The sequence below is a fragment of the Mycobacterium sp. TH-M103 genome, from assembly GCF_057473785.1.
The window spans coordinates 1-44,268 of the sequence record NZ_JBYCLG010000070.1; the positions used below are offsets into that span (position 1 = coordinate 1).

General features: G+C 70.7%; 37 protein-coding genes and 9 pseudogenes. 22 read left to right on the forward strand and 24 right to left on the reverse strand.

Features of this window, described 5'->3' with window-relative positions; translation table 11 throughout:
• Nucleotides 1–318, forward strand: a pseudogene (locus AC2VOR_RS03955) (NADH-quinone oxidoreductase subunit M); the annotation flags it as partial.
• Nucleotides 318–1,913, forward strand: a complete 1,596-nt coding sequence (gene nuoN / locus AC2VOR_RS03960) for an NADH-quinone oxidoreductase subunit NuoN (protein WP_369741707.1) — start codon at nt 318–320, stop codon at nt 1,911–1,913. The pseudogene AC2VOR_RS03955 and the gene nuoN, both read left to right, overlap by 1 nt.
• Before the next feature lie 26 nt (nt 1,914–1,939).
• Here the strand turns inward: nuoN and AC2VOR_RS03965 are convergent, their stop codons facing one another.
• The 7 genes and pseudogenes from AC2VOR_RS03965 to AC2VOR_RS03995 form a co-directional block, all read right to left on the reverse strand.
• A complete protein-coding gene (locus AC2VOR_RS03965) occupies nt 1,940–2,209 on the reverse strand; it encodes a hypothetical protein (protein ID WP_369739860.1) in 270 nt (89 codons plus the stop codon).
• Nucleotides 2,210–2,415: 206 nt separating this feature from the next.
• Nucleotides 2,416–2,505, reverse strand: a pseudogene (locus AC2VOR_RS03970) (PPE domain-containing protein); the annotation flags it as partial.
• 291 nt (nt 2,506–2,796) lie between these two features.
• A complete protein-coding gene (locus AC2VOR_RS03975) occupies nt 2,797–3,243 on the reverse strand; it encodes a hypothetical protein (protein WP_369741708.1) in 447 nt (148 codons plus the stop codon).
• An 8-nt stretch (nt 3,244–3,251) separates the two neighbouring features.
• On the reverse strand, nt 3,252–4,502 hold the full coding sequence (locus tag AC2VOR_RS03980) for a DUF58 domain-containing protein (protein ID WP_369739862.1): 1,251 nt from the start codon (nt 4,500–4,502) through the stop codon (nt 3,252–3,254).
• Nucleotides 4,499–5,494 (reverse strand): AAA family ATPase, encoded by a 996-nt coding sequence (locus AC2VOR_RS03985; protein ID WP_369739863.1) that lies wholly within the window; start codon nt 5,492–5,494, stop codon nt 4,499–4,501. Before AC2VOR_RS03985 ends, AC2VOR_RS03980 begins: the two co-directional genes overlap by 4 nt.
• Complete coding sequence (locus tag AC2VOR_RS03990; protein WP_369739864.1) at nt 5,491–5,973, reverse strand: hypothetical protein; 483 nt, start codon at nt 5,971–5,973, stop codon at nt 5,491–5,493. Before AC2VOR_RS03990 ends, AC2VOR_RS03985 begins: the two co-directional genes overlap by 4 nt.
• A complete protein-coding gene (locus tag AC2VOR_RS03995; RefSeq protein ID WP_369739866.1) occupies nt 5,970–6,917 on the reverse strand; it encodes a DUF4129 domain-containing protein in 948 nt (315 codons plus the stop codon). Before AC2VOR_RS03995 ends, AC2VOR_RS03990 begins: the two co-directional genes overlap by 4 nt.
• Nucleotides 6,918–7,111: 194 nt before the next feature.
• Here AC2VOR_RS03995 and AC2VOR_RS04000 point away from each other — a divergent pair, with 194 nt between their 5' ends.
• Nucleotides 7,112–8,482 carry a 13E12 repeat family protein gene (locus AC2VOR_RS04000; RefSeq protein ID WP_369741709.1) on the forward strand — a complete coding sequence of 457 codons (1,371 nt, stop codon included), beginning with the start codon at nt 7,112–7,114 and terminating at the stop codon, nt 8,480–8,482.
• Nucleotides 8,483–8,979: 497 nt separating this feature from the next.
• Here the strand turns inward: AC2VOR_RS04000 and AC2VOR_RS04005 are convergent, their stop codons facing one another.
• Both AC2VOR_RS04005 and AC2VOR_RS04010 read right to left on the reverse strand, forming a co-directional pair.
• A complete protein-coding gene (locus AC2VOR_RS04005; protein WP_369739869.1) occupies nt 8,980–9,849 on the reverse strand; it encodes an SDR family NAD(P)-dependent oxidoreductase in 870 nt (289 codons plus the stop codon).
• Nucleotides 9,846–10,448 (reverse strand): TetR/AcrR family transcriptional regulator, encoded by a 603-nt coding sequence (locus tag AC2VOR_RS04010; RefSeq protein ID WP_486963240.1) that lies wholly within the window; start codon nt 10,446–10,448, stop codon nt 9,846–9,848. The genes AC2VOR_RS04005 and AC2VOR_RS04010 overlap by 4 nt, the downstream gene beginning before the upstream one ends.
• A gap of 58 nt (nt 10,449–10,506) precedes the next feature.
• Between AC2VOR_RS04010 and AC2VOR_RS04015 the strand changes: the two genes are divergently transcribed.
• Genes AC2VOR_RS04015 through AC2VOR_RS04025 form a run of 3 tightly spaced genes read left to right on the forward strand, consistent with a single transcriptional unit; the run spans nt 10,507 to nt 14,195 of the window.
• Nucleotides 10,507–11,667: a phosphotransferase family protein gene (locus AC2VOR_RS04015; RefSeq protein ID WP_369739872.1), complete on the forward strand. Its 1,161-nt coding sequence runs from the start codon at nt 10,507–10,509 to the stop codon at nt 11,665–11,667.
• Nucleotides 11,667–12,791: an Rv3169 family protein gene (locus tag AC2VOR_RS04020; RefSeq protein WP_369739873.1), complete on the forward strand. Its 1,125-nt coding sequence runs from the start codon at nt 11,667–11,669 to the stop codon at nt 12,789–12,791. Before AC2VOR_RS04015 ends, AC2VOR_RS04020 begins: the two co-directional genes overlap by 1 nt.
• Before the next feature lie 39 nt (nt 12,792–12,830).
• Nucleotides 12,831–14,195, forward strand: coding sequence for a flavin monoamine oxidase family protein (locus tag AC2VOR_RS04025; protein ID WP_369739874.1), 1,365 nt, complete (start codon nt 12,831–12,833; stop codon nt 14,193–14,195).
• Between the two features lie 9 nt (nt 14,196–14,204).
• Here the strand turns inward: AC2VOR_RS04025 and AC2VOR_RS04030 are convergent, their stop codons facing one another.
• From AC2VOR_RS04030 to AC2VOR_RS04040, 3 genes and pseudogenes are all read right to left on the reverse strand, one after another.
• Nucleotides 14,205–15,164, reverse strand: a complete 960-nt coding sequence (locus AC2VOR_RS04030) for an alpha/beta fold hydrolase (RefSeq protein ID WP_369741710.1) — start codon at nt 15,162–15,164, stop codon at nt 14,205–14,207.
• A gap of 104 nt (nt 15,165–15,268) precedes the next feature.
• Nucleotides 15,269–15,676 carry an MmyB family transcriptional regulator gene (locus AC2VOR_RS04035; RefSeq protein ID WP_369741711.1) on the reverse strand — a complete coding sequence of 136 codons (408 nt, stop codon included), beginning with the start codon at nt 15,674–15,676 and terminating at the stop codon, nt 15,269–15,271.
• 9 nt (nt 15,677–15,685) lie between these two features.
• Nucleotides 15,686–15,974 (reverse strand): annotated as a pseudogene (locus tag AC2VOR_RS04040) (SRPBCC family protein); the annotation flags it as partial.
• A gap of 296 nt (nt 15,975–16,270) precedes the next feature.
• On the opposite strand from AC2VOR_RS04040, the gene AC2VOR_RS04045 reads away from it, so the two are divergent.
• Complete coding sequence (locus tag AC2VOR_RS04045) at nt 16,271–16,528, forward strand: DUF7218 family protein (protein ID WP_369741712.1); 258 nt, start codon at nt 16,271–16,273, stop codon at nt 16,526–16,528.
• Nucleotides 16,529–16,543: 15 nt separating this feature from the next.
• Here AC2VOR_RS04045 and AC2VOR_RS04050 read toward each other — a convergent pair.
• Nucleotides 16,544–17,014, reverse strand: a pseudogene (locus AC2VOR_RS04050) (hypothetical protein).
• A 141-nt stretch (nt 17,015–17,155) separates the two neighbouring features.
• Here AC2VOR_RS04050 and AC2VOR_RS04055 point away from each other — a divergent pair.
• From AC2VOR_RS04055 to AC2VOR_RS04075, 5 genes and pseudogenes are all read left to right on the forward strand, one after another.
• Nucleotides 17,156–17,872 (forward strand): glycosyltransferase family 2 protein, encoded by a 717-nt coding sequence (locus AC2VOR_RS04055; protein WP_369739875.1) that lies wholly within the window; start codon nt 17,156–17,158, stop codon nt 17,870–17,872.
• Nucleotides 17,869–18,810 (forward strand): acyl-CoA dehydrogenase family protein, encoded by a 942-nt coding sequence (locus AC2VOR_RS04060; protein ID WP_369739876.1) that lies wholly within the window; start codon nt 17,869–17,871, stop codon nt 18,808–18,810. Before AC2VOR_RS04055 ends, AC2VOR_RS04060 begins: the two co-directional genes overlap by 4 nt.
• A 5-nt stretch (nt 18,811–18,815) precedes the next feature.
• Nucleotides 18,816–19,589 carry a PIG-L deacetylase family protein gene (locus tag AC2VOR_RS04065; protein WP_369741713.1) on the forward strand — a complete coding sequence of 258 codons (774 nt, stop codon included), beginning with the start codon at nt 18,816–18,818 and terminating at the stop codon, nt 19,587–19,589.
• The gene (locus AC2VOR_RS04070; protein ID WP_369739878.1) at nt 19,586–20,215 is read left to right on the forward strand and encodes an SAM-dependent methyltransferase; all 630 of its coding nucleotides are present in this window, start codon (nt 19,586–19,588) and stop codon (nt 20,213–20,215) included. Before AC2VOR_RS04065 ends, AC2VOR_RS04070 begins: the two co-directional genes overlap by 4 nt.
• A pseudogene (locus tag AC2VOR_RS04075) lies at nt 20,211–20,472 on the forward strand (endonuclease/exonuclease/phosphatase family protein); the annotation flags it as partial. The gene AC2VOR_RS04070 and the pseudogene AC2VOR_RS04075, both read left to right, overlap by 5 nt.
• Here the strand turns inward: AC2VOR_RS04075 and AC2VOR_RS04080 are convergent.
• Nucleotides 20,460–20,747 (reverse strand): DUF3349 domain-containing protein, encoded by a 288-nt coding sequence (locus tag AC2VOR_RS04080; RefSeq protein WP_369741714.1) that lies wholly within the window; start codon nt 20,745–20,747, stop codon nt 20,460–20,462. The pseudogene AC2VOR_RS04075 and the gene AC2VOR_RS04080 sit on opposite strands and share 13 nt — an antisense overlap.
• An 84-nt stretch (nt 20,748–20,831) precedes the next feature.
• Here AC2VOR_RS04080 and AC2VOR_RS04085 point away from each other — a divergent pair, with 84 nt between their 5' ends.
• From AC2VOR_RS04085 to AC2VOR_RS04105, 5 genes are all read left to right on the forward strand, one after another.
• A complete protein-coding gene (locus AC2VOR_RS04085; RefSeq protein WP_369739880.1) occupies nt 20,832–20,990 on the forward strand; it encodes a hypothetical protein in 159 nt (52 codons plus the stop codon).
• A 130-nt stretch (nt 20,991–21,120) separates the two neighbouring features.
• On the forward strand, nt 21,121–22,161 hold the full coding sequence (locus tag AC2VOR_RS04090) for an SDR family oxidoreductase (protein WP_486963241.1): 1,041 nt from the start codon (nt 21,121–21,123) through the stop codon (nt 22,159–22,161).
• Nucleotides 22,162–22,277: 116 nt separating this feature from the next.
• On the forward strand, nt 22,278–24,071 hold the full coding sequence (locus AC2VOR_RS04095) for a thiamine pyrophosphate-requiring protein (protein ID WP_369739884.1): 1,794 nt from the start codon (nt 22,278–22,280) through the stop codon (nt 24,069–24,071).
• 6 nt (nt 24,072–24,077) lie between these two features.
• Nucleotides 24,078–25,202, forward strand: coding sequence for an enolase C-terminal domain-like protein (locus AC2VOR_RS04100; protein WP_369739886.1), 1,125 nt, complete (start codon nt 24,078–24,080; stop codon nt 25,200–25,202).
• A 34-nt stretch (nt 25,203–25,236) separates the two neighbouring features.
• Nucleotides 25,237–28,131: an FAD-binding and (Fe-S)-binding domain-containing protein gene (locus AC2VOR_RS04105; RefSeq protein WP_486963242.1), complete on the forward strand. Its 2,895-nt coding sequence runs from the start codon at nt 25,237–25,239 to the stop codon at nt 28,129–28,131.
• Nucleotides 28,132–28,138: 7 nt separating this feature from the next.
• Here the strand turns inward: AC2VOR_RS04105 and AC2VOR_RS04110 are convergent.
• The 3 genes and pseudogenes from AC2VOR_RS04110 to AC2VOR_RS04120 all read right to left on the reverse strand — a co-directional run.
• A pseudogene (locus AC2VOR_RS04110) lies at nt 28,139–28,402 on the reverse strand (uracil-DNA glycosylase family protein); the annotation flags it as partial.
• Nucleotides 28,374–28,986 (reverse strand): annotated as a pseudogene (locus AC2VOR_RS04115) (TIGR03557 family F420-dependent LLM class oxidoreductase); the annotation flags it as partial. The pseudogenes AC2VOR_RS04115 and AC2VOR_RS04110, both read right to left, overlap by 29 nt.
• A 45-nt stretch (nt 28,987–29,031) precedes the next feature.
• On the reverse strand, nt 29,032–29,592 hold the full coding sequence (locus AC2VOR_RS04120) for a hemerythrin domain-containing protein (protein ID WP_369739888.1): 561 nt from the start codon (nt 29,590–29,592) through the stop codon (nt 29,032–29,034).
• Nucleotides 29,593–29,827: 235 nt separating this feature from the next.
• Between AC2VOR_RS04120 and AC2VOR_RS04125 the strand changes: the two genes are divergently transcribed.
• Both AC2VOR_RS04125 and AC2VOR_RS04130 read left to right on the forward strand, forming a co-directional pair.
• The gene (locus tag AC2VOR_RS04125; protein WP_486963243.1) at nt 29,828–30,874 is read left to right on the forward strand and encodes a sensor domain-containing protein; all 1,047 of its coding nucleotides are present in this window, start codon (nt 29,828–29,830) and stop codon (nt 30,872–30,874) included.
• Between the two features lie 22 nt (nt 30,875–30,896).
• Nucleotides 30,897–31,865, forward strand: a complete 969-nt coding sequence (locus AC2VOR_RS04130) for an aldo/keto reductase (protein ID WP_369739891.1) — start codon at nt 30,897–30,899, stop codon at nt 31,863–31,865.
• A 13-nt stretch (nt 31,866–31,878) separates the two neighbouring features.
• Here AC2VOR_RS04130 and AC2VOR_RS04135 read toward each other — a convergent pair whose 3' ends face one another.
• The 6 genes and pseudogenes from AC2VOR_RS04135 to AC2VOR_RS04160 all read right to left on the reverse strand — a co-directional run bounded on the left by AC2VOR_RS04135 (nt 31,879) and on the right by AC2VOR_RS04160 (nt 39,079).
• On the reverse strand, nt 31,879–32,658 hold the full coding sequence (locus AC2VOR_RS04135; RefSeq protein WP_369741715.1) for an SDR family oxidoreductase: 780 nt from the start codon (nt 32,656–32,658) through the stop codon (nt 31,879–31,881).
• 114 nt (nt 32,659–32,772) lie between these two features.
• Nucleotides 32,773–34,488 (reverse strand): annotated as a pseudogene (locus AC2VOR_RS04140) (diguanylate cyclase domain-containing protein); the annotation flags it as partial.
• A 130-nt stretch (nt 34,489–34,618) separates the two neighbouring features.
• Nucleotides 34,619–36,769, reverse strand: coding sequence for a glycogen debranching protein GlgX (gene glgX, locus AC2VOR_RS04145; RefSeq protein WP_369739894.1), 2,151 nt, complete (start codon nt 36,767–36,769; stop codon nt 34,619–34,621).
• Between the two features lie 93 nt (nt 36,770–36,862).
• Nucleotides 36,863–38,044, reverse strand: a complete 1,182-nt coding sequence (locus AC2VOR_RS04150) for a zinc-dependent alcohol dehydrogenase (RefSeq protein WP_369739895.1) — start codon at nt 38,042–38,044, stop codon at nt 36,863–36,865.
• A gap of 94 nt (nt 38,045–38,138) precedes the next feature.
• The gene (locus AC2VOR_RS04155; RefSeq protein ID WP_369741716.1) at nt 38,139–38,420 is read right to left on the reverse strand and encodes a helix-turn-helix transcriptional regulator; all 282 of its coding nucleotides are present in this window, start codon (nt 38,418–38,420) and stop codon (nt 38,139–38,141) included.
• A 305-nt stretch (nt 38,421–38,725) separates the two neighbouring features.
• Nucleotides 38,726–39,079, reverse strand: coding sequence for a MerR family transcriptional regulator (locus tag AC2VOR_RS04160; protein WP_369739896.1), 354 nt, complete (start codon nt 39,077–39,079; stop codon nt 38,726–38,728).
• 142 nt (nt 39,080–39,221) lie between these two features.
• On the opposite strand from AC2VOR_RS04160, the gene AC2VOR_RS04165 reads away from it, so the two are divergent.
• Nucleotides 39,222–39,668 carry an Hsp20/alpha crystallin family protein gene (locus AC2VOR_RS04165; RefSeq protein ID WP_369741717.1) on the forward strand — a complete coding sequence of 149 codons (447 nt, stop codon included), beginning with the start codon at nt 39,222–39,224 and terminating at the stop codon, nt 39,666–39,668.
• Between the two features lie 82 nt (nt 39,669–39,750).
• Nucleotides 39,751–40,454: pseudogene (locus tag AC2VOR_RS04170) on the forward strand (PAS and ANTAR domain-containing protein).
• On the opposite strand, the gene AC2VOR_RS04175 reads toward AC2VOR_RS04170, so the two are convergent.
• On the reverse strand, nt 40,451–41,833 hold the full coding sequence (locus tag AC2VOR_RS04175) for a WS/DGAT/MGAT family O-acyltransferase (protein WP_369739897.1): 1,383 nt from the start codon (nt 41,831–41,833) through the stop codon (nt 40,451–40,453). The pseudogene AC2VOR_RS04170 and the gene AC2VOR_RS04175 overlap by 4 nt on opposite strands.
• Nucleotides 41,834–41,992: 159 nt before the next feature.
• On the opposite strand from AC2VOR_RS04175, the gene ppsA reads away from it, so the two are divergent.
• Nucleotides 41,993–44,268: phosphoenolpyruvate synthase (gene ppsA, locus AC2VOR_RS04180; protein ID WP_486963244.1), on the forward strand; the 2,276-nt coding region annotated here is incomplete at its 3' end.

A 44,268-nucleotide genomic window follows, 5' to 3' on the forward strand; every position in this document is an offset into this window, starting at 1 on the left:
GGCGCGTTCGGGGTCACCGCACTGGTCCTGGCGGCCATCTACATGCTGTGGCTCTACCAGCGCGTGATGACCGGACCGGTGGCCGCGGGCAACGAGAAGATCACCGACCTCAAGGCGCGCGAACTGCTCGTCATCGCGCCGTTGATCGCGCTGCTGATCGGTCTCGGGGTCTACCCCAAGCCGGTGCTGGAGCTGATCAACCCCGCCGTCGCCAACACGATGACCACCATCGGCCAGCACGATCCCGCGCCGAGCGTGCCCCCGGGCACCGCGGCACCGGACCGAGCACCCCGCACAGCCGAAGGACCACACCGATGATCCTGCTCCCCTCCCCCAGCATCGAGTACTTCCTGCTGAGCCCGATGCTCATCGTGTTCGGCGTCGCGGTGGCCGGTGTGCTGGCCGAGGCGTTCGTGCCGCGGCGGTTCCGCTACGGCACCCAGGTGGCGCTCGCGCTCGGCGGCTTGGTGGCGGCGTTCGTCGCGGTCGTCGCGGTGAGCCGCTCGGTCTGCACCTCGGGACGCACCGCGGTGCTGGGCGCGATGGCCGTCGACCGCACTGCGCTGTACCTGCAGGGCACCGTGCTGCTGGTGGCCGTGCTCGCGGTCATCTTCATGGCCGAACGCACGCAGGCCAAAGCGGAACGCAAAGCGGCCGTGGGAGTTTCAGGGGCCGCTTCGGCGGCGGCCGGCCTGGATTCCTTCACTCCGCAGGCCTCCGCGGTGCCCGGCAGCGACGCCGAGATCGAGGCCGAACGGGCCGGGGCCGCGCAGACCGAACTCTTCCCGCTGACGATGCTCTCGGTCGGCGGCATGATGGTGTTCCCCGCGTCCAACGACCTGCTGACCATGTTCGTCGCGCTGGAAGTCCTTTCGCTGCCCCTGTATCTGATGTGCGGCCTGGCCCGGCATCGTCGCCTGCTGTCGCAGGAGTCGGCGATGAAGTACTTCCTGCTGGGCGCGTTCTCGTCGGCGTTCTTTCTCTACGGCGTGGCGCTGATCTACGGCGCGACCGGTACGCTGCTGCTGCCCGGCATCCGCAAAGCCTTTGCCGCCCAAGGTGACACGTCGATGGCGTTGGTCGGCGTCGCGCTGCTGTCGGTCGGCCTGCTGTTCAAGGTCGGCGCGGTCCCGTTCCACTCCTGGATTCCCGACGTCTACCAGGGCGCCCCCACTCCGGTCACCGGCTTCATGGCGGCGGCCACCAAGGTCGCGGCGTTCGGCGCGCTGCTGCGGGTGGTGTACGTGGCGCTGCCGCCGCTGCACGACCAGTGGCGCCCGGTGTTGTGGACGATCGCCATCCTGACCATGGCGGTGGGCACGATCACCGCGGTCAACCAGACCGACGTCAAGCGGCTGCTGGCCTACTCGTCGGTCGCCCACGTCGGTTTCATCCTCACCGGCGTCATCGCCGACAACCATTCCGGTCTGTCGGGCACGTTGTTCTATCTGGTCGCCTACAGCTTCAGCACGATGGGGGCGTTCGCGATCGTGAGCCTGATCCGCAACGCCGACGGCGTCGAGGACGCCACCGTGTCCCACTGGGCGGGGCTCGGGCAGCGCTCACCGATCGTGGGCGTGATGTTCTCGATGTTCCTGCTGGCCTTCGCCGGCATCCCGCTGACGAGCGGATTCGTCAGCAAGCTCGCCGTGTTTCGGGCCGCCGCCCAGGGCGGGGCGCTGCCGCTGGTGGTCATCGGTGTGATCGCCAGCGGGGTGGCCGCGTATTTCTATGTGCGCGTGATCGTTTCGATGTTCTTCACCGAGGCCACCGAGGACACGCCCCACGTGGTCGCGCCCGGCATCCTGAGCAAGGCCGCGATCGCCGTGTGCGCCGTGGCCACCGTGGCGCTGGGGATCTTCCCGCAGCCTCTGCTCGACCTGGCCGACCAGGCCGCCCACCTGCTGCACTGAGCCGGCCGCACGCGCTGTTTGCGCCGCTAGCCCTTGGCCGCCGCTTCCGCGCCCGCGCCAAAGCCGGTGCCCTGGTCGGCGATTCCCGCGAAGTCGTCGATGGAGTTGCCCACACCTGAGGTGTAGGTGAGGCCGCCGGCATTGGTGGCCGAATTCGCGATGCCGGAGTTGTTCGCACCCGAGTTGAACATGCCGACGTTGGTGCTGCCCATGTCGGCGATGCCGGTCAGCTGGGTACCCGAGTTGTCGATCCCGACGTTGCCGTCGCCGATGTTTCCGAATCCCGAGCTCGGCACCCCGAGGGCACCGGCGCTCGTGTTCTGGTAGCCGGAGACGTCGACGCCCGAACTGTAGAACCCGGAGACGTCGGTGCCGGAGGTGCTGATGCCGGAGACCGAGCCCGGCTGGGTGATCGCGCTGCCGATGCCGGTGTTGAGGTCCCCGGAGTCGAACAGGCCGGTGTTCAGGCTGCCCGTGTTGAAGAAGCCCGTGTTTCCCCCGACGCCGCCGCGGCCTGCAGCATCGGCGCCGAACCGGCACCGGAGAACATCCGCAGCGAATTGATCTCCGGCGGCAACGTCAGAAAACTCATCGGCCTGTCCTTCCCATGAGGCGTGGCCACACACCGTCCCCCACGGGTCTCGTGTGTCAGAACCTCTCGGCGCGGCACCCGCTACGCGACCGATGAGCAAACATCGCATCGCAAATGCGCGAGATATTGCCAAAAAGTTCGGCAAACCTCCGTTCCGAGCCCACTGGGCAGCCCAACGCGGCCGACACCAAGCCGCTATGCGGCGTTACACGATGGCAACGGCACCGCACCCGGCCCTGCTGCCCGCAAGGCGCGCGCCGGAAACCGCGCTTCGGCTATCGGCCAAACCCGCTACGTGAACGGGCGCGTAGCCAGCACGAAAATCGCCAGCGCGCCCAGCGGGGCGAGCAGCGGCAGCCACGGCAGCTGAAGCGGAAACGACACCGCAATCAAACCGGCCGACGTGAAGCACAGGGCAGCAACCCATGTCGCGCGGCTCCCGATGACCATCGCGGCCGACGGCCCGGTGGCGTGGCGGGACACCAGATAGGCTGCCGCGCAAAGCCCCGACAGGCCGACGGGCACGGGCGGTGGACCGGACAGCGCGATCGCGAACACCACGAGCACAACGGCAAACGTTGCGGCCGGCCGCAACGCCGTCCCGACGGCCACCGCGGTCAGCGCCGCCGCGCACCCGACCATCGCCGCCCCGTGCGAACCGACGGCGACCGATCCCACCATTAGCAGCCCGGATGCCACCGACAGGGCGGGGATGGCCATCCGCGCCGCGCCCGCCATGCCCGCGCTCATCCCCGCACCCGTCGCCCATGCCGCGGCAGCACACCCATGGACTGCTCCAGGGCGGCGCCCTCGGACCAGGACACGATGTCGACACCGACGGTGGCCATGTCGCGATACATGGCGGAGCGCTGCAGCCCCCACAGCTCGTCCACCAGCGGGTCGCGATCGCCCCGGAACGGAGCCCGGTCGAGGACGTCCACCGCCAGGACGACGTGCCCGCGGCGGCGGAGGTCGATCAGCGCCAGCGCGAACTCGGTGTCGAGCAGCGTGGAGAACGCGACGACGATCGCCCCGGCGGGGACAGCCGCGCGTGGCGCCAGGGTGCCGGTGGTGTCCTCGAAGTGCTCGCCGACGTCGAGCACGGTGTCGAGGACACGGAAGAACTGGCGTTGTCCGATGTCGGCGCCGAGCCACCGTGGGCGCCTGCCGCCCAGGGCGACGATTCCCGCGCGATCGCCGTGCCGCAGTGCCGTCTGCACCACCTGGGCCGCCCCGCGTACGACCCTTTCCGTGGCCTCGGTCGCCGGGCCGGCCGGCTGACGATAGGCGTCGATCAGCACCACCACGTCGGCGGCGCGGTCGGTCAGCCGTTGCGTGACATGCAGTTGGCGGCGACGAGCGCTCACCGGCCAGTTCACCGCCCGCAACTGGTCGCCCGGCACGTAGGGTCGAATGTCGGCGTACTCCACGCCCGGCCCGACGTGCCGGGTCAGGTGCGCACCGAGGCGGTCGAGCAACTCGGTCTGCGGGATCGGCGTCGACTGCGGCGGCGTCAGCGGGAACACGACGACGGCGGCGGCGTCGACGGTGGCCGTGCCGGTGAGCAGCCCCCCGCGCGCCACCACGTCCACACGTGCCCGCAGGTAATACCGGCCCCAGCGATGCGCCTTCGCCGCAACCGTTTTCGCCGCACGACCATCGGCGGCGAGGACTTCGAGCCCCATGCCCGCGACGTCCGGGACCAACAGCTCGACGGTCGCGGCCCCGGCGTCTTCGACGGTGGCCCACACCCGGAGCCGTACCCGCTCGTCTTCGAAGCATCGCTGCGACGCGGGGTTGCCGTGCACGCGGACCGGGGGCATCCGAGGCTGCCAGCTGATCGAGCACAGCACACCGAGCAGCGGTGCGGCGAACGCGATCAGCTGCCACCTGCCGCCGATCACCGCGACGGCCAGCGCAGCGCCCGCACTCGTCGCGATCGCCCGCGTCAACGGGGATGCGCGCCAGCGGAACTCGACCGTGCGCGGCTCCGTCACGCCGGACCCGCCAGGCTGTCGCCGCCGCCGGTCCGGGGCACCGGCAGGCGCCGCAACAGCTCCCCGACGACATCGGCGCCCTGGATCTTTCGCACCCACATCTCCGGGCGCAGGGTGATCCGGTGGGCGATCGCCGGGATCGCCAGCGCCTTGACGTCTTCGGGAATCACATAGTCGCGCCCCAGCAACAGCGCACGGGCCCGGGCCAGTTGAACCAGGTCGAGCTCGGCGCGCGGGCTGGCGCCGACCGCGACCTGCGGATGGTGCCGGGTGGCCGCCGCCAGCGACACCACGTAGCGCAGGACGTCGTCGTGCACGGTCACCTGCTCGACGGACTCGCGCATGGCCAGCAGATCGTGCGCGTCCACCACCTGATCGACCACCGGCTCGGACGACCCGCGCTCGAGACGCCGGCGCAGCATGGCGGTCTCGTCGCGCTCGGAGAGGTAACGCAGCTCCAGCCGGATCGCGAACCGGTCCAGCTGCGCCTCCGGCAGCGGGTAGGTGCCTTCGTACTCGATCGGGTTGTCCGTCGCCAGGACTATGAACGGTGTTGGCAGCTGGTGGGTTTCGCCGTCGATGCTGACCTGGCTTTCAGCCATCGCCTCCAGCAGGGCCGCCTGGGTCTTGGGCGGGGTGCGGTTGATCTCGTCGGCGAGCAGCAGGTTGGTGAAGATGGGTCCGGCGCGGAAGGCGAACCGGCCCGACTGCATGTCGTAGATCGTCGAGCCGAGCAGGTCGGCCGGGAGCAGGTCGGGGGTGAACTGCACCCGGGTGAAGCGAAGCCCCAGAGCGGCGGCGAAGGACCGCGCGATGAGCGTCTTGCCCAGTCCCGGCAGGTCTTCGATCAGCACATGCCCGCGGGCGAGCACCGCGGTCAGGATGAGCGTGAGCGCCGAACGCTTGCCCACCACCACGCGTTCGATCTCGTCGATGACTGCACCGCAGTACTCGGTGGTCTTGTCGGCCGGCAGTGCGGTGGGCAACGTCATACCTGCTCCAACTTCCGTAGGATCGCCTCGAGCGCCGCACGGCCGGGGCCGGGCCCCCGGTCACCGCCACGGACGACGTTGTTGGGATTGACCCATTCCCAGAGTTCGGCTCCGAACAGTATCCGCCCACTGGTGTGATACGCGGCGGGGTCCTTCGAAAGCCTTTGGCCGGTTACGAGTTCGTAGCGCCGTGCGAGCATCGGCCGCAGGTGCCGGTCCCAGTCCGCCCGGGTCGAGTCCGACCACCGGATGGTTGTCTCCGTGTTGGCGACCCAACGGCGCAGCGCGTCCCCGAGGTCGTCCGCACCGGGCTCCTCGTCGGGTTGCGGTCCCCTCCCCACGACGCGACGAACGTTGAGCAGCACCAGGGCCAGCGCGACGCCGGTGGCCGCGAGCACGAGTCCGCGGTCGGGCAGGGCCAGCGTCAGCAACTCCACACTGAGGATGAGGAATACCCCAAGGGCGACAAGCCTGTTCATGCGTGGCTCACGGACCGCAGTTCGTCGAGGACCAGCCGCAGCGCCCGGACCGCGACGTCGCGGTGAGCTTCGTTCATCACGTGCGGGCTGAACCGCGCCTCGGCGAAAAGATCGACCAGTTGGACGGCGTTGTCGGCGTGCAGCGCGTGGCGTTCGACGGCGCGGGCCAGCACCTCGGTCGGGGTGTCGAAATCCTGCGGGACGGCGCCCGGAACGTTCGCGAGCTCGCGTTCCATTGCGGCGTAGCAGGCGATGATCGCCTCGCGCGGCTCCCGGCGCAGGTCTGTCATCTCGGCCAGGCCGCGCTCGGCGGCCCGCACCAGCGAGCCCGGGTTCGGTTGCGCCGCAGCGGTTTCGCCCTCTTCCGCGGCGGTTTCGCCCGCGCCCGTCGCGCGCCACCGCCGGCGCGACTCGAGGAGCGTGCCCACGACGAGGATCGGCAGCAGGGGCAGCGTGCAGGCGATCAGGACGCGGGATATGTTGCCGGAGTCGGCTTTCGGCGGTTGCCGGGGCGGCGGGGCCCCGGTGCGCGCCGGGGGCGACACGCTCGCGGATCCCGGCGCGGGGGGCGTGACGTCGTGGCCCACCGCGACCCGGGTCAGCAGCGTCAGCGCCAGCAGCAGGCCCGCGATCACCCCGAGCGCGACCAGCACCACCCGCCAACTCGGCCGGTCGGTGCCGGTGTCGAGCAGCGCGGGCAGGTCCGGCCCGCTGGGCGCGAACCCTCGGGGATCGCGCAGCCGCGCGACGACGGCGATCGCGAGCAGCGTCACCGTCCCGGCCAGGGCCGCGACGACGGCCGTCCAGGCCGCGGCACTGCCGCCCGCCTCGGTGCGGAAGGCCCGGTCGTGGGCCGGAAGATAGCCGCGCAGCGCCACGGCGACCACGAGCAGGAGCACGATCAGCGCCACGACCCGCGCCGTGGGTTTGTCACTACCGGGCATCGGCACACCACTCGACCGGTTAACTGCCGCCGTTGCGGCTTCGGTTTTTCATCCTCGCACGTCAGGCGGCGGTTTCGCCAGGAATCCCGGCGCCGGCCGGTGCTGCGTTGTCCACAGCCCGCATTGCATCCACAACCCGGCCGAACGGGGGCGGTATTCGAACGTTTGTTCGCTACCCTGGACGCATGGTCGCGATGATCCCCGAACAGGCACGAGAGCGGATCGACGCCGCCCTCGACGCGATCGACGCCGCCCATGACGTGCTGCGTGCGACCTCCTCGGATGTGGTGGGCAACGACTTCCGGGTGGACGTCGCCGAACGGCTCGAGACGCAGCACCGCACCAACCGGGGCCTGATGTACCGGTTCTTCGCCGAGATCGCCGAGCCGCCTGACGGCGGCGAGTCCATACCGGCCCAACGCGACCGGCTGTGGGCCCGGCTGCGCATCCCGCCGCGGGAAATCCGGCGCCGCTTCAAGCTGGCCGCGCGAATCCGGCCGCGGCGCTCGCTGACCGGTCCGCCTGTCGCACCGGAGCTTCCGGAGTTGGCGGCGGCACTCGAGGCCGGCGCGGTCGGCGAGGACCACATCCGCGCGGTATGCGACGCGGTCGACGTGCTGCCCTCCTGCGTTTCGGCCTCCGACGTGGCGGATGCCGAGCGAACGCTGGTGCAGCACGCACGGAAACTCGATGCCGGCGTCGTCACCAAGCTGGGCCACCGGATCGCCGACCACCTCAACCCCGACGGCTTGTTCAACGACGAGGATCGGGCCCGTCGCCGCGGGCTACACCTGGGCGCGCAGGGACCGGATGGCATGTCCCGGTTGTCGGGATTGCTGGAACCCGAGGCCCGAGCGTACTTCGAGGCCATCCGCGCGGCCGTGCGTCCGGGACGTCACCAACCCGACGGCGCCGCGCCGCAGGAGCGCGACACGCGCACACCCGCGCAACGCTGCCATGACGCGCTGAAACTCGGTCTCAAGGCTGCGGTCTCGTCCGGTCGGCTGGGATCGCACCGGGGCCACCCCGTCACGGTGGTCGCCACGACCACGCTGGACGATCTCGAGCGAGCCGCCGCAGCGGTTGCCGACGAGTCCGTCCCGATGCCCGCACCCGCGCGGACCGGCGGCGGGTCCAGGCTGCCGATGCCCGACCTCATCCGCATGGCCGCCGATGCGATTCACTACCTGGCCGTGTTCGACGGGCACACCGGCCGGCCGCTGTACCTGGGCCGCCAGAAGCGGATCGCGACAGCCGATCAGCGGCTCATCTGCTACGCCCGCGACCGGGGCTGCACGCGACCCAATTGCCTTGAACCGGGCTATAACTGCGAAGTGCACCATTCGCCGGACTGGGCCGAAGGCGGCCGCACCGACGCCGATTCGTTGCATTTCGCCTGCGGCGGCGACCATGACGGCGCGAGCCGCGGCGAATGGCACACCGAGGTCACCGAAAACGGGCGACTCGGCTGGAGCAAGGGCGACGGCCCACCGGAGATCAACCACGCCCACCATCCCGACGAGCTTTTGCGCGGTGATCTCGATCCGCCGATTCAGGAGGAGTGAGGTGGGATCGGCCGCCGAAGTTTCGGGGCGAGTTTGCCGGGTAGCCGGAGAGAGTCCGGATCCACTCGACCCAGGTCCACTTGAGAATGGGGGAAACATCATGGACAGCAAGAAAAACCACGACAGCCACGCACTCCGCCGTACGTTGGCGGCGATCGGCGCGGGCGTCGCAGGCCTGGCCGTCAGCGCAGGGATCGCGGCCGCGACCGGCGACGCGCGCACGCAGTCCGTCGCGCACGGTTCGCAGGTGAGCTCCCTGCCCGACGAGCCGGCGCCGCCGCCTCCGCCCGGTCCGGTCGGTCCCGGTGTCCCGGGACCGATGCCGGGCGCCCCGGGGCCGATACCCGGCGGGCCGGGGCCGATACCCGGCGGGCCGGGGCCGATGCCCGTTGGGCCGGGGCCTATGCCCGGCGGACCGGGGGGCCCGGCACCGGGGTACTGAGCCCGGGCGGCTCCAGCCCCGGCCGGGCGTGCGGCGCCACCGGCGGCCAAGGCCCCTATTCGGGTTCGAACGGCCGGAAGCTGCCGTCGAGGACCTGCAAATGGCCGATCGTGCGGCCGGTGACCGCGCCCGGATCGACCAACGCCAATTCGACTGCGGCGCGCGCGAATTCGTCGACATCCGCGGTGTGGCCGAATTCGCGCGCATAGTAAGCCAGGCCCGGGGTCATGATGGGCTTGGACGGCGACAAGGCGTTCACCGCGACGTTGTGGTCGGCGAGGTCGTAGGCCGCGCACTGGGTGAGATGCTCGAGCGCCGCCTTCGATCCGCCGTACCCGGGCAGCACTCCCCCGCCGCGGTCGGGGAAGGGGCCGTCGCCGGGCAGCCGGGACGCGACCGAACTGATGTTGACGACCGCGCCCCCGCCCGCGTCGATCATGTCGGGGCACACCCGCTGCATCAGCTCGTAGGCGGCGAAGACCGCGATCTCGAAGTGCCGGCGGTAGGCGGCCAGCGGAATGCTGACGAACCCGGGCCAGCCGGGCTTGGCGCCACCCGCCTTCGCCGCGGGCTTGGCGCGGGGCGCGCCGCCGGGCGCAGGCGGGCGCCCGGGCGCGGTGAAGGCGGCATTGTTCACCAGGATCGTGATGGGCCCCAGGGCATCTCGTGCCGAATCCACCAGCCGGGAGATGTCGTCGGGGTCGGTCAGGTCGGCCCGGACCGCCACGGCGCGGCCACCCGCCGACTCGATTCCGGCGACCGTCTCGCCGATCGTCCCTGGCAGCCGCTCGTCCCACACCTGCTCGGTGCGGCCCGCGACCGCGACGGCCGCACCCTCGGCGGCGAGCGCCGCGGCGATCGCCCGGCCGAGGCCGCGGCTGCCGCCGGTGACGATCGCGGCCCGGCCGGCGAGCCGCCCCGTCATCGCCGCACCCCGTGCACGACGATCGCGGCGGTCTGCTCCACCCACGCCTCGTCGAGTGCGTCTTCCGGGCGCAACAGCATCCGCAGCATCGTCGCTCCTCCGATCAACTCGATCAACCGGTCCGGGTCCACGTCGTCATGCGCCTCGCCCCGCTTGACCGCCTCGCCCAACCGCAGGCGCACCGCGGCGAACACGTCGACGAAACGCGACATGACCCGGGCGTTGAGGGCGGGGTCGGCCGTCATGTCGGCCACCAGGCCGGGCAGGGCGGCGCGCACGACCGGCGTGGTGAACACGTCGCGGGTGGCCTCGATCATCATGCGGACGTCGGCGGCGATGTCGCCGGCCGGCGCCTCCAGCGCGGTGGGTGCCGTCGGGAAGGCCGCCTCGTGCACCAGCTCGGCCTTGCTCGACCACCGCCGGTACAGCGCGGATTTCGTGGTACCGGCCCGCTCGGCGACCGCGGCCAGGCTCAGATTCGAATATCCGATCTGCACAAGCAGTTCCGCGGTTGCCGATAGGATGGCCGAATCGATACGCGGGTCCCGCGGGCGGCCGGCGCCGGGGGCCTTGTCAAGGGCGGACGGGTCTGCTTTCATAACGCTACCTACCGTATCGTAATTGTCGCGCAGAAGTCGCAAAGAATGGGGGCACCCCGTGGCCAACGAACCCGTCCTCGACAAGGTCGACCGGCTGCAGCGCTCGAGCCGCGACGTCAGCACCCTGCCGGGGGTGATGGCGCGGTGGCTGTCCACCGTCCTGCCCGGCGGGGCGACACCGGAGGTGACCGTCGAGAGCGGCGTGGACTCCACGGGCATGTCCTCGGAAACCATAATCCTGACCGCCCGCTGGCAACAGGACGGGCAGCAGATCGAGCAGAAGCTGGTGACCCGGGTGGCCCCCGCCGCCGAAGACGTGCAGGTCTTCCCCACCTACCGGCTCGACCACCAGTTCGAGGTGATACGAAAGGTCGGTCACCTCACCGACGTCCCCGTTCCGCCGGTCCGCTGGCTGGAGTCCACCGGCGACGTGCTGGGCACGCCCTACTTCGTGATGGATTACGTCGACGGCGAGGTGCCGCCCGACGTCATGCCCTACACCTTCGGCAACAACTGGTTCGCCGACGCGCCCGCCGAGCGCCAGCGCGAACTGCAGGACGCCACCGTCGGTGTGCTGGCCAAGCTGCACGCTATACCCCGCGCCGCCGAGGAATTCGGCTTTCTCACCGAGGGCTCCGAGGGCGACACCGCCCTGCGCCGGCACTTCAACTGGGTGCGGTCCTGGTATGACTTCGCGGTGCCCGACATCGGCCGCTCACCGCTGCTGGAGCGGACCTTCGAGTGGCTCGAGGCCCACTGGCCGGCCGAGGCGGCCGCCGCCGAACCAGTCCTGCTGTGGGGCGACGCCCGGGTGGGCAACGTGTTGTACCGCGACTTCCAGCCGGTGGCGGTGCTCGACTGGGAGATGGTGACACTCGGCCCGCGTGAGCTCGACGTCGCGTGGATGATCTACGCGCACATGGTCTTTCAGGAACTCACCGGCCTCGCCGGGCTACCGGGCCTGCCGCAGGTGATGCGCGAGGACGACGTCCGCGCCACTTACGAACGGCTCGCCGGCGTCGAAATAGGCGACCTGCGTTGGTTCTACGTGTACTCGGGTGTGATGTGGGCGTGCGTGTTCATGCGCACCGGCGCCCGTCGGGTGCACTTCGGGGAGATGGAGAGGACCGACGACCCCAATTTCGCAGAATCGCTGTTCTATCACGCCGGATTGATGCGCCGTTTGATCGGCGAGGGTCTCATCGGAGAGGACCAGTAATGTCGCACAGGCTAGGCCCGCTGGACGAATTCCCGGTGCACCAGATCCCGCAGCCCATCGCGTGGCCGGGCTCCAGCGACCGTAACTTCTACGACCGTGCCTACTTCAACGCCCACGACCGCACTGGGGACATCTTCGTCGTCAGCGGCATCGGCTACTACCCGAACCTGGGCGTCAAGGACGCTTTCCTGCTCGTCCGGCGCGGCGACACCCAGACCGCGGTGCACCTGTCCGACGCCATCGACCAAGACCGCCTCAACCAGAACGTCAACGGCTACCGCATCGAGGTCATCGAGCCGCTGCGCAAACTGCGCCTGATCCTCGACGAAACCGACGGCATCGCAGCCGACCTCACCTGGGAAGGCCTGTTCGACGTCGTGCAGGAACAGCCGCATGTGCTGCGGTCGGGCAATCGGGTGACGCTCAGCGCGCAGCGGTTCGCCCAATTGGGCTCCTGGAGCGGACGCCTGGCCGTCGACGGCGACGAGTTCGCCGTCGACCCCGCGACCTGGATCGGCAGCCGGGACCGGTCCTGGGGCATCCGGCCGATCGGCGAGCCCGAGCCGGCGGGCCGCCCCGCCGATCCGCCCTTCGAGGGCATGTGGTGGCTGTACGTGCCCATGGCGTTCGACGACTTCGCGATCGTGCTGATCATCCAGGAGGAGCCCGACGGCTTCCGCTCGCTCAACGACTGCACCCGGGTCTGGCGCGACGGCCGCGTCGAGCAGCTGGGCTGGCCGCGGGTCAAGATCCACTACCGTTCCGGCACGCGCATCCCGACCGGGGCGACGATCGACGCCACCGCACCGGACGGCACCCCGGTCCACTTCGACGTGGAGTCCAAGCTGCCCGTCCCCATCCACGTCGGCGGCGGCTACGGCGGCGACTCCGACTGGCTGCACGGCATGTGGAAGGGCGAGAAGTTCGTCGAACGGCTGACCTACGACATGACCGACCCGGCGATCGTCGCGCGCTCCGGGTTCGGCGTGATCGACCACGTGGGCCGCGCTTTGTGCCGCGAGGGCGACGCGGAGCCGGTGGAGGGTTGGGGGCTCTACGAGCACGGCGCGCTGGGCCGCCACGACCCGTCCGGGTTCGCCGACTGGCTGTCGGTCGCCCCCTGACGCTGGGCATTCTCGCCCGAGTGCGGTTCACTAGACGGCGTGACGAATCCGCCGCCCCCCGACGCCGGATCCTGGAGCGTGGACGTCGTGGTGGTCGGCGCCGGCTTCGCCGGGCTGGCCGCCGCGCGCGAACTGACCCGGCTGGGCCATGACGTGGTGGTCCTGGAGGGCCGCGAACGCGTCGGCGGCCGCTCGTTCACCGGCAGCGTCGCCGGGCTGCCCGCCGACATGGGCAGCACCTTCGTCGGCCCCACCCAGGACGCGGTGCTGGCGTTGGCGGCCGAACTGCAGATCCCGACCACCCCGACCCACCACCACGGCCGGAGCATCATCCAGTGGCGCGGCTGGGCGCGCCCCTACCACGGCACCATTCCGAAGCTCTCGCTGGCGGGGCTGATCGACATCGGCCGGCTGCGCTGGCAGTTCGAGCGGATCGCGCGCGGCATCCCGCTGGCGGACCCGTGGAACGCGCGCCGCGCCCGCGAACTCGATGCCCAGTCGCTCGGCGACTGGTTGCGCTCGGTGCGCGCCTCCGCCTCCTCCCGCGACCTGCTGGCGATCGTGTCCCGGGTGAGCTGGGGGTGCGAACCCGACGAGGTGTCGATGCTGCACGCCGCCCGGTACGTGCGCGCCGCCGGCGGCCTGGACCGGATGCTCGACGTCGAGAACGGGGCCCAGCAGGACCGTTTCCCGGGCGGCACGCAGCAGATCGCCGACGCGGTGGCGGCCGAGCTCGGCCCGCGCATCGTGCTCGAGGCACCGGTGCGGCGCATCGAGCGCAATGGCGCGGGCGTGGCGGTCACCTGCGACCGCGGCCGAGCCGAGGCCGGATTCGTCATCGTCGCCGTTCCGCCCGCCCACCGCGCCTCGATCGAATTCACTCCCCCGCTGCCCGAGGAGTACGACGAACTCGCCCGGCACTGGCCGCAGGGGCGCCTGAGCAAGGCCTATGCGGCCTACTCCACGCCGTTCTGGCGGGCCGACGGCTTCTCCGGCCAGGCCCTCTCCGACGAGGGTCCCGTCTTCATCACCTTCGACGTCAGCCCCCAAGCCGACGGGCCGGGCATACTGATGGGCTTCGTCGACGCCCGCGCGTTCGACTCACTGCCCGCCGACCAGCGCCGCCGCGAGGCGTTGCGTTGCTTCGCGTCGCTGTTCGGCAGCGACGCGCTCAAACCCCTCGACTACGTCGACCATCGTTGGGGCACAGAAGAATTCGCACCGGGTGGCCCGACGGCGGCGGTACCGCCGCGGTCGTGGACCCGGTCCGGGCCGTACCTGCGCCGGCCCGTCGGGCCGATCCATTGGGCCGGCACCGAAACGGCCGACGAATGGACCGGATTTCTCGACGGCGCCATCCGATCCGGCCGCCGTGCGGCCGCCGAGGTCACGGCCCTGCTGTGAGCCGCCCCTTCAGGAGCTGATGCGCCGCAGGTCGCGGCTGACCGACCCGGCGAGCTCCCGCAGATGGCGGTTCACCGCGGCGGGCTGTTCCAGCATCGAGCAGTGACCGCCGGGCAACTCGACCAGGCCGACGACGTTGGGCGCGGTGCGCGCGATCGCGCGGGATTGGCTGATGGGCGTCAGCCGGTCGCGCTCGCTGCCGATCACCAGCGTCGGCACCGTGAGGCCCTCCAGGTCGAGGTGGCGAGACCCCAGCGAGCCGACCAGCATCCGCGCGCACCCGCCACGCCCCGCGGCCGAGGTCTGCGCGAACAGCTCGTAGACGAGCGTGGCCGCGCTCGGGTCCGCGTCCTTGGCGACCGCCAGCATCGCGACCAGGTAACGACTCGGGACGCGGGCGACGCCGGGCAGCGGGAACCCGCCGAACGCACCGATCAGCCCGCGCACGAGCAGGTCGCGGGCCGGCGACAGCCGGCGCGGCACCGGCAGCAGGCTCACCTTGCTGACCAGGTCGCCGGTCGTGGTGTTGATCAGGGCCACCGCGTCGGCGCGCCGGTGCACCTTGTGCCGGTAGCGCGCCGACCAGGCCGCGATCGTGATGCCGCCCATCGAATGCCCGGCCAGCACCGCCCGTTCGTGCGGCGCCAGTGTCGCCTCGAGCACGCAATCCAGGTCCGCGGCGAGGGCCTCGAGGGTGTAGCCGTTGCCGCGCGGGACGCCGCTGCGCCCGTGGCCCCGGTGGTCGAAGGCGATCACCCGGTAGTCGGTGGCCAGGTCGGCGATCTGGTATGCCCACGCGCGGATCGCGCAGGTGATGCCGTGGGTCAGCACGATCGGATAGCCGTCCGGCGGCCCGAACACCTCGGCGTGCAGCGGGGTGCCGTCGGCCGCGCGCACGGTCAGCTCCCGGCTGGGCGGCAACACCTCGGACAGTCCGTCGTCGCCGCGGGCGGATCGTCTGGGACTCATCGCGGTTTCCCCTCCAATGCGGCCACGCTGCCACGGTTTCGGATCCCGCGAGTCTAGCCTGACGCCGACGTCAATTCCGGCAGATTCGCCTTCGCTTTCCGGTCCTATTCGGCGGTCACCGCGCAGGAGGCCAGCAGCCGCAGCGCCTCCTCGGACCGCGAGCGCGGTTCGGCGGTGTAGCCGAACAACGACAACCCGCCCGTGCCGATGTCGAGCATGTTGCACCTGAGCACTTGTTCCCCGACGTCGGCATGGGGGAAGCGCTTCACGCCGTGGCGGTGCGCCTTGACGTTGAGCGCCGCCCAGCGGCTGCGGAAGTCCTCGCTGCGGGTGGTGAGCTCCCCGACGAGCCGGGTGACGGCCGGCGAGTCCGGGGAGCGCGCGGCCTCGCCCTGCAGTAGGGAGACGGCGTCGTCGGCCGCGATGTCCCACTCCGGGAAGACCCGACCGGCGGTGGCATCGAAGAAGATGAACCGCGCCAGGTTCGGCGTTGCCACGGCGCGGGCGAACAGCGCCGCGCCTCACCGCTCCAGCGCCTCCGCGCAGGCGTCGAGAATCGCCTCGAAACTCGAGCGCAGCACCCGGTGGCTGACCGCCTCGAGCAGCCGTCCGCCCGCCCAGGCGGGGTGGGTGTAGTTGGTGAGCCAGTCGACGTGGGTGCCGGTTCCCGCCGGGGTGAAGGTCAGCGTGCCGCCCTCGTGGCGGAACGGCGGAAATGACCGGACGATCAGGTAGGTGTAGCCGTGGGGGCCGGTCGTAGGCGGTGATCTCCTCGCGGAACCAGGTGCCGACGCCGGTGACCTCGCGCAGGCAAATCCGGCGACAGACCCGCGGCAAGGCGCGACAAAGCCGCGACGCCGCCGGCCGAGGCGCCGATCGCCATGACTCCGCGCAGCATGTTCTCGCCGTTCGCGTTGATCACCACCCTCGGCTACCCCCATCGAGCGCAGGTAACCCGGAAGGTCCTAGCTAGTGCCCCGATCGGGCATTTCAGGCGGTGACACGCCAAGTTTCGGCGGCCCGGGCGTGGCGCGGCGGGTTTTCCCGGTCGCCGGGCGGGGCATCCCCGGACAAAGACGTCACAAACACCACAGACAGGAGGCCGCATCGTGCCGTCGTCCATCAAGAACGAGAAGCTCTACGAGGATCTGCGCCGGCAGGGCGACTCCAAGGAGAAGGCCGCGCGGATCTCCAACGCGGCCGCCGCGCAGGGCAAGTCGTCGATCGCGCGCAAGGGCGGCAGGGCCGGCTCCTACACCGACTGGACGGTGCCGGAGCTGAAGAGGCGCGCCAAAGAGCTTGGCATCTCGGGGTATTCGGACCTGACCAAGGACAAGCTGATCGCCAAGCTACGCAGCCACTGATCAATCACTGATCAATCACAGAGGCCGAGCCGCTTCGGCCAGCACCACGAAGGCGGAAGCGAAGTCGTTGTCGCCGGTCTGGGACCTGATCTGTTCCCAGTCGAGCCGCTCCCGCACCGCCGGCAGCTGCGTCGCGAAGTCGCAGAAGTGCTCGTCGAGGGCGCGCAGTGCCGTTCGGCGCGGTCCAGCAGGTCCGTCCGCACCGCCACACCGTTGACGCGATGCAGGCACGTCGACGACCGCGTTCCCAGCCCGGGCCTGGAACAGCCAGCCCTCCGGGGGCGTTCGATGCCGAATCCCGCGCGCTGCAGGGCGGCCGCGGCGTCGGCCACATCGGCTTCGGCGACCACCAGATCACGTCGTGATTCGGTTCAGGCGCCCCGTGAGCCCGCGGCGCATGGCCCCGGCCAGGGCGAACCGCGGCCCGCCCTCCTTGAGCGCCGACGCCGCCGCGCGCAGCGCCTCCCGCAGCCGGCCGTCGTGCACGGGCGGGCCCGGGGATCTGTGCTGCCATGGTCACTACGTCATACCCCGCGACCCTGGCTGGCAGCCCGACGGCCCGACGCCATTGCGCCCCAGCGTTTGTCGTCTGTTTAAGCAACGGCCGGATTGGCAAACCAAGTAGCTATGCCAGCCCCAGTCCTGAGAGCCTACGACGGGGCTGCCGTCGTGATTCCCGCCCACAACGAGCGGGCGAAGCTGCCGGCGTGCCTGCGCGCGGTGCTGACCGCGGCCCTGTGCGCCCCGGTTCCGGTCACCGTCGTGGTCGTGCTCGACGACACCGACGATGACAGCGCCCAACTGGCCGGCGAGTACGGGCCCGACGTGCACTTCGTATGCGTCGACGCCCGCAACGTCGGCACCGCGCGGGCCGTGGGCTTCGGCTATGCCCGGTCGCTGCACGGGCCCGGCGCCCGGTGCTGGTACGCCACCACCGATGCCGACAGCCGCGTCGACCCCGGCTGGCTGGTCCGCCAGCTCGAGACGGGGGCCGACATGGTGCTGGGCGTGGTGCGCGTGACCGACTGGCACCAGCACTCCCCCGACGTCGCCGACCGGTTCCTGCGGGCCTACGAGGGCGGCGCGGGGGACCCGCACGACCACATCCACGGCGCGAACATGGGCTTTTCCGCCCGAGCCTACTGGCGGGTCGGCGGGTTCCGCCCGCTGGCCTCCGGCGAGGACGTCGACCTGGTCGAGCGTTTCGAGTCCGCCGGCTGTTCCATCCACCGGGACACCGGGATATCGGTCATCACGTCGGCGCGGACCCGGGCCCGCGCCCCGCACGGCTTCGCCCATCACCTCCGCCGACTGGGCACGCCGGCGACGGGGGACTGCGCGTGACGGCGGGATTGGTCAAGCACTGGCTGGAGACCGGACGGCTGGAGTTGCCGCTGCCGGCCTCGGGTCGCACCGCCGAGCGCTGGCAGGGTCTGGCCCTGCTGGCCGAGGAGGACATCGTGGCGGCCCGCATCGCCGAGGCCCACGTCGACGCCGTCGCCATCCTCGACGAGCTCGGCGGCAAGCCGCCCGATCCCGGCCAGCTGTGGGGCGTGTGGGCCGCCGAGGCCCGCGACGCGCTGCTGACGGCCGCCGAAGCCGGCGGCGCGTTCACCCTGAACGGCACCAAGGTCTGGTGCTCGGGTGCCGGCTTCTGCACCCATGCGCTGGTGACGGCGCGACTCGCCGACGGAACGCGCGGCCTGTTCGCGGTGTCGGCGCTCGATGCCACCGTCAAGGCCCTGCCGACCACGTGGTGGAACGCCGGGATGGCCGGCAGCGACACCCGGCCGGTGCAGTTCACCAACACCCAGGCCGTCGCCGTGGGCGGCCCCGGCGACTACCTGAGCCGGCCCGGGTTCTGGCACGGCGCGATCGGGGTGGCCGCGTGCTGGCTCGGCGGCGCCCGCCGGGTTGCCGAACCGCTGTACCGTTGCGCGGGAAGCGAATCCGCGGACGCCTACTCGCTGGCCCATTTGGGCGCGGTGGATGCCGCCCTCGCGGCCGGCGAGGCGATGCTGAGCACCGCCGCCGCCCACATCGACGCCGACCCGTTCGACCGGACCGACACCGCCCAACTGCTCGCGCGCCGCGTCCGCAGCGTCGTGGAGCACGCGGCCGACGAGGCGATCACCCGCACCGGCCGGGCCCTGGGCCCCGGGCCGCTGTGCCAGGACGGCCGGCACGCCCAGCGGGTGGCCGACCTCACCATCTACATCCGGCAGAGCCACGCGGAGCGCGACCTGGCCGAGCTCGGCAAGCTTGCGGGACAACACCGTTGACCGCGCTGACGGCCCTGCCGGCCGGCAACTGCGAACGGTTCGCGGCCAAGCCGCTGACCCGCGGCGGCACACCGCTGCCGGTGTGGCTGACCGCCCTGGGCCGCGGGCCCCTGCCGCCGCTGGACCTCACCGGGTGCCAGCGCCTGGTGGTCGTCGCCCCGCACCCCGACGACGAGACCCTGGGGATGGGCGCCACGATCGCGCACCTGGCCTACGCGGGGGTCGACGTCCAGGTGGTGTCGGTCAGCGACGGCGGCGCCGCCTACCCGGGGGCGACGGCGTTGCAGCGGATCCGCCTGGAGACGACACGCCGCCACGAGTTAAGCAGGGCGGCACGGGTTTTAGGGATTCCCCCTGCGCTGTCGCTCGGCCTGCCCGACGGGGAGGTCGCCGACCACGAGGACGCCCTCACCGAGGTGCTCGCCGGCGTTCTCGGCGCCGCCGGGCCGGACACCTGGTGTGCGGCCACCTGGCGCGGCGACGGGCACCCCGATCACGAGGCCGTGGGGCGCGCGGCGGCGGCGGCCTGCGCGCGCACCGACGCCACGCTGCTCGAGTTCCCGGTGTGGATGTGGCACTGGGCCAACCCCGCCGACTCCGTGGTGCCGTGGGAGCGCGCCCACACCGTGGCCGTACCCGGTCGCGCGGTCTCTCGAAAAAAGCTTGCCGCGCAATGCTTTCGCAGTCAGTTCGAGCCGTGCCACGGGGCGTCGGCGCCGGTGCTGCCCGGGTTCGTGCTGCCGCGGCTGCTCGCGGTGGGCGAAGTGGTCTTCCGGTGAGCACCCGGCTTCCCGACGCGTACTTCGACCGGCTCTACGCCGGCGAGGACGACCCCTGGCGGCTGTCGACGCGGTGGTACGAGGAGCGTAAATACGCGATCACCCTGGCGATGCTGCCCGGCCGCCGCTACCGGCACGCGTTCGAGCCGGGGTGCTCGATCGGCACGCTGACCGAACTGCTGGCACGGCGTTGCAACCGAGTGGCCGCGGTGGACGTGGCCGACGCCGCGCTGCGCGGCGCGGACCGGCGGCTGCGGGCGGCCGGCTGCCGTGAGCGGGTGGACCTGGCGCGGGCCTCCCTGGACGAGGCGTGGCCGCGCGGACCCTTCGACCTGGTGGTGCTCAGCGAGGTCGGATATTACCTGCAGGCCGACGCGCTGGCCGCCGTGCTGGATCGTGAATGCGCTCGGCTGCAGCCGGGCACCACCGTCGTCGCCGCCCACTGGCGCCACCCCGTTGCCGACTACCCGATCGGCGGCGATGCGGCGCACCGTGTCGTCGCGCGCACGCCCGGCCTGGCGTCGCTGGGGTGCTACCGCGACCGCGACGTCGTCGTCGAGGTGTTCGGCCTCGGCGACGGGCGGTCGGTGGCGGCGCGCGAGCGCGTGCCCGGTGCTGGCCCGTGACGTGCGTGGCTTCCCCGGCCCGCGGCTGCTGATCGGGATCTCAATCTCACCCCGGCGGCGGTGCGGCGCAGGTAGGGCATGCGGCCGCTCGCGGTCGCCGCCACGTTCCCGGCCGACACGCCCGACCGCCAGCTCGACCACATCCTCACCGACGATCCCGCCCTGCGGGCGGGCGCCACCGAGTCCGAGTCGATGCCGATCTCGACCACCGGCCGCTGGCCGTCAGCCTGGAACGCCGGGGCCCTCAGGCGCCCTGATCGGCCGGCCAGCCGAGGGCGACGAGGCGATCGCGTACGCGGTCGATGTCGTCCAGGGACGGCATCTCGTTGGTGACCCGGCTGATCTCCACGCCCATGTCGGCGGCGCCGGCCGGGACCCCCCGGCCCCGAATCCGTTCGGTGATCGCGACGATCTCGTCGTCGGAGAGCCGGCGGGGAAGCAATACGAACAACGGCACGTATCCAGTTGCCGGCACGCCCGCGGGGTAGCCCGCGCGCAGGAAGCCGACCACTCTGGACACCACGTTCGCCATCGTCAACCCGCCTCGCTCGCTTCGCCGCACGCTACCGGCGGCAGCCCTGGGCTCGGATACCGCCTCCGGCGGATTTCAAAACCCATGCCGGCGACCCCAGGTGGACGCATTGTCGCACTCCCACGACGGCGGGCCCGGCCCAACGCGCCCGACCATGCGGTCGTGCTGGGCCCCGACGTCGACACCTGGCTCAAAGAACAGGTGACACCCGGCGCGGCCGCGGCGCAAACGCCGAACTGCTGACGCGCCGAACCCACCCCAGAGCGTAAGGGATACAACATGTCTCGCACCCGTAGTCGAGACGGCGCCGGGTGCGGGGCGGCTTCGGCAAAATCGAGGAATAACGCCATCGAGTGCGGGTACCCGGCGCTTTGTGGGAAATACGAGGGCAGCCCATTCGGGCCAGACCGTGGTCGTCACCGGCGCGAGCGGGGGCATCGGACGTGCGACGGCCAGAGCGTTCGGCGCGCGCGGCGCACAGGTCGGACTGCTCGCCCGCGGCGAGGAGGGGCTGAGCGGCGCGGCTCGCGACGTGGAGGCCGCCGGCGGGAAGGCCTACGCGGTGCCCACCGACGTCGCCGACCTGCGGCAGTGCGAGTCGGCGGCCGAAGAAGTCGAGCGGGCCTTCGGGCCGATCGACGTCTGGGTGAACGTGGCGTTCACGTCGGTCTTCGCGCCGTTCTGGGAGATAGAGCCCGACGAGTTCCGCCGCGTCACCGAGGTCACCTACCTCGGCTACGTCTACTCCACCATGGCGGCGCTGCGCCGGATGCGGCCCCGCAACTCCGGAACCATCGTGCAGGTGGGTTCGGCGCTGGCCTACCGGGGCATCCCGCTGCAGAGCGCCTACTGCGGCGGCAAGCATGCGATTCAGGGTTTCAACGAATCGCTGCGCTGCGAACTGCTGCACGAGCGCAGCAAGGTCCGCGTCACCATGGTGCAGATGCCGGCGGTCAACACCCCGCAGTTCTCGTGGGTGCTGTCGCGGCTGCCGCGCCAGGCCCATCCGGTTCCGCCGATCTACCAACCCGAGGTGGCCGCGCGGGCGGTGCTGCACGCCGCGGACCATCCCCGGCGGCGCGAGTACTGGGTCGGGGGGAGCACGGCCGCGACGCTGGTCGGAAACGCCCTCGCGCCCGGGTTGTTGGACCGCTATCTGGCGCGGACCGGGTTCGACTCCCAGCAGACCAAGGACCCCCGGCCGGCCGGGCAGCCGGCCAACCTGTGGGAGCCGGCCGACGGAAGCGGCCGCCGCGACTACGGGGCCCAAGGCATCTTCGACGACCGGTCGTCTGCCCGCAGCTTCCAGCTGTGGGCGTCCCAGCACCACGGCCTGCTCGGCAGCGCGGCGGGTGGCGCGCTCGCCGCCGGGGTCGGGGCGGCGGCGCGGCTGCTGCGCCGGCGGGGCCGATGATCGCCGGTGACGGCGCCGGGTCGGCGCGCCCACGCGCGTCGGCACACCACCCGCTTTTTCGTTCGGCCACTTCGCACTAGCTAGGCCAGAAGTATTTCGATTGAGGAGGAGAACCGATGTCCAAGAAAGACGTTGCGGACTATCTGCTGGAGCGCCTGCGGGCCTGGGATGTTGAGCACGTTTTCGCATTCCCCGGCGACGGCATCAACGGGATCCTCGCCGCGTTCGGCCGCGCGGACAACGAGCCGCAGTTCATCCAGTCGCGCCACGAGGAGATGAGCGCCTTCGAGGCGTGCGGCTACGCCAAGTTCACCGGGCGCGTCGGCGTGTGCATGGCCACGTCGGGGCCGGGCGCCATCCACCTGCTCAACGGCCTCTACGACGCCAAACTCGACCACGTCCCGGTCGTGGCCATCGTCGGCCAGACCAACCGCAGCGCCATGGGCGGGTCCTACCAGCAGGAGGTGGACCTGATGTCGCTGTTCAAGGACGTCGCCAGCGACTACCTCCAGATGATCACCGTCCCGGAGCAGTTGCCCAACGTCCTGGACCGCGCCATCCGGGTGGCGATGGCTCAGCGCGCCCCGACGGCGCTGATCATCCCGGCCGACGTGCAGGAGCTGGAGTACTCGCCGCCCACCCACGAGTTCAAGATGGTGCCCTCGAGCCTGGGCGTCGAGTGGCCGTCGATCGACCCCAACGACGCCGCCATCGCGCGGGCGGCCGAGGTGCTCAACGCGGGCAGCAAGGTGGCGATGCTGGTGGGCAGCGGCGCGCGCGGGGCGCACGAGGAGGTCGCCCAGGTCGCCGACCTGCTCGGCGCCGGCGCGGCCAAGCCGTTGCTGGGCAAGGACGTGCTGTCCGACGAATTGCCTTGGGTAACCGGGTCGATCGGCCTGCTGGGCACCCGGCCCAGCTACGAGCTGATGCGCGACTGCGACACGCTGCTGACCATCGGCTCCAGCTTCCCCTACACGCAGTTCCTGCCCGACTTCGACCAGTGCCGGGCGGTGCAGATCGACGTCGACGGTCGGTTCATCGGCATGCGCTACCCCAACGAGGTGAACCTGGTCTCCGACGCGAAGTCGGCACTGAAGGCGCTGATCCCGCACCTGCGGCGCAAGGAGGACCGCAAGTGGCGAGAGACCATCGAGGCCAACGTGACCCGCTGGTGGGAAACCATGGCGATGGAGGCCAAGGTCAGCGCCGACCCCATCAACCCCATGCGGTTGTTCCACGAGCTGTCCCCACAGCTACCCGAGAACGCCATCGTCACAGCCGATTCCGGGTCGTCGGCGAACTGGTACGCGCGCAACCTGAAGTTCCGCGGCGACATGCGCGGCTCGCTGTCGGGCAACCTGGCCACGATGGGACCCGGGGTTCCCTACGGTATCGGCGCGAAGTTCGCCCACCCGCAGCGGCCGGTCATCGTGTTCGCCGGTGACGGCGCCATGCAGATGAACGGCATGGCCGAGCTCATCACGATCAAGCGGTACTGGAAGGAGTGGGCCGACCCGCGCCTGATCGTGGCGATCCTGCACAACAACGACCTCAACCAGGTCACCTGGGAGATGCGCGCCATGGCGGGAGCTCCGAAATTCACGGAGTCCCAAAGTCTTCCCGACATCGACTTCGCCGCGTTCGCGTCCAGCCTCGGCCTGGGCGCGATGACCCTGAAAGATCCCGACGAACTCGCCGACGCCTGGCGCGAGGCGCTGGCGGCCGATCGTCCGACCGTGATGGACGTCCACACCGACCCGAACATGCCACCCATCCCGCCGCACGCCACCTGGGACCAGTTCAAGGCCACCACCACCGCCTTCCTGTCCGGCGACGAGGACCGGATCGGCTTCACGATGGTGGGCCTGAAGACCAAGGCGCAGGAGTTCCTGCCGCACAAGAAGAGCTGAGAAAGCATGGCCTCCTTAGCACTGGCCGAGAAGAGCACCGCGGTCGGCGACCTGAACGTCAGCGCCTACACGATCCCGACAGACGCCCCCGAAGCCGACGGCACGATGGCGTGGGATTCGACCACGATGATCGTGGTGCAGGTCCACTGCGACGGCGAGGTCGGCACGGGGTGGACCTACGGCAGCCCGGTGTGCGCCGATCTCATCGAGGGCAAGCTCAGCGACGAGGTGGTCGGCCACAACGCGCTGGATGTTACCGGCGCCTCCGACACCATGATCAAGGCGGTGCGCAACATCGGCCGGCCCGGCGTTGCGGGGCAAGCTATTTCGGCGATCGACGTCGCGCTGTGGGACCTCAAGGCGCGGCTGCTGGGGCTGCCGCTGTACCGGCTGCTCGGGGCGCTGCGCGACGCGGTCCCGGTGTACGGCAGCGGCGGCTTCACCACCTACGACGAGCAGCAGCTGCGCGAACAGCTGCTGCGCTGGACTCAGCGGCTGGACATCCCACGGGTGAAGATCAAGATCGGCGAGTCGTGGGGCACCTGCCTGGATCGCGACCTGGCCCGGATGCGGCAGGCCCGCGAGATGGTCGGGGACGCGGTGGAACTCTACGTCGACGCCAACGGCGGATACACCCGCAAGCAGGCGGTCCGCCTGATGGCCGACGCGGCCGACCTGGACGTGCACTGGTTCGAGGAGCCCGTCTCCTCCGACGATCTAGACGGGCTGCGCCTGGTCGCCGAGGCGGTCGACGCCGACGTGACCGCCGGCGAGTACGGCTACGACCTGATCTACTTCCGCCGCATGTGCCAGGCCGGCGCGGTTGACTGCCTGCAGGCCGACGCCTCGCGCTGCGGCGGGATCACCGAGTGGCTGCGGGTCGCGGCCGTCGCCGCCTCCCACAACCTGGAGATCTCCGCCCACTGCGCACCGCATCTGCATCTGCACGCCGCGGCGGCCACGCCCAACCTGCGCCACATGGAGTACTTCCACGACCACGTCCGCATCGAGGAGATGGCGTTCGACGGAACGGTCTCGCCGCAGGGCGGGCTGATGCGGCCGGACCCCGACGCGCCGGGCCACGGGCTCAACCTTCGCGCCGGTGACATCGAGAAGTACCGGACGAGTTGAGCCGCAACGAGTTGCCGCGGGACCAGGAGGTGGCGTGACCGCGAAGTTGTTGGACGCACTGGCAGCCGACCTGCGCGACAACGTCGACGGGGAGATCCGCTTCGATCCCGGCTCGCGGGCAGCCTATTCCACCGACGCCTCCAACTACCGCCAGGTGCCCATCGGGGCCGTGGTGCCCCGCACCCCGGAGGCCGCGGCCGAGGCCGTCGCCGTCTGCCGCCGCCACGACGTGCCGGTGCTGTCCCGCGGGGGTGGCACCAGCCTGGCCGGGCAGTGCTGCAACACCGCGGTGGTGCTCGACTGGAGCAAGTACTGCACCCGCGTGGTTTCCGTCGACACCGACGCCGGGATCGCCGTGGTGGAGCCCGGCATCAAGCTCGACGCGCTCAACGACCGGTTGAGGTCGTCGGGCTGGATGGTCGGTCCCCGGCCCTCCACGCACGTGAGCTGCGCGATCGGCGGCATGATCGGCAACAACTCGTGCGGTTCCACCGCGCAGGCCTACGGCAAGATGGTCGACTCGGTGCGCCGCCTTGAGGTGCTCACCTACGACGGGCTGCGGATGTGGGTCGGTGCGACCGGCGACGACGAGTTCGCGCGCATCGTCGGCGAGGGCGGCCGGCGCGCCGAGATATACCGCGGCCTCAAGGACCTCGCGGGCGAGTACGCCGACGAGATCCGGTCCCGGTATCCGGACATCCCCAGGAGGGTTTCGGGCTACAACCTGGATTCGTTGTTGCCCGAGAACGACTTTCACGTGGCCAAGGCTCTGGTCGGCTCCGAGAGCACCCTGGTGACGGTGCTGCGCGCCGAGCTGACCCTGGTGCGGGTGCCCGCGGCCAGCGCCCTGGCCGTCCTGGGTTTCGAGGACCTGCCCGCGGCCGCCGACGCGGTGCCGGCCATCCTCGAGCATCAGCCGGCGGCGCTGGAGGGCATGGACGACCGGCTGGTCGAACTCGAGCACTCCCGGCGGCTGGCCGAGAAGGCGCTGCGACAGCTGCCGGACGGGCGGGCCTGGCTGCTGGTGCAGTTCGACGGCGACGACCAGGACGAGGCCGACCGCAAGGCCAAGGCGATGCTGGACGCGCTGCACGGCATGGCCGAGTGCGACACCACGGTGCTGGACGACCCGGGCAGCAAGCAGGAGGTGTGGGCCGCCCGCGAGGCCGCGCTGGGTGCCACCGCGTTCCCGCCCAACGGACGCCAAACCCTAGCGGGCTGGGAGGATTCGGCGGTGCCCCCGGACCGGCTGGGTGACTACCTGCGCGAGGTCCTCAAGATGCTTGACCGCTACGGCTATGGGGACGCCTCGCTGTACGGGCATTTCGGGCAGGGCTGCGTGCACACCCGGATCCCGTTCGTACTGTGGACCGCCCAGGGGCTGGCCGCCTACCGGGAGTTCGCCGAGGAGGCGGCGCGGCTCGTCGTGAACTACGGAGGCTCGCTGTCCGGTGAGCACGGCGACGGGCAGTCGCGCGGGGAGTTGCTGGGAATCATGTTCGGGGACCGCATCGTCGGGGCGTTCGAGAAGGTCAAGGCGCTGTTCGACCCGCACAACCGGATGAACCCGGGCAAGGTCGTCAATGCCTACCGGCTCGACGAGAACCTGCGCATGGGGGTGGATTACCTTCCCGCAGAGCCCGAGACGATGTTCGCCTACCCCGACGACCACCACCGCTTCGCGCGCGCCGCGGCCCGCTGCATGGGCGTCGGCAAGTGCCGCGGCCACGAATCCGGGGTGATGTGCCCCAGCTACCGGGCCATCGGAGAGGAAGAGCACTCCACCCGCGGGCGGGCGCGGCTGCTGTTCGAGATGCTGCAGGGCGACGTCATCACCGACGGCTGGCGCTCCACCGAGGTGCACGACGCGCTGGATCTGTGCCTGGCCTGCAAGGGTTGCCGCAGCGAGTGCCCGGTCAACGTCGACATGGCCACCTACAAGGCCGAATTCCTGTTCCACCACTACCGGCACCGGTTCCGGCCGATGGCGCACTATTCGATGGGCTGGATTCCGCTGTGGGCGCGGCTGGCCGCGGTGGCACCGCGCGCGCTCAACACCGTGTCGCACGCGCCCGCGCTGTCGGGCCTGCTCAAGAAGGCCGGCGGCATCGCCCCGCAGCGCGAGGTGCCGAACTTCGCGCCGCAGCGGTTCAGCTCGTGGTTCGCCGGGCGGCCGGTCGGCGTCAACGCCCCGACCCCCGGGCGGGTGCTGCTGTGGCCCGACACGTTCGTCAACAACTTCGACCCCGCCGTCGGGCAGGCCGCCGTCGCGGTGCTCGAGGCGGCCGGCTTCGAGGTCCAGGTTCCGCGCCGGACCGTGTGCTGCGGGCTCACCTGGATCTCGACCGGACAACTCGGCGTCGCCAAACGCGTTCTGCAGCGCACGCTTTCGACCCTCCGCCCGGCGCTGCGCAGCGGCACGCCGGTGGTGGTGCTCGAGCCCAGCTGCGCGGCGGTGTTCCGCTCCGATCTGCCGGAACTGCTGTACGACGACACCGACGCCCATCGGCTGGCCGATCAGACCTACACCCTGGGCGACCTGCTGGCCAACAAGGCCCCCGACTGGGAGCCGCCCCGGGTCAGCGCCGGGGCCACCGAAGCGATCGTGCAACAGCACTGCCATCAGCATGCGCTGCTGGGTTGCACCCACGAGCGCGAGCTGCTCGGCGGCGCCGGGGTGCACGCCGACGTCCTCGACGCCGGATGTTGCGGCCTGGCAGGCAATTTCGGCTTCGAGAACGGCCACTACGACGTGTCGGTGGCCTGCGCCGAGGACAAGCTGCTGCCGGCCCTGCGCGACGCCGATCCCGGCACGCTGGTGATCTCCGACGGGTTCAGCTGCCGCACCCAGATCCGGGAACTGGCCTCCGGCCGGCACCCGGTGCACACCGCACAGGTGCTCGCCCGGGCCCTGCCGCCGCCCGGGTGAGATCGCCCTATCTGAGCGCTTCCCGCGCGCCCCGCAGGTCGTCGACGAACGGCGTGTAGGCCTCGTCGTGGCGGTCGCTGCGGTCGCGCAGCACCGCCGACGGGTGCACCGTCGCCACGATGGCGGGCGCCTGCCCGGGGGCCACCGCCTCCTCGACCTCGGGGGGCGGTTCCAGCACCTCGCCGCGGTGGGCGGACACCCGAAACGCCTTCCCCAACAGCGACTGTGCGGCGGTCGCGCCGAGGCAGACGACCACCCGCGGCCGCACCGATCAGCTCGCTCGAGGGCATCATCGTCTGGAACCCGTCGCCGATGCGCCCGGCGACGCGCGCCGCGCGCGGCCCGAAGGCCGAGATATACATGGCGACAGGAGCTTTGGGCAACGTGTAGATGCGGGCGTTCTCCACCGTGAAGGACCGCCCGGTGTGGCTGACCTGCTTGCCGGTGGACAGCTCGCGCATCACCTCCACCGACTCCTCCAGCATCTCCAGCCGGGTGCCCGCGGGTGGCCAGTGCTCGCCGGTGATGTGCTCGTTGAGCGCCTCCCCGGTGCCCAGGCCCAGCACGAACCGCCCGTTGCACTGCACCGCGCTGGTCGCGGCCGCCTGCGCGATCACCGCCGGGTGGATCCGCACGATGGGGCAGGTGACCGCCGTGGTGATCGGCAGCGAACACGCCTAGCGCACCGACCACCGACCACACGAAGGGACTCTGGCCCTGCTTGTCGTTCCACGGGTGGAAGTGGTCGGAGATCCACAGGCGTTCGAAGCCGGCGGATTCGGCGCGCGCGGCTTGGTGCACCAGCTCGTCGGGAGTGAATGCCTCGCAACTCAGGAAGTGGCCCAGGGACGTCATGCCCCTGGGCCTACCCCTGCCGACGGGTGCGAAACACCCTGTAGATCAACCCTTGCCGGTGATGGCGTCGCGGGCGCGGTCGAGCATCGCCGCGAACGGTCCCGCGACGAGGTTGGCGACCTGCGACTCCACTCCGGCGTGCGGCCGGGTGGGGGCGATCGCCTCGGCGAGCTTGGCGGCACGGCCCATGCTCTCGAGCTCCGCGCCGTCCAACTGCTCGCCCAGCTTGGCGAACTCGTCCTTCTCCTCGTGGGTCGCGTGCTCGACGACGGCGTCGCGCAGTTCGGTCAGCATCGTGGTGAATTCCTCGCTGTCGACGTCGAGCTTCTCCAGCTTCTGCAGCACCGTCTTGGCCTCGTGCTCTTCCTTGAGGCGCTTGTCGACGACCTCGGCGCCTTCGGCGAGCTTGCGCTTGGCCCGCGGGTGCACGATCTCCTCCTCGGCGGTCTCGTGCACGGCGAGCAGCCGCCGCAGATCGACGAAGGCCTTCTCCCGGGCCTCGCCGGAGGCCGCCAAGGTGTTGGCGAACAGCGACTTGATCTGCTCGTGCTGGCTAACGAGAAAGTCGATCACATCGGTGGGCGACGTGATGGTGGATCGAGCCATGGTGTCCTCCCCTGCATGGTCGTGGCTCGCGCGCCGGGCTGTTGGCGCGCTCCCGTTCTGGCTACCCGTCGCCCCCGATGCCAAACCTTCCCGGCGCCGGTCGCACCACGATTCGCGGACGTCCCGCGGCCGGTGCCCAGCAACTTTCCGGGAGGATCGCGGACGGATCCTTGGCGCACCACGGCCCTCCGTCGGATACATTCGCGGCAGGACCCACACCGAGGAGGGCACCGCAGTGAGCGCTCCCCACGATTCCTCTGGCTCCTACGGCCAGGCTCCCTACGGCCAGGCTCCCTACGGCCAAGGCCCGTTCAGCTACGACCCGCTCGGCCGGGTTCCGTACGCCGGCCCACCCGCGGGCCCGCCGGCGGGCCCGCCGGTGCTCCCGCCCCCGCCGGTGACCCCCTACCCGGCGCCCGTCAATGCGGTCGCCACGCTGTCGCTGATCTTCGCGTTCCTGTGCGCCCCCGTCGGCGCGCTACTGGGACACGTGGCGCTCGCACAGATCCGGCGCAGCGGCGAGCGTGGCCACGGCCGCGCGGTGGCCGGCGTGGCGCTGTCGTACGCCTTCGTCACGCTGGCGGTGTTCGCGCTGATCGCCTGGGCCACGCTGGCCGTTTCCACCTCGCACCACACCGCGGCGCCCGGCGCGCCCGCCACCACCGCCGCGCCGGTGCCCACGGTGGCGCCGAACGCCGTGGGCGCGCTTTTGCCCGGCCTGAGCGACCTGCAGAACATCACCGGCGACCAGAACCTCGTGGCCGGCCAGACGTGGGACCATCCGGCCCGCTCCGACCGGGAGGGCACCATCGACCGCCCGCAGTGCTGGGGAAGCGTCGCGCCGGGGACCCCGGACGCCTACACCGCCGGCTCCATCTTCGGCTACCGCGCGGCGGAGTTCTCCGACACGCGCAGCTTCCTCAAGTCGACGCAGGCGATCCTGGCGGTCGCGGCCTTCCGCGACCCGCCCGCGGCCCAGTCGCAGCTGGCGAACCTGCTGTCCGGGTGGCGCGAGTGCGGCGGCTCCACCGTCGCGGTGACCCTTCCCGGCGGGCAGGCGATCCCGTTTTCGCTGGGCGAGCCCGCCGACGCCGGGGACGGCATCACGAGGCTGGACCTGGTGCCGCGCGGGCTGCAGGTGCGCTCCGTGCGGGCGATCGCGGCCCGGTCCAACGTCGTGGTCGACCTCTACGTGTCCTGCAGCGGCACGACCGACGGCCACATCCCGCGCCAGTCCGCGGTGAGCATCGCCAACTTCATCCTCGACAAGATCCCCCGGTAGCGCTGGCCAGTAGGGTGGGCGCATGCGATATGTCGACGTCGACGGGGTCGGACGCGTCAGCCGGATCGGCCTGGGCACATGGCAGTTCGGGTCGCGCGAGTGGGGTTACGGGGACCGCTACGCCTCCGGCGCCGCCGGTGACATCGTGCGGCGAGCCCGCGCCCTGGGGGTGACGCTGTTCGACACCGCCGAGGTCTACGGGCTGGGCAAGAGCGAGCGCATCCTCGGCGAGGCGCTCGGTGCCGAGCGGGCCGAGGTCGCGGTGGCCAGCAAGATCATGCCCGTCGCCCCCTTCCCCGCCGTGGTCAGGCAGCGCGAGTCCGCCAGCGCGCGGCGGCTGGGGCTGGATCGTATCCCGCTCTACCAGATCCACCAGCCGAACCCGGTGTTCCCGGACTCGGTGATCATGCCCGGCATGCGTGACCTGCTGGAGCGCGGCAGGATCGGCGCGGCCGGGGTCTCCAACTACTCGCTGGCGCGGTGGCGCAAGGCCGACGCCGCGCTCGGCCGCCCGGTGATCAGCAACCAGGTCCATTTCTCGCTCGCCCACGCCGGCGCACTCGAGGACCTGGTGCCGTTCGCCGAGCGCGAGAACCGCGTCGTGATCGCCTACAGCCCCCTGGCCCAGGGCCTGCTGGGCGGCAAATACGGCCTGGAAAACCGGCCCGGCGGCATCCGCGCGCTCAACCCGCTGTTCGGCACCGAGAACCTGCGCCGCATCGAGCCGCTGCTGCAGACGTTGCGCGACGTCGCCGCGCAGGTGGGCGCCAAGCCGGCCCAGGTGGCGCTGGCGTGGCTGATCAGCCTACCGGGCGTCGTCGCCATCCCCGGGGCCTCCAGCGTCGAGCAGCTCGAGTTCAACGTCGCCGCCGCCGACGTCGAGCTGCCCGCCCAGGCCCGCGACGCGCTCACCGCCGCCGCCCGCGCGTTCCGACCGGTCTCGGCCGGCCGCTTCCTCACCGGCAAGGTCCGCGAGAAGCTGGGCCGCTGAGCCGCCGCCGGCGCTACGGCTGGGCGGAGTCGGTGAACGCCGCGGTGGCGGCGGGCGCGCCGCGGGCCACCACGAGCGGCATCGACGTCGCCGCGTCCGTGCGCAGGATCGTGTGCACGATCTCGATGAGATCCTCGACGGGCATCAGCTTGCCGGGCATGCAGCCGCGGGACGCCCACAGCGGCACGGCCTTCATCGCCAGGTCCACGTCCCAGCCGATGTTCATCCCGGTCGCCGCGTCGCCCTCGCCGCCGGGGCACTCCCCCACGATGAGCGTCGTGAAGCCGATGTCGGGATGCTCGGCCCGCCACGCCTCGACGAGGCGCTCCAGCGCCGCCTTGCTGACGCCGTAGGCCCCCAGCCCCGGCCAGGGCGGCCCGAACGTTCCCGCGTCGGAGGACAGGTAGACCGCCTTGCCGGCCCCCGTGCCGGCAGGGGCCGTCAGGTACGGCACCGCTGCGGCCGTGACCAGGGCCGCGCCGATCACATTCGTGTCGAAGATCCGCCGCCACGTATCGGCGTCGGTGTCGACCATGCGGACCAGCGGCCCGACGGCCGGGGTGTAGACGAGGTTGTCGATGCCGCCGAGCGCGTCGGCGGCATAGCTGATCGCCGACCGGCACGATGCCTCGTCGGTGACGTCGCATTCCACGGCGATCGCGCCGGCTCCCGCCTCCCGAGCAGCGGCCTCGATACGCTCCCGGCGCCGGGCCAGCAGCGCCACCTGATCGCCGCGCCGCGCGAGGCCGACACCAATGCAGCGCCCGAGGCCGCTCGAGGCGCCAACCACCACTGTCCGTGACATATTCACCCTTTTCTGTAACGACACAACCACTGGCGAGAAACCTACCGGATCGCGGTGCCCCGCCCGCTCAGATGCGGATGACGGCGTTCCCTCGGCCGATTTGGCCTGGTACATCGCCGCGTCGGCGCGGGCCGTGATCGACGTGACCGCCTCCCCGGGCACGGCGATGGTCACGCCGATGCTCAGGGTCGCCACGATCGTGCACCCGGATTCCTGGATGGGTTCGGCGGCCCGCGAGCGAATCTTCTCGGCGATCTGGGCGGCCGCGTCGATGCTTTCGATGCCGGGTAAAAGGACCAGGATCTCGTCGCCTCCCGTCCGCCCGACGGTGTCGCCTTCGCGGACGCATTCGCAAATCCGGGCCGCCAGGGTGGTGAGCACGGCGTCGCCCACGACGTGGCCCCACGTGTCGTTGATGTCCTTGAAGCGGTCGACGTCGCAGTACAGGATGCCCAGCTGCGCGCCGAGGGTCGGCGATTGCTGCAGCGCCGACTCCAGGCGGTCGATCGCCTCGGCCCGGTTCGCCAGCCCGGTCAGGTTGTCGAACCGGGCCAACCGCTCCAGCCGCTGCTCCGCCTCGACCCGATCGTCGACGATGCGCAGCGCCGCGATCATCCCGTCGGCGTTGCCGTCGGCATCGACGTAGGGCTTGGCGTGACTGTCGATCCAGTGGTAGTCGCCGTCGGTGGAGCGGACCCGGAAACGCCGCAGCACCGAGTCGCCGACGGCGGTGCCGCCCAGCACGGCCACCACCGTGTCCATGTCGTCCGGGTGGATGCACCTGCTCAGGTCCGTGCCGACCCACTGCCGCGGCGGCCCGCCCAGGGCGGCCTCCACGGACGGCGAGATCCATCCGATCTTGCTGCCGCGCAGGTGCACGATGATGTCCACGGCGTTGTCGGCGAGGAGGCGGTAGCGCGCCTCGGCGTCGGCGCGTTGCTTGCTGACCTGCTCCTTCTCGATCAGCACCCGCTGCTCGCGCTGGCTCAGGTAGAACGTGACCGCGCCGACGATCATCGTGCCCATCACGATCGACAGGGTCCACTCCGCGTGCGCCCCGAGGCCGGCCGCCAGGAACGCCGCCCGCGACAGCGCCACGACGACAGGGAACCCGGCGAGGATCCCCATCAGCCGGACCAGCGAGCGCCGGTCGGGCCTGGCGAGCAGCCAGGCGAGCGGAAACCGGTCGGGCCGGGCCGCCACCGCGGCGGTGACCACCAGTACCAGGGTCAACGCCGTCGAGATCGACTGGCCGGTCGATGGCGTGACGCCCACCAGCGACACGGCGTCGAACAGGTAGGCCACGACCGACACGAACGCGATCGCACCGCCGGCCGCCACGCACAACTTCCAGGCCGCGGAGGTCCCGCGGTCCAGCCGCATCATCCCGACGGCGGCGGCCACCAGCAGCACCGCCCACGCCGTCTGCGGGCTCGGGCGCCCCGGCCAGGACGATTGCAGCATGCGCACCGCTGCGGTGAACCACACGTCGTCCAGGCCGAACGACCGGGCGGTCGCGTACTCGGCGAGGACCGCGGCGGCGAGCACGCCCACCGCCGCGGCCAGGCCGCGCCCGGCCCACACCCGAGCGCGCGACGGCCGTCCCGATTGCGCCGCGACCGCGGCCGCCAGCGCGGCCAGCCACAGCGCGGTCCACGGCGTCATCTGCGGCCACGACGGGTTGATCCGCGTCAACGGCTCGACGCCGCTCGCCCAGCCCACCCAGTCCGTCACGGCGACGGCGAGCGCCACCGCCACCGCTACCCGGCCGTACCGGGCCAGCGACGCCTGCAGACGCGCGTCGGGGTGGGGATCCATGGCATCGACATTGTGCGGCACTCACCGAGGTCGGGGCCGTCGAACCGGGGAGATCGGTGACCTCGTGACGAAATCTCACACGGGGCGGCGGCGATGTCGCGCCGACCGGGAGGGAACGTCACGAGGGCCGTCAGGCGCCCTCCGGGGCCTGCAACACCACGGCAGCGTAGGCCTCCACGGTCAGCTTGCCACCCCCGGGAACCTCGTCGGCCGGAGTCCTCTCCTCCGGCCCGGTGAACACCACCACCTGCCAAGAGGCCCCGAATTCCTTTGACGGAAGGGTGAATTCGATCGGCTCGTGGTGGGCGTTGAAGCACAGCAGGAACGAGTCATCGACCACCCGCTGCCCCCGCGGGTCGCGGTCGGGGATGCCGTGGCCGTTGAGGAACACCGTGACCGACTTGGCGAACCCGGCGCCCCAGTCCTCTTCGGTCATCTCCGTGCCCTCGGGGGTGAACCAGGAGATGTCGGCCAGGCCGTCCTGGCCGCGCCGGCCCAGCGGCTTGCCGGAGAAGAACCGCCGCCTGCGGAACACCGGGTGCTCGGCGCGCAGCGCCGACACGGTGCGAGTGAACTCAAGCAGGCCGGTGTCGGCGCCGTCCCAGTCGATCCAGGTGAGTTCGTTGTCCTGGCAGTAGCCGTTGTTGTTGCCGTCCTGGGTGCGCCCGAGTTCGTCGCCGTGGCAGATCATCGGCACCCCCTGCGACAGCAGCAGAGTGGTCAGGAAGTTGCGCTGCTGGCGGGCGCGCAGCTCGTTGACGTCGGCGTCGTCGGTCGGCCCCTCGGCGCCGCAGTTCCACGAGCGGTTGTGACTCTCGCCGTCGTTGTTGTCCTCGCCGTTGGCCTCGTTGTGCTTCTCGTTGTAGGACACCAGGTCGCGCAGCGTGAACCCGTCGTGGGCGGTGACGAAGTTGATCGAGGCCACCGGCCGGCGCGCGGTGTGCTCGTAGAGGTCGGACGACCCCGACAGCCGGTAGGCGAACTCGTCGAGCGTTGCGGGCTCGCCCCGCCAGAAGTCGCGGACGGTGTCGCGGTACTTGCCATTCCACTCAGTCCACTGCGGCGGGAAGTTGCCCACCTGATAGCCGCCCGGCCCGACGTCCCACGGTTCCGCAATGAGCTTGACCTGGCTGACCGTCGGATCCTGTTGCACGAGTTCGAAAAACGTGGCCAGCCGGTCCACGTCGTAGAACTCGCGGGCCAGAGTCGAGGCCAGGTCGAAACGGAATCCGTCCACGTGCATCTCCAGCACCCAGTAGCGCAGCGAGTCCATGATCAGCTGCAGCGCGTGCGGATGCCCGACGTTGAGGCTGTTGCCCGTGCCGGTGTAGTCCATGTAGTAGCGCTTGTCGTCGTCGACCAGCCGGTAGTAGGCGGCGTTGTCGATGCCGCGCATGCACAGCGTCGGTCCCATGTGGTTGCCCTCGGCGGTGTGGTTGTAGACGACGTCCAAGATGACCTCGATGTCCGCCTCGTGCAGGGCGCGCACCATCGCCTTGAACTCCTGCACCTGTCCGCCCGGCGACTTCGAGCTGGAGTATTTGAAGTCGGGCGCGAAGAACCCGATCGTGTTGTAGCCCCAGTAGTTCGACAGACCCTTGTCGACCAGGGTCGAGTCGTTGGCGAAGTGGTGCACCGGCATCAGCTCGATCGCGGTGACTCCGATGCTCTTGAGGTGCTCGATCATCACCGGGTGCGCCACCCCGGCGTAGGTGCCGCGCATCTGGTCGGGGATGTCGGGGTGGGTCTGGGTAAGGCCCTTGACGTGCGCCTCGTAGATCACGCTGTCGGCGTACTCGTGGCCCGGCGGCCGGTCGTTGCCCCAGTCGAAGTACGGGCTGATCACCACCGACTTGGGCATGCTGGGCGCGGAGTCCTCGTCGTTGCGGCTGTCGGGGTCACCGAAGTTGTAGCCGAACAGGGACTGGTTCCACTCGAAGCTGCCGTCGATGGCCTTCGAGTACGGGTCCACCAGCAGCTTGTTCGGGTTGCACCGCAGCCCGTTCTCCGGGTCGTACGGGCCGTGGACGCGGTAGCCGTAGCGCTGGCCGGGTTCGATACCGGGGATGTAGGAGTGCCAGACGAACCCGTCGACCTCGGGCAGCCGCACCCGCGACTCGGTGCCGTCGGCGTCGAACAGGCACAGCTCGACTCGCTCGGCCGCCTCGGAGAAGACCGCGAAGTTGGTCCCCGCGCCGTCGTAGGTGGCACCCAGCGGGTAGGCCTTGCCCGGCCAGAGTTCACCGGTGGGCGTGGGGACGGGTACTTCGGCGCTCGTCATGGCGCACCTGATACCCGAGTGGCGCGGCGATCAAACCGGCTTACGGGAATGTCTTTGGCAGACAGGGCTTTTGCGGGCCACCCCGGGCCCCGGTCACGGTTTCAGCAGCACTTTCACGGCACCGTCCTGTTTCTTCTGGAAGATCTCGTAGCCGTGCGGCGCCTCGTCCAGGGGCAGCACGTGGGTCGCGAACGTATCCACGCCGAGCGGGTCGTCGTCGGTCAGCAGCGGCATGATGTCGTCCACCCAGCGCTTGACGTTGGCCTGGCCCATCCGCACGGTCACCTGCTTGTCGAACATGATCAGCATCGGGAAGGGGTCGGCCATTCCGCCGTAGACCCCAGCCAGCGAGATCGTCCCGCCGCGACGCACGATGTCGATGGCCGAGTGCACGGCGGCTAGCCGGTCGATTCCGGCGGTCTGCATCAGCCGCTTGGCGACCACGTCCGGCAGCATGCCGGTGGCCTGCTGGGCTAGTTGGGCCACCGGGGAGCCGTGCGCCTCCATTCCCACCGCGTCGATCACGGAGTCCGGGCCCCGGCCGTCCGTCAGGTCGCGGACCGCGTCGCCGACCGGGCCGTCCAGCCGCCCCAGGTCGACAGTGTGAATGCCGCGCTGCGCGGCCCGCGCCAGCCGTTCGGGCACCAGGTCCACCGCGATGACGCGGTAGCCGAGATGGTCGGCGATGCGCGCGGCCATGTCCCCGATCGGGCCCAGGCCGAGCACCGCCACCGTGCCGCCCTCCGGGATGTCGGCGTAGGCCACCGCCTGCCAGGCGGTCGGCAGCACGTCGGACAGGTAGACGAAGCGCGAATCCGGCGGCCCCTCAGGCACTTTGATGTGCGTGAACTGGGCCTGGGGCACACGCAGCAGTTCGGCCTGGCCCCCGGGCACCTCGCCGTAGAGCTCCGAATAGCCGAACAGTGCTGCTCCCATACCCTTTTCGCGCACCTGGGTGGTCTCGCACTGGGTGTAGAGCTGCTTGTCGCACATGTAGCAGCTGCCGCACGAGATCTGGAAGGGGATGACGACGCGGTCGCCGACCCGCAGGTCGCCCGTTTCCCCACCGACCTCGCGGACGATCCCCATCGGCTCGTGGCCCAGCACGTCACCGGGCTTCATGAAGGCCCCGAGCACCTCGTAGAGGTGCAGGTCGGAGCCGCAGATGTTGGTCGAGGTGACCTCGATGATCGCGTCGGTGGGCTTTTCGATCCTGGGATCGGGAACCGACTCCACCCGGACGTCGCGTTTGCCGTGCCATGTGACAGCCTTCATGCCTGGCCCATACCCGTCCTGCGGGCGCCGAAACTCAGGACCGCTGCAGCGCCCCGAAAAATCCTGGCGTGCAGAAGCTTTCGATCGCGCAGAGTCAGGCGCTCAGCGTCTGGTTGGGGCTCCCGCCGTAGGTCGGGCGGTAGAGCCTGGCGAAGCGGCCCTGGTGGGCGAATCCCCCGTGCGCGGCGACGGCGCCCACGGTCGTCGCGCCCGGGTCCGACTCGATCAGGTCGCGATGCGCGCGGTCCAGCCGGACCCGCCACAGGTACTGCATCGGCGTCATGTCCAGGTGCCGGCGGAACACGTCCTGCACGGCGCGCGGGGTGGCGTAGACGTGGGCCGCGAAGTTGACCGAGCCAATCCACCGGCGGTGGATGCGGGCGCGGGAGGGTTACCCGACGCCGCTGATGCGCATCGGCACGTAGGTGCGGACCAGAAACTCCTCGGTCTCCTCGAGATCGCAACTGTCGAAATCAAGATCGTCCATGGAGCCCTCGATTCGTCGCCGCCCGCGGGCAGAGCGCCCCACTCCGGCACCCGTTCGGGCCTGCCCGAGGTCCTGCCGGCGCCATCGCGACGGCAGCCGCCGCCCGGTGACTGCCCGCGAGCAGCGTCGCGACCCCGTGCCGGCGCCCACAATCGGCGGGCCCGCGCCACGGGTCAGGGCTGCGGCGGTTCGGGCTACGGGGCGGGCTCGCCAGCCTGGGGCGCGTCGCGCAGCCTGCGGTTGATGGACCGCAGATCGGTGTTGTCCGCTGACAGCGCGGCGTTGTCGTCCTCGAGCGACAGGATGCGGGCGATACCGGCGAGATTGACGCCGTCATCCACCAGGGCGCTGATGCGCTGCAGCCGGGCCAGGTCATCGGCGCTGTAGCGCCGCGTGCCGCCATCGCTGCGGGCGGGCGTCAGCAATCCGTGGCGCTCGTAGAGCCGCAGCGACTGCACCGCGACACCGGAGAGTTCGGCGGCCACGGAGATTCCGTACACGCCGCGGTCGGGCGCCGGCGCACCGCTGTCGCCAGGCTGGTCGGGCATCGGGGCACTCCTCATTTAGCTGATACAGGAAAGTTGTCTACCACAGTTGCGTTGATGTGTCGACAATGCTATACAAAATCTATGCCACATGGCATAGATAGGCAGTTTCACCACGAAAGACGAGGAGTGAGAGGTGACCGCCATGCTGATGCGCACCGACCCGTTCCGTGATCTGGACCGCTTGACCCAACAGGTATTCGGCACCGCGGCGCGGCCGGCGGTGATGCCGATGGATGCCTGGCGCGACGGCGAGAATTTCATCGTCGAATTCGACCTACCGGGCATCGACGCCGACTCGCTGGACATCGACATCGAGCGCAACGTCGTGACCGTGCGCGCGGAACGGCCGGCCCTGGACCCCAACCGGGAGATGCTGGCCACCGAGCGGCCGCGCGGCGTCTTCAGCCGCCAGCTCGTCCTCGGCGAAAACCTCGACACCGACAGGATCGAGGCCACCTACCGCGAGGGCGTCCTGAGGCTGCACATCCCGGTCGCGGAGAAGGCCAAGCCGCGCAAGATCTCCGTCGACCGCGGCGGCAACACGGCGATCAACGACAACACGGTCAAACGCGAGGTCATCGACGCCTGAACCACGGGTGGGCACGGCGGCGGCCGCATCGTATTCGCGGTTGCCGCCTGCCCGCCCTGCGCCTGAAGAGCCACGCCGACCGATGAGATGGGATCTCAACGGCGACACCGAGAACGTAGAGCAGGCCCTGGCCGGCGGCACGCCGCAACGGGTCGGCTGGTTCCGGTTCTACTTCGCCGGCCAGCGCTGGGAATGGTCGGACCAGGTGCAGCGGATACACGGCTACGAGCCCGGCAGCGTCACCCCGACCACCGAGCTGGTGCTCGCGCACAAACACCCCGACGACCGCGGGCAGGTCGCGGCGAGCCTCGACCAGATGATCCGCACGCGTCAGGCATTCAGCACCGGCCACCGGATCATCGACACTCGTGGCCGAGTTCGCTCCATCGTCGTCGTCGGGGACCAGCTCTGCGACGACGACGGCGAAGTGGTCGGGACACACGGCTTCTACGTCGACGTCACCTCCCCGGCCGAAGAGGTGAAGGAGGGTGCCGTCAGCGCGAAGCTGGCCCGCATCAGCGAGAGCCGCGCCGCCATCGAGCAGGCCAAAGGCATGCTGATGTTGGTCTATGGCATCACCTGCGACGCCGCGTTCAACCTGCTCAAATGGTTGTCGCAGGAAACCAACGTCAAGCTGCGGGCACTGGCCGAGCAGATCGCCGAGGACTTCCGCGCATCGGGCGTAGCCCCGAGATCCCGGTCGGAGTTCGACCACCTCCTGCTGACGGACACCAGCGAGCCCGCCACGCCGCACAGGGCCGCGCGGCGGGTCGGGAGACGGGTTAGCCCGTCGGCGCCGGGGCCCGCTTGCCGCGCCGCGCGCGGCTGGCGGCCACCAGTTGGGCCACCCCGTCCTCGATTCCCGCGGCGAGCACCTCGATGTCGCATGCCGCGTCGTAGTCGGCGGTGATGCCGAACACGAACGCGTCGGCGTAGCTGACCATCGCGACGCCGGTGCGCACCTGCAGGGCGATCGGCGGCACCGGCAGGATCTCCAGCACCCGCCGGCCCAGCAGCCGCTGCCGGCTCCGCGGCCCGGGCACATTGGTCGCCAGGCCGACGACGGCGCGTTGCGGCAGCCGCGCAAGCAAGCGGACCGCCCACGCCGAGAGGGCGAACGGGACGTTGCCGGCCATCGCCACCGCCGCGCTGCCGCCGTCGCTTTGACCGCTGGCCTTGGCCCGGCCGAGGCGTTCGTGCACCAACCGCAGTTGGCGCACCGGGTCCGGCTCGTCGACCGGCAGCAGCGGCAGCATCGCCGAGACCCGGTTGTCGGTGGCCGCGAAGTGGTCGGCCGTGCGGACCGACACCGGAACCAGGGTGCGCAGCGAATCGTGGCCAGGCCGTTCGCCCCGCTCCAGCAGGACGCTGCGATAGCTGTTCGTGATCGCCGCCAGCGCAACGTCGTTGAGCGTCACACCGAATTCCCGGGACACCTTCTGCAGGTCGGCCAGCCGGACCCGGGCCGCGCTGTAGCGCCGCATCGTCGTGAGCGGGCCGTTCAGCGACGACGGCCGGGCCGGACGCACCAGTCCGGCCGTCAGCTCGGCCGCACCCACGGCGGCGTGCTCGGCCGCCAGGGCGCCCCGCCCGATCTCGCGCACCCAGCTCAGCGGGTTCAGGCTCATCCGCGCCAGGCTCACGCCCGGGGGCGCTTGCCCCTTGGAGCCGGCGATGTCGGTGGCGAAGGTGCCGGCGTCGTCGTCGCTGAACCTCGTCATCATCTGCGTGGTCGCGATGCCGTCGGCGATGCAGTGGTGCAGTTTGATCAACACGGCCCACCGGTCGTCGCTGAGGCCCTCGATGATCCAGCAGTCCCACAGCGGGCGCTCGCGGTCGAGCCGGTGCTCCATCAGGGCAGCAATCATCTCGAAGAGCTCGGCGTCGCCGCCCGGATGGGGCAGCGCAGCGCGGTGCAGGTGGCGCGACAGGTCGAAGTGCGGGTCGTCCACCCACTCCGGTGGCCGCAGATCCAGCGGGTGGGTCCGCAGCACCTGCCTGCAGCGCGGGATCGTCGCCGCCCGCCGCGTGAAGGCCGCGACGAACTCGTCGTAGCGCGGAGCGGGGCCCTCGACGACCGACACCCCGCCCACCGCCAGGCTCACGTGCGGGTCGGCGTCCTCGACCTCCAGGAAGGCGGCGTCCAGGGCGGTCAGATGCTCCATCCCGTCACTGTCCACCGCGGCAGCGCCCCCGATCAGGGCCGGAAGTCCTCAGCTTGGGTGCCAAACGAAAGCTGTGCCGCGCCGGCCGCGGCCATATCGTCATCAGGTGACGCCCGAGCGGTTTCGCGGCGGATGGGCGACGACGCGAAGGAACAGATCATGACCGGGTTCACCTACATTCGCTTCTTCGAGGAGTTCGGCATCGCCGACGTGCCGCTCGTGGGCGGCAAGAACGCCTCGCTCGGCGAAATGTTCCAGAAGCTGTCGCAGCAGGGCGTCCGGGTGCCGCACGGGTTCGCCATCACCGCCGAGGCCTACAAGCACATGCTGGACCGCGCCGACTCCTGGGACGCGCTGCACGCCGAGCTCGACGAGATCGACCCGGCGGACGTCACCGCGTTGGCGCGCAAGGGCAAACGCGCCCGCGAGATCGTCTACGGCGCCGGCCTCCCCGCCGACCTGGCCGGTGAGATCCTGGACGCCTACCGCGCGCTGCAGGACGAGTACGGCGACGACGTCAGCCTCGCCGTGCGCAGCTCGGCCACCGCCGAGGACCTGCCGACAGCGAGCTTCGCCGGCCAGCAGGAGACCTTCCTCAACATCACGGGGCCCGAGAGCCTGCTGGACGCGTGCCGCCGCTGTTTCGCCAGCCTGTTCACCGACCGGGCCATCCACTACCGCATCGACCAGGGCTTCGACCACTTCAAGGTCGCGCTGTCGATCGGCGTGATGAAGATGGTGCGCTCCGACCTCGCCTCCTCGGGGGTGATGTTCACCCTCGACACCGAGTCCGGTTTCACCGACGTCGTGTTCGTGACCGGCGCCTACGGCCTGGGCGAGAACGTCGTCCAGGGCGCGGTCGACCCCGACGAGTTCTACGTCCACAAGCCGACGTATGAGGCCGGGCACCGCGCCGTGCTGCGCCGCCTGATCGGCGACAAGGCGGTCAAGATGGTGTTCGTCCAGGGCGGCACGAAACACACGACCCGCAACATCCCCACGCCGAAGGCCGACCGCGGCCGGTTCTGCATCACCGACGACGACGTGCTCGAGCTGGCCGGCTACGCGTGCGCCATCGAGCGGCACTACGGGCGCCCGATGGACATCGAGTGGGCCAAGGACGGTCTGGACGGCAAGCTCTACATCGTGCAGGCGCGCCCGGAGACCGCGGCCTCCCAACGCAGCTCGGCGACGGTGGAAACCTATGTACTGGAAGCGGAGGGCGAGATACTCACCGAGGGCCGCTCGGTCGGCGAGAAGGTCGCCTCCGGCGTGGCGAAACGGATGGATAACCTCGGGCGCATGTCGGACTTCCGGCCCGGCGATGTACTGGTCGCCGACATCACCACACCGGACTGGGAGCCGGTCATGAAGATCGCCGCCGCGATCGTCACCAACCGCGGCGGGCGCACCTGCCACGCGGCGATCATCGCCCGCGAGCTCGGCATCCCGGCCGTGGTCGGCGCGGGCGACGCCACCACGCGCGTGCCCGACGGCGAGGTCGTCACGGTGTCGTGCGTCGAGGGCGACACCGGGCGGGTGTACCGCGGCGAGGTGGGCTTCCACGTGGAGCGCACCGAGGTGGCCGACCTGTCGCGGCCGCGCACCGAGATCATGGTCAACCTGGGCAATCCGGACCGGGCCTTCAAGACGTCGTTTCTGCCGAACGACGGTGTGGGACTGGCCAGGATGGAGTTCATCGTCGGCGAATACATCAAGGTGCACCCGCTGGCCCTGTTGCATCCCGACAAGGTCGACAACGCCGCGGCGCGCCGCACGATCGAGCGGCTCACCTACGGCTACGCCGACGGCGCGGAGTTCTTCGTGCAGCGCCTCTCCGAGGGGATCGGCACGATCGCGGCCGCGTTCTGGCCCAAGCCCGTGGTGGTGCGGATGTCGGACTTCAAGACCAACGAGTACGCCAGCCTGATCGGCGGCCGCGGCTTCGAACCGACCGAGGCCAACCCGATGATCGGCTTCCGTGGCGCCTCGCGCTACGCCCACCCGGCCTACGCCGAGGGCTTCGCGCTGGAATGCCGCGCGATGCAACGTGTCCGCGACGACATGGGCCTGACGAACGTCGTCATCATGCTGCCGTTCGTGCGCCGGGTCGCCGAGGCGGACCTGGTGCTGGCCACGATGGCCGAACACGGCCTGCGGCGCGGCGACAACGGGCTGCAGGTGTATGCGATGTGCGAGATCCCCAACAACGTCATCCTGCTCGACGAGTTCGCCAAGCGCTTCGACGGCTTCTCCATCGGCTCCAACGATCTGACCCAGCTCACCCTCGGCGTGGACCGGGACAGCGAGATCGTGGCGTTCGACTACGACGAGCGCGACGACGGCGTCAAGGAAATGATCCGCCTGGCCGTGGAAGGCTGCCGCCGCAACGGGATTCACTCCGGCCTGTGCGGGCAGGCGCCCTCGGACTACCC

Coding starts and splice junctions, on each gene's coding strand:
- AC2VOR_RS04055 (WP_369739875.1), top strand. CDS start 17,156: ATGCCAGCCCCAGTCCTGAGAGCCTACGACGGGGCTGCCGTCGTGATT.
- AC2VOR_RS04165 (WP_369741717.1), top strand. CDS start 39,222: ATGCTGATGCGCACCGACCCGTTCCGTGATCTGGACCGCTTGACCCAA.
- AC2VOR_RS04000 (WP_369741709.1), top strand. CDS start 7,112: ATGATCCCCGAACAGGCACGAGAGCGGATCGACGCCGCCCTCGACGCG.
- AC2VOR_RS03985 (WP_369739863.1), bottom strand. CDS start 5,494: ATGACGTTGCCCACCGCACTGCCGGCCGACAAGACCACCGAGTACTGC.
- AC2VOR_RS04175 (WP_369739897.1), bottom strand. CDS start 41,833: ATGGAGCATCTGACCGCCCTGGACGCCGCCTTCCTGGAGGTCGAGGAC.
- AC2VOR_RS04010 (WP_486963240.1), bottom strand. CDS start 10,448: ATGAAAGCAGACCCGTCCGCCCTTGACAAGGCCCCCGGCGCCGGCCGC.
- glgX (WP_369739894.1), bottom strand. CDS start 36,769: ATGACGAGCGCCGAAGTACCCGTCCCCACGCCCACCGGTGAACTCTGG.
- AC2VOR_RS03975 (WP_369741708.1), bottom strand. CDS start 3,243: ATGGCGGGCGCGGCGCGGATGGCCATCCCCGCCCTGTCGGTGGCATCC.
- AC2VOR_RS04160 (WP_369739896.1), bottom strand. CDS start 39,079: ATGCCCGACCAGCCTGGCGACAGCGGTGCGCCGGCGCCCGACCGCGGC.
- AC2VOR_RS03990 (WP_369739864.1), bottom strand. CDS start 5,973: ATGAACAGGCTTGTCGCCCTTGGGGTATTCCTCATCCTCAGTGTGGAG.
- AC2VOR_RS04100 (WP_369739886.1), top strand. CDS start 24,078: ATGGCCTCCTTAGCACTGGCCGAGAAGAGCACCGCGGTCGGCGACCTG.
- AC2VOR_RS04120 (WP_369739888.1), bottom strand. CDS start 29,592: ATGGCTCGATCCACCATCACGTCGCCCACCGATGTGATCGACTTTCTC.
- AC2VOR_RS04150 (WP_369739895.1), bottom strand. CDS start 38,044: ATGAAGGCTGTCACATGGCACGGCAAACGCGACGTCCGGGTGGAGTCG.
- AC2VOR_RS03995 (WP_369739866.1), bottom strand. CDS start 6,917: ATGCCCGGTAGTGACAAACCCACGGCGCGGGTCGTGGCGCTGATCGTG.
- AC2VOR_RS04085 (WP_369739880.1), top strand. CDS start 20,832: ATGCCGGCGACCCCAGGTGGACGCATTGTCGCACTCCCACGACGGCGG.
- AC2VOR_RS04095 (WP_369739884.1), top strand. CDS start 22,278: ATGTCCAAGAAAGACGTTGCGGACTATCTGCTGGAGCGCCTGCGGGCC.
- AC2VOR_RS04030 (WP_369741710.1), bottom strand. CDS start 15,164: ATGAGTCCCAGACGATCCGCCCGCGGCGACGACGGACTGTCCGAGGTG.
- AC2VOR_RS04020 (WP_369739873.1), top strand. CDS start 11,667: ATGTCGCACAGGCTAGGCCCGCTGGACGAATTCCCGGTGCACCAGATC.
- AC2VOR_RS04005 (WP_369739869.1), bottom strand. CDS start 9,849: ATGACGGGGCGGCTCGCCGGCCGGGCCGCGATCGTCACCGGCGGCAGC.
- AC2VOR_RS04130 (WP_369739891.1), top strand. CDS start 30,897: ATGCGATATGTCGACGTCGACGGGGTCGGACGCGTCAGCCGGATCGGC.
- AC2VOR_RS04080 (WP_369741714.1), bottom strand. CDS start 20,747: ATGGCGAACGTGGTGTCCAGAGTGGTCGGCTTCCTGCGCGCGGGCTAC.